The organism is Collinsella aerofaciens (genome assembly GCF_040926185.1).
Taxonomy (GTDB): Bacteria; Actinomycetota; Coriobacteriia; order Coriobacteriales; family Coriobacteriaceae; genus Collinsella; species Collinsella aerofaciens_BC.
The window spans coordinates 1-45,617 of sequence record NZ_JBCOIQ010000020.1 but is presented as its reverse complement, the minus strand read 5'-3'; the positions used below and the strand labels follow the sequence as shown (position 1 = coordinate 45,617).

Annotated in this window: 34 protein-coding genes and 2 tRNA genes; 32 read left to right on the top strand and 4 right to left on the bottom strand. The window is 58.5% G+C overall.

Translation table 11 applies throughout. The features are described from left to right. The first annotated feature begins 210 nt into the window (after positions 1-210). Genes coaE through uvrB form a run of 3 tightly spaced genes read left to right on the top strand, consistent with a single transcriptional unit; the run spans position 211 to position 3,718 of the window. Complete coding sequence (coaE, locus tag AB5750_RS08140; protein ID WP_055286973.1) at positions 211-852, top strand: dephospho-CoA kinase; 642 nt, start codon at positions 211-213, stop codon at positions 850-852. Further along, positions 845-1,426 (top strand): lytic transglycosylase domain-containing protein, encoded by a 582-nt coding sequence (locus tag AB5750_RS08135; RefSeq protein ID WP_368145538.1) that lies wholly within the window; start codon positions 845-847, stop codon positions 1,424-1,426. The genes coaE and AB5750_RS08135 overlap by 8 nt, the downstream gene beginning before the upstream one ends. Positions 1,427-1,477: 51 nt before the next feature. Then, positions 1,478-3,718, top strand: a complete 2,241-nt coding sequence (gene uvrB / locus AB5750_RS08130) for an excinuclease ABC subunit UvrB (RefSeq protein ID WP_368145537.1) — start codon at positions 1,478-1,480, stop codon at positions 3,716-3,718. A gap of 65 nt (positions 3,719-3,783) precedes the next feature. On the opposite strand, the gene AB5750_RS08125 is transcribed toward uvrB, so the two are convergent. From AB5750_RS08125 to AB5750_RS08110, 4 genes are all read right to left on the bottom strand, one after another. After that, the gene (locus AB5750_RS08125) at positions 3,784-5,424 is read right to left on the bottom strand and encodes an NAD(P)/FAD-dependent oxidoreductase (protein ID WP_368145536.1); all 1,641 of its coding nucleotides are present in this window, start codon (positions 5,422-5,424) and stop codon (positions 3,784-3,786) included. An 80-nt stretch (positions 5,425-5,504) separates the two neighbouring features. Continuing rightward, entirely contained in the window at positions 5,505-6,776 is a 1,272-nt protein-coding gene (locus tag AB5750_RS08120) for an NAD(P)/FAD-dependent oxidoreductase (RefSeq protein WP_138112008.1), read from the bottom strand. After that, complete coding sequence (locus tag AB5750_RS08115; RefSeq protein WP_022094864.1) at positions 6,777-7,607, bottom strand: Mrp/NBP35 family ATP-binding protein; 831 nt, start codon at positions 7,605-7,607, stop codon at positions 6,777-6,779. A gap of 145 nt (positions 7,608-7,752) precedes the next feature. Further along, positions 7,753-9,906, bottom strand: coding sequence for an LTA synthase family protein (locus tag AB5750_RS08110; protein WP_368145535.1), 2,154 nt, complete (start codon positions 9,904-9,906; stop codon positions 7,753-7,755). A gap of 193 nt (positions 9,907-10,099) precedes the next feature. On the opposite strand from AB5750_RS08110, the gene uvrA reads away from it, so the two are divergent. The 29 genes from uvrA to AB5750_RS07965 all read left to right on the top strand — a co-directional run bounded on the left by uvrA (position 10,100) and on the right by AB5750_RS07965 (position 45,615). Beyond that, complete coding sequence (gene uvrA / locus AB5750_RS08105; protein ID WP_368145534.1) at positions 10,100-12,979, top strand: excinuclease ABC subunit UvrA; 2,880 nt, start codon at positions 10,100-10,102, stop codon at positions 12,977-12,979. A gap of 132 nt (positions 12,980-13,111) precedes the next feature. Then, positions 13,112-13,612, top strand: coding sequence for a Cys-tRNA(Pro) deacylase (ybaK, locus tag AB5750_RS08100; RefSeq protein WP_006236166.1), 501 nt, complete (start codon positions 13,112-13,114; stop codon positions 13,610-13,612). Positions 13,613-13,717: 105 nt separating this feature from the next. Next, positions 13,718-15,298, top strand: a complete 1,581-nt coding sequence (gene murJ / locus AB5750_RS08095) for a murein biosynthesis integral membrane protein MurJ (protein ID WP_117848727.1) — start codon at positions 13,718-13,720, stop codon at positions 15,296-15,298. 6 nt (positions 15,299-15,304) lie between these two features. Beyond that, the gene (uvrC, locus tag AB5750_RS08090; protein ID WP_324249326.1) at positions 15,305-17,245 is read left to right on the top strand and encodes an excinuclease ABC subunit UvrC; all 1,941 of its coding nucleotides are present in this window, start codon (positions 15,305-15,307) and stop codon (positions 17,243-17,245) included. Between the two features lie 364 nt (positions 17,246-17,609). Next, positions 17,610-19,223: an ABC transporter substrate-binding protein gene (locus tag AB5750_RS08085; RefSeq protein WP_035138897.1), complete on the top strand. Its 1,614-nt coding sequence runs from the start codon at positions 17,610-17,612 to the stop codon at positions 19,221-19,223. A gap of 157 nt (positions 19,224-19,380) precedes the next feature. Beyond that, positions 19,381-20,337 carry an ABC transporter permease gene (locus AB5750_RS08080; protein ID WP_035138896.1) on the top strand — a complete coding sequence of 319 codons (957 nt, stop codon included), beginning with the start codon at positions 19,381-19,383 and terminating at the stop codon, positions 20,335-20,337. 3 nt (positions 20,338-20,340) lie between these two features. Continuing rightward, entirely contained in the window at positions 20,341-22,356 is a 2,016-nt protein-coding gene (locus AB5750_RS08075) for a dipeptide/oligopeptide/nickel ABC transporter permease/ATP-binding protein (RefSeq protein WP_035138893.1), read from the top strand. Continuing rightward, positions 22,357-23,184 (top strand): ABC transporter ATP-binding protein, encoded by an 828-nt coding sequence (locus tag AB5750_RS08070; RefSeq protein ID WP_138112022.1) that lies wholly within the window; start codon positions 22,357-22,359, stop codon positions 23,182-23,184. 80 nt (positions 23,185-23,264) lie between these two features. Further along, on the top strand, positions 23,265-24,242 hold the full coding sequence (locus tag AB5750_RS08065; RefSeq protein ID WP_368145533.1) for an acetylxylan esterase: 978 nt from the start codon (positions 23,265-23,267) through the stop codon (positions 24,240-24,242). Continuing rightward, complete coding sequence (locus tag AB5750_RS08060; protein WP_368145532.1) at positions 24,235-25,086, top strand: acetylxylan esterase; 852 nt, start codon at positions 24,235-24,237, stop codon at positions 25,084-25,086. Before AB5750_RS08065 ends, AB5750_RS08060 begins: the two co-directional genes overlap by 8 nt. Before the next feature lie 68 nt (positions 25,087-25,154). Continuing rightward, positions 25,155-26,075: a dihydrodipicolinate synthase family protein gene (locus AB5750_RS08055; protein ID WP_035138887.1), complete on the top strand. Its 921-nt coding sequence runs from the start codon at positions 25,155-25,157 to the stop codon at positions 26,073-26,075. A 170-nt stretch (positions 26,076-26,245) separates the two neighbouring features. Next, positions 26,246-27,211: an ROK family protein gene (locus tag AB5750_RS08050; protein ID WP_022094876.1), complete on the top strand. Its 966-nt coding sequence runs from the start codon at positions 26,246-26,248 to the stop codon at positions 27,209-27,211. Positions 27,212-27,351: 140 nt separating this feature from the next. Then, the gene (locus AB5750_RS08045; protein ID WP_195361754.1) at positions 27,352-28,038 is read left to right on the top strand and encodes an N-acetylmannosamine-6-phosphate 2-epimerase; all 687 of its coding nucleotides are present in this window, start codon (positions 27,352-27,354) and stop codon (positions 28,036-28,038) included. Between the two features lie 101 nt (positions 28,039-28,139). After that, positions 28,140-29,060, top strand: coding sequence for an RNase adapter RapZ (gene rapZ / locus AB5750_RS08040; RefSeq protein WP_022094878.1), 921 nt, complete (start codon positions 28,140-28,142; stop codon positions 29,058-29,060). Between the two features lie 6 nt (positions 29,061-29,066). After that, on the top strand, positions 29,067-29,996 hold the full coding sequence (whiA, locus tag AB5750_RS08035; RefSeq protein ID WP_368145530.1) for a DNA-binding protein WhiA: 930 nt from the start codon (positions 29,067-29,069) through the stop codon (positions 29,994-29,996). Between the two features lie 193 nt (positions 29,997-30,189). Continuing rightward, on the top strand, positions 30,190-31,215 hold the full coding sequence (gap, locus tag AB5750_RS08030; protein WP_022094880.1) for a type I glyceraldehyde-3-phosphate dehydrogenase: 1,026 nt from the start codon (positions 30,190-30,192) through the stop codon (positions 31,213-31,215). A gap of 140 nt (positions 31,216-31,355) precedes the next feature. Beyond that, positions 31,356-32,546, top strand: coding sequence for a phosphoglycerate kinase (locus AB5750_RS08025; protein ID WP_006236149.1), 1,191 nt, complete (start codon positions 31,356-31,358; stop codon positions 32,544-32,546). Then, entirely contained in the window at positions 32,539-33,306 is a 768-nt protein-coding gene (tpiA, locus tag AB5750_RS08020; protein ID WP_022094882.1) for a triose-phosphate isomerase, read from the top strand. Before AB5750_RS08025 ends, tpiA begins: the two co-directional genes overlap by 8 nt. A gap of 5 nt (positions 33,307-33,311) precedes the next feature. Then, positions 33,312-34,865 (top strand): 2,3-bisphosphoglycerate-independent phosphoglycerate mutase, encoded by a 1,554-nt coding sequence (gene gpmI, locus AB5750_RS08015; RefSeq protein WP_368145529.1) that lies wholly within the window; start codon positions 33,312-33,314, stop codon positions 34,863-34,865. 164 nt (positions 34,866-35,029) lie between these two features. After that, positions 35,030-35,284, top strand: a complete 255-nt coding sequence (gene secG, locus AB5750_RS08010; protein WP_006236144.1) for a preprotein translocase subunit SecG — start codon at positions 35,030-35,032, stop codon at positions 35,282-35,284. Between the two features lie 294 nt (positions 35,285-35,578). Continuing rightward, positions 35,579-37,255 (top strand): peptide ABC transporter substrate-binding protein, encoded by a 1,677-nt coding sequence (locus tag AB5750_RS08005; protein WP_225093366.1) that lies wholly within the window; start codon positions 35,579-35,581, stop codon positions 37,253-37,255. 156 nt (positions 37,256-37,411) lie between these two features. Beyond that, a complete protein-coding gene (locus AB5750_RS08000) occupies positions 37,412-38,449 on the top strand; it encodes an ABC transporter permease (RefSeq protein ID WP_022094885.1) in 1,038 nt (345 codons plus the stop codon). A 14-nt stretch (positions 38,450-38,463) separates the two neighbouring features. After that, positions 38,464-39,399 (top strand): ABC transporter permease, encoded by a 936-nt coding sequence (locus tag AB5750_RS07995; RefSeq protein WP_117770484.1) that lies wholly within the window; start codon positions 38,464-38,466, stop codon positions 39,397-39,399. Positions 39,400-39,401: 2 nt separating this feature from the next. Continuing rightward, positions 39,402-40,493, top strand: coding sequence for an ABC transporter ATP-binding protein (locus AB5750_RS07990; protein ID WP_022094887.1), 1,092 nt, complete (start codon positions 39,402-39,404; stop codon positions 40,491-40,493). Further along, the gene (locus AB5750_RS07985) at positions 40,493-41,521 is read left to right on the top strand and encodes an ABC transporter ATP-binding protein (protein WP_022094888.1); all 1,029 of its coding nucleotides are present in this window, start codon (positions 40,493-40,495) and stop codon (positions 41,519-41,521) included. The genes AB5750_RS07990 and AB5750_RS07985 overlap by 1 nt, the downstream gene beginning before the upstream one ends. Positions 41,522-42,117: 596 nt before the next feature. Next, positions 42,118-42,207, top strand: a tRNA-Leu gene (locus AB5750_RS07980). 59 nt (positions 42,208-42,266) lie between these two features. Then, entirely contained in the window at positions 42,267-44,612 is a 2,346-nt protein-coding gene (locus AB5750_RS07975) for a GAF domain-containing SpoIIE family protein phosphatase (RefSeq protein ID WP_368145528.1), read from the top strand. Between the two features lie 78 nt (positions 44,613-44,690). Beyond that, complete coding sequence (locus AB5750_RS07970) at positions 44,691-45,437, top strand: anti-sigma factor antagonist (protein ID WP_161144847.1); 747 nt, start codon at positions 44,691-44,693, stop codon at positions 45,435-45,437. 105 nt (positions 45,438-45,542) lie between these two features. Beyond that, positions 45,543-45,615: transfer RNA gene (locus AB5750_RS07965), tRNA-Gly, on the top strand. Positions 45,616-45,617: the final 2 nt, after the last annotated feature.

The following is a 45,617-nucleotide window of genomic DNA, read 5'->3' as shown; positions in this document are numbered from 1 at the left end:
GCCAGGGCGCCGCTGACCGGTGGACGGCACCGAGCCGTACGCTTGAACTGAGAAGGGGGAGGCCTCGCGGCCTCCCCCTTTTTTGCGTTGTATACACGTTGTGCTTTGGGACCCACCTCCCCCGTATGCGCTCTTACTCTTTGGCTGTATTTTGAGTCCTTCTAGTGTATTTGAGCGATAATTACTCGCATTGGCGTTAGGGAGGGCTTGATGTTTACCGTATTTGTCTTGGGCAATATTGCTTCGGGTAAGTCGACGGCCTGCCGCTATTTCGAATCTCGTGGCGCTATGCTTATCGATCTGGATGAGCTTGCAAAATCTCTGTATGTGCCGGGCTCTGATATCGTCAATACTCTCGCGGATGAATTCGGTTGGGACATTTTGGATGAGGAAGGCGGCATTCGCCGCAGCATCCTCGCTTCTCGAGCTTTCGCTTCTCCTGATTCGGTCGCACGGCTCAATGGCATCGTGCATCCTGTTCTGATTGAACAGCTTTCGCTTAGGATTCTCGATCCGGTTTGTTGTACGGTTTCATCTCCCCGTTATCCCTTTGCGGTGGTCGAGGTTTCTGCTCCGACTGGTTTTGAGGATGCATTTGGCTTGGCTGATGAAATTCTGGTCATCAGCGCCCCTTTGTCAGTTCGTCGCGAGCGCGCTATTCAACGTGGCATGGAGCCATCTGATTTCGATGCCCGTTCTGCTTGCCAGCCCGATGAGTCTGCGCTGTGCAATCTCGCTACAACGGTGATTGATAATGCCGCAGGCGATAATTCGCTCTTTGAGCAGCTTGACTCATGGCTTGCATGCCACGGGTTTATAGATACTCCGGATAAGGAGGAGGCCGATGCCTAAGGCACGTTTCTTTACGTGGTATCGCGTGGCGCCACTTGCCGTTGTGTTCGTCTTCGGCCTTATTTCGCTCGTCTACTCGTGTGCCCCTGCCGCTTTCTTTAAGCCGCTGTATCCGATTGACTACGAGGCGTATGTAAAGCAATCCAGTATTTCGCATAATCTGGATCCGTATCTGGTGTGCGCTGTCATTAAGTCGGAATCGAATTGGGACCCCGAGGCCGAGTCGAATCAGGGTGCTCAGGGATTGATGCAACTGATGCCCGAGACTGCTCAGGATATGATCGCCAAGGGCCTTGTCGACGGAGGGGAGTATTCGGCCGACAATCTTAACGATCCGGCTACGAATATCGAGTTTGGCTGCGCATACCTCTCGTATCTTCTCGCCTATTTCAACTGGTCGACGGATAGTGCCATCGCCGCCTATAACGCCGGTATGGGCAATGTCGACGGATGGGCGCAGCAGAACACGTCACTCCATAATGCGATTACCTTCCCTGAAACTCAGGCTTATCTGATTCGCGTCAATAATGCCTGGGTTCGATATAAGACTCTCTATCCCGATCGGTTCGTATAGGACTAAGCCCACCGCCTGCGTATACTGCAGATGTATGAGTTAGGAGTATCCATGGCGGAATTTGAAGTAGAACGCGTTGGTGGTGAACTTAAGCGCTTTGGCGTTGAGGGCGCTGAGGTGCCGTTTGAAGTCGTTTCCCCCTATGAGCCTGCCGGTTCCCAGCCCAAGGCCATTGAGTCACTTGTGCGGGGCGTGAGGGACGGAGACCGCTATCAGGTTTTGCTGGGTGTGACTGGTTCGGGTAAGACTTTTACGATGGCCAAAACCATTGAGGCCTTGGGTAAGCCGACCCTTGTCATGGCTCCGAATAAAACGCTCGCCGCTCAGCTTGCGAGCGAGCTCAAAGAATTCTTTCCCAATAACGCTGTGGTCTACTTCGTCTCGTACTACGACTACTATCAGCCCGAGGCGTATGTGCCGCAAAGCGATACATATATCGAGAAAGACTCCTCGATTAACGAAGAGGTCGAGATGCTGCGCCATCAGGCGACCGCGTCACTGCTCTCTCGACGTGATGTGATCGTTGTCGCATCGGTCTCGTGTATCTATGGCATTGGCTCTCCTGAGGACTATGCGGGTCTGGCTCCAAACGTCGACAAGAAGGTGCCGCTCGAGCGCGATGACTTTATCCATGTGCTTATCGACATTCAATATGATCGCAATGACTATGACCTGGCGCGCGGCACGTTCCGCGTGCGCGGCGATGTTGTCGACGTGTATCCGCCTTATGCCGAGCATCCGTTGCGGTTTGAGTTCTTTGGCGACGAGGTCGAGCTGATTGCCGAGATCGATGAGGTTACCGGTGAGATGCTTCGTGAGTACGAGGCCATCCCCGTATGGCCGGCATCGCACTACGTGACCGAGAAGCCGAAGGTCAAGGCGGCTCTGAAATCAATCAGTGAAGAGTGCGAGAAGCGTGTGGCCGAGCTCAAGGCGACCGACAAGTTGCTCGAGGCACAGCGTCTGCAGCAGCGCACCGATTATGATCTTGAGATGCTCGAGACCATGGGTTTTTGTAACGGTATCGAGAACTACTCGCGTCATCTGGACGGTCGAAAACCGGGCGAGCCGCCGTTTACCCTGATCGATTACTTCCCTAAGGACATGCTCTGCATCATCGATGAGAGCCATGTGACGGTGCCGCAGATTCGCGGCATGCACGAAGGTGACCGCTCGCGTAAGGTGACGCTGGTGGAACACGGTTTTCGCCTTCCTTCGGCACTCGATAACCGCCCGCTTCGTTTCGATGAGTTTGAGGCAAGGATCCCCCAGTTCATCTACGTTTCGGCCACGCCGGGCGACTACGAGCTGCGGGTGAGCCAGAACGATGTTGAGCAGATTATTCGTCCGACCGGTCTGCTCGACCCCAAGATTGATGTGCGTCCGGTTCGTGGGCAGATTGACGATCTTGAGGACGAGATTCGCGAGCGCGTGGTGCGCAAGGAGCGCGTACTGGTGACCACGCTCACCAAGCGCATGGCCGAGGACCTGACCGACCATCTGCTTGATGCCGGCATTAAGGTCAATTACATGCACTCCGATACAGCGACGATGGACCGTGTCGAGATCCTGCGAACGCTGCGCGAGGGAAAGATCGATGTTCTCGTTGGCATCAACCTGCTTCGCGAGGGCTTGGATCTCCCCGAGGTCTCACTGGTGGCAATTCTCGATGCCGATAAGGAAGGCTTCTTGCGCAACCGCCGTTCGCTGATTCAGACGATTGGCCGCGCGGCCCGTAACGCCGATGGCGAAGTCATCATGTATGCAGACGTTATGACCGATTCGATGAAAGAGGCCATCGAGGAGACGCAGCGCCGTCGCGAGATTCAGATGGCATATAACGAAGAGCATGGCATTGTGCCCAAGACGGTGCGCAAGGCCATCAACGACATCTCAAGTTTTATTGCCGAGGCCGAAAAAACCGTGGGTTCCAAGGGACGCTCGAAGGGCGACTCTCTTGGCCATGGCGCATTCTATACGCCCGATGAGTCGGGCGAGGGTGGCGTGCCGGAAACGGTGGCGCCCGAGCAGACACTTGCGGAGCAGTTGGAAGAACTGCCGCATGACGAGCTTGTGCGGATCGTCGAAACCATGGAAGAGGATATGCGTAACGCTTCTGCTGCCATGGACTTTGAGGAGGCGGCGCGCCTGCGCGATGCCATCGTTCAGATTCGGGCGATGCTCGAGGGTGCGTCTGAGGACGAGACGATCGAGCGCTTACGTTCGCAGGCCCGCAAGGGTTCCACGTTCGCATCGGGCAGAAAACGCCAGGGTGCACGGTTTAAGAAATAGCGAACATGCCCCGAGTTCCCTGCGGAGCTCGGGGCATGCGTCTTTTGCGCGCTGGAATTCGTGCGTTAGAGGTCTGCGATCAGGGCTTCGGCACAACGGATGCCGTCGGTGGCTGCGCTCATGATGCCGCCGGCATATCCAGCTCCCTCACCACAAGGGTAGAGGCCCGGGGTCGACACAGCATGGCACGTTCGGTCTCGGGTGACAGTGACCGGTGAGCTCGAACGAGTCTCCACGCCGGTAAGAACGGCATCGGGGCGGTCGTAGCCGCGTAGCTTTTTTCCGAGTAGGGGAAGTCCCAGGCGGAGCGACTCGACGATATGCTGCGGCAGGGCTTCGTCAATTGCCGTCCAGGTCACACCGAGCGGATAGGTGGGCTTTACCTTTCCGGGCGCCTTGCTGGCGCGTCCTGCGAGGAAATCTCCGACGAGTTGTGCCGGTGCGTTCCAGTTGGAACCGCCCAGGCGATAGGCGGCCGCCTCGCAGGCACGCTGGAGCTCGACGCCGGCGAGCGGGTCATCGTTGGGAAGGTCCTCAGGCGTGACGTTAACGAGTAAGGCGGCATTTGCATTGCGTCCGTCGCGGGCATTGAGACTGGCGCCGTTGACGCACAGGTGGCCCTGCTCGGAAGAGGCGGCGACAACCTGCCCGCCGGGGCACATGCAAAACGAGAACACGCTGCGGCCGTTGGGAAGATGGGCGACGAGCTTGTAAGGGGCTGCTCCGAGGGCAGGATGTCCCGCCAAGGCTCCATATTGGGCTCGGTCGATGTCGCGCTGCGGATGCTCGATGCGAACGCCCATGGCAAAGGTCTTTTGTGCGAGGGCCACGTTGTGGTCCTTAAGGAGCTCAATAATATCGCGAGCAGAATGCCCGCAGGCGAGGATGAGGTGCTTTGTCTCGATTGGCTCGTAAGCGGCGTCTTGGGACGATTGGACATCAATACCGGTGATGGCGCCAGACGCGTCGATGTGAATGTCGACGAGCTTCGTTCGATAACGGACGATACCTCCGAGCTGCTCGATGCGCTGGGATATAGCGGTGACAACCGTGGGAAGGATGTCGGAGCCAATGTGCGGCTTGGCATCCCACAGAATATCGCGGGGCGCACCCGCCTCGACGAAGGTTTCGAGGATAAGGCGATGGGCGGGATTTTTTGTTCCCGTATTGAGCTTGCCGTCCGAGAAGGTCCCCGCGCCGCCCAGACCAAACTGGATATTACTCTCGGGGTCGAAGATGCGCTCCTTTAGAAAGAGGTCGATCGCATGCGAGCGGCGAAATGCCGGGTCGCCGCGCTCGATGAGCAAGGGCTTAAGACCTGCTTCGGCGAGCGTTAGCGCGGCGAAAAGGCCAGCGCATCCGGCGCCGACAACGACAGGGCGTTCTTGAGGTGCGTCGGAGACGGGGGTGGGGAATGAAGACCCATCGTCTTTTATCGCGCGTACGCGCGAGCGGTCACGCTCGGAAACGCTGTCGACCGCTTCTCGCTCGAGGTGGGGACTGGTCAGCTCAACACGAAAGCTCAGGATAAAATGGACGTCTCGTTTTTTGCGAGCGTCGATTGACTTGCGGTGGAGCTCGATGGACTTGATCTCGGAGTCTTTGCAACGTAGGACGCGCTTGGCGACTCGCTTGCCAACAATGAGGCAGGCATTTTCATCGCCGGCTTCATCGAGCGACGCGTTGACTTGGGTGATTTCAATCATCGAGGTCTCCTTAGAGGCAAGAAAGAGGCCGTCCGGTATCCCAGACGGCCCGAATGCGTTTTTGATTATAGACTGCGCGGCTACAAGCTGCTTGCAGCGCGAATGCCCGAGAGCCATGCCCACGCAAGGTTAAAGCCTCCGCAATCGGCGTCGATGTCGAGCGCTTCGCCGCAGACGTAAAGCGGGGTGTCGACAACGCTGCGCGCGCGTAGACTGGGTGTTGAGATGCTCTCGACAGATACGCCACCACGCGTGACCTGCGCCGAGCGCTCCTCGGCGGTTCCTTCGACGAGCAACTTAAAATGCTTGAGGATCGAGACCAGGTGGATGACATCGTTGGAGCCTGGATGGCACTGCTCGAACGCTGTGCAGACGACGCGGGAGAGTTGCGGGGCGAGCATGCCGTCGAGCCAACGGGGATCGCGGGGCGAAAAGCCGCCGAGCAGCTTAACGCGCCGGTTAAGCATATCGAGCAACTCGTCTTTAGAGAGGTCGGGGAAAACGTCGAGCAGGATCGTATCGCCGCGCTGGATACGACGGGAGAGGTTGAAGACAGCGACGCCCGAGATCCCGAAGGTTCGAAACAGGACTTCACCGTCTTCGTGCCAGAGCTCATTATGATTGCGGGCGAGCGTCAAGCGGGCGCGGACGCGCAGACCGTCCAACGTCTTGAGTGCCGCCCGATCGCCGACGACCGTTGCCGATACGGGGCAGAGGATGGGGCGCAGCGAAGTGAGGGGGAGGCTAAACGTATCGGCGATACCGGTGGGGTTGCCACCCGTGGCGATAATTACGGCATGTGCCTCCAGGGCCTCGTTCTTGCGAGGGACATCGGCGAGCGCTTTCCGAAGCGAGCGGAGCTCCGATTTTCGGTCGTCATGCTTTTTTGCCTTGAGTGCCCGCGCTGGACGGTCTATTTGGAGTGTCCAGCCTTCGGAAGCTTTGTGCGCCGAGGCAACGTTGGCTCCGCAGATTAAGGTGATACCTAGGCGGTCGCAAACGTTGAGAAGCGCGTCGCGCACCGATTCTGCGCGAAGGGAGCGCGGGTATAGCCGGCCTTCCTCGGAGGTTGTCATGATGCCCAGCGAGGAGAAGAAACCCATAAGCTCTTGTTCGGGTTGGGGGCCCATGACAGATTCGACGAATGCGGGGTGGTTATACCGCTGAGGATCAATCGATTCGTTGGAGAGGTTGCAGCGGCCGTTACCGGTCGCAAGGAGCTTAAGGCCGCAGGCGACATCGCGCTCAACGATGCAGACGCTTTTGCCAGCACGTGCAGCCGTAATGGCGGCGGCGAGGCCTGAAGCCCCGCCGCCGATTACCAGGACGTCATAGAAGGCGCTCGTGTTCACTTAGGCCTCGTCGGTCTCGTGCGGGGTAATAGCCTCGACGGCAGAGACTGCCTTGGGCAACATGCCATCGGGCAGTGCGGTCTCGACCTCGCCCTTATCGCAGGCCTCGGCGAGTGCCGGATTGATGGGAAGCTGGCCCAAGATGTCGAGGTTATAGCGTTCTGCGACCTCGGGGAGCTTGCTCTTGCCAAAGACCTCGATCTTCTTGCCGCAGTCGGGACACTCAATATAGCTCATGTTCTCGACAATGCCCAGAATGGGGACGTTCATCTTCTCGGCCATGTTGACCGCCTTGGCGACGATCATCGAGACCAGATCCTGCGGGCTCGTGACGATGACGATGCCGTCGACGGGCAACGACTGGAAGACGGTGAGCGCGACATCGCCTGTTCCCGGAGGCATGTCGACCAGCAGGTAGTCGATGGGGCCCCACGAGGTCTCGCTCCAGAACTGCCTAATGGCGCCTGCGATGACCGGACCGCGCCAAAGGACGGGGTCGGTCTCGTTTTGGAGCAGCAGGTTGGAGCTCATGACCTTGACGCCGTGCTCGGAGATTTCGGGCAGCATAAGGTTGCCGAGGGCATGGACGTGGCGTCCGCTCATACCGAACATCTTGGGGATGGAGGGACCGGTGATGTCGGCATCGAGGACGCCGACCTTGTGGCCGTGACGGGCAAGCTCGGTGGCGATGGCACCGGTGACAAACGACTTGCCGACACCGCCCTTGCCGGAAAGCACGGCGATGACGCGTTTGACCTCGGACAGCGTGTTCTCCTCAAATTGCGACGGCGACGTTTGTCCGCCGGCGGCCTGTGCGTGCTCGCAACCCATGTATGACTCCTTTGTATATGTTGGGGCCGGGGCCCCGTGGTGTGACACGAGCGTCATTGTACCCTCGTTTGCGAGCGGGAGTCATTTGCGATGCATTTGGGCCGAGCGTGCTTGCAATACGATGGGTCCAAACGAATGGGCGGGCTTACTGAACTTTGCTGGCGAACTCGAGGTATTGCATGCGCTGCAGCTTGTCGATCGTCGAGGCGTATGGGCTATCTTCAGATTCCAAGTCGTAGCGCAGCCCGTCGGCACCAAGGTAGCCGGCGACATTGATGGTGGGCACATCTGACCTTGTTGCAAGCAGAGCCTTTTGATAGTCGGTGAGCGGGGCGCCGATCTTATTAAGGGTAATGGCTGCAATCTCGTTTGCCCCGACGGTGTCGTAGACGTTGAACTCGGTATTGCCGGCGATTTCATAGTTAGCCCAGACAAAATATGTCGACTGATAGATACGGAAAGCGTGGCTTGCCGTATCTTCCTGAGGGTACAGCTCGTCGTTGAGGGTCGTTGCGGCGCTCGGCTGATGGTCGCCAAAAAAGACAAGGACAACCGGTCTGCCGATATTGCGGAGCTCGTTGATAAAGTACTCGAGGTCCCGGTCAGATGCGTTGATGCAGGTAAGATAGGTGTTGAGCGCGCTATTGGCGCCCTCGCTGGCTCCCTCGACCCAATAGTTTGTCAGCTCCTCGGCGGGAACGGTGCCATAGTCGTAGCCGCCGTGATTTTGCATCGTGACGTCAAAGATGAACTGCGGGGCTTCGTCGGTTCTAAGCAGGTCGAGTATCTTGTCGTAGGTGGCGTAGTCGCATACGCCGGCATGGTAACAGGGCGCACCTTCGAAATCGCCGATTGAAAGAAAGTCTCCAAAGCCCAGCTGCTGATAGATTTTATCTCGATGGTAGTTGACGGGGTTTTGCGGGTGCATAGCGGTAGCGATATACCCAAGCTCCTTAAGGTCCTTTGCCAGGCTGTTGACGCCATTCATCTGATATAGCTGATAGGGGATTTTGCCTAATCCGACAAAGGCCGTTGTCGCTCCGGTCAAAAATTCGAATTCGGAGTTCGCCGTTCCGCCACCGGCGACCGAAGCGAGCATGGTGCCGCGAACAAGTGTGTCGGGAAGTGAGTTGTAGAATGCGGGGCCGGTGTACCCGGCCGCCTGGAGCTGCTCAAAGCACGAAAGGTCGCTAAAACTCTCGTTCATGACGGCAACAATCGTCGGCTTGATTTCATTGAACTGGGCAACGGCCGCCGCGCGCTGCTCGCTCGAGCCATACGTGCTGTCGTAGGTGGCGGCGAGCTCCTGCTCGATGCTCTGCGCCTCATCGGGCGTATGGTCTTCGGGCTTCTCAATGGGCAACTCGTTGACCATTTCGGTGAACGAAGTGATAAAACCCTGAGACGCATACGTGGTGATGGGCTGCCAACGGTCAAATCCAAAATTCAGCGCCTGCTCCAAGTCGATGCTGGAAAAGCCCGAGAGCCCCACAACGGTCACTAGCAGAAAAGCGCAGAGGTTAGCGGCGATTGCGGGGAACACATGGGTGGGTGTACGGAGCTTTCTCGGTCGGATAAGCGAAAGAAGCCCCAGGGAAATCTCCAGCAGGGCTAGAGAGGTTACGATTCCGGCGGTAAAGGTAAACTCGTATCCCTCGCTCACTTCCATTGCGGTGCCAAGGGCCAAGATATCGCTTGGCAGGATGGCCTCACCTTTAAACGTTATGACGAAGTGCTCGGCAATGCCAAGGATGCAACAGGCGACGGGCACGAGGGCCATGACGCCTCCATGACGCTGTCCCAGCAAATAAAGGGAGAGCAGAACCGTCGCGAGCAGCCCGACGGAAAACCCGAATGAGTTGGCGGGAATGCGATAGAACGTTTCGTTACAGGCAATTTCGAGTGAAACGAACGAGAGCGCTGAAACAGCGGCGATGACAAGGATGTCACGGCAAATACAGGCAACCGTTCCCGTCGCAAGATCGGTTTGGTCGATAAGTCCCGAAACCAAGGGTTCGACAAGAAGTATGACGGCGGCAGCACCGAGCGCCGAATAAGAAAGGAGCCATAGGGAACTGTCCTCATTTACGAGCAATTGATTCGTAACCCATGCAGCTACCACGCCGAGCGGGATGAGGAGCGTCGCGCACCAAAAGACGCGGGCAATGGGCGGCTTTTCATTGTGTTTGATTGAAAAATACACGCGCACGACGACGGCGGCCACGATAAGGACGGCGATGAATATGGGCAGATTGGCCATGTCGCTCGAAGTGATTTCAAGGGGGATATCTTCGGTCATGGACGTTCCTCTGTTACAGCAAATTAAGTTCAGTATTAGATTACTGTAACCTTTCCACGGCATTTCGAGAAACAAAGCGCCCGATACGCAAAGCTAAAGGTCTGCGAATCTTGTATTACGAACATCTGTGCGCGTCGAGTGCGCTAAACTCATCGGCAGTATGATTCGATGCAATAGGAGGCAAGGAGCTTCCATGTCTGATTCTTCTATCGTTATTCGCGGCGCTCGTGAGCACAACCTCCGTGATATCGATGTTTCCATTCCGCGTGACCAACTCGTGGTCATTACCGGTCTTTCTGGCTCGGGCAAGAGTTCGCTGGCATTTGACACTATCTATGCCGAGGGCCAGCGTCGATACGTCGAGAGCCTTTCGAGCTATGCGCGCCAGTTCTTGGGCCAGATGGACAAACCCGACTTGGATTCAATCGACGGCCTTTCGCCGGCGGTGTCGATCGACCAAAAGACGACGTCTAAAAACCCTCGCTCGACGGTTGGCACCGTAACCGAGATTTATGACTATCTGCGCCTGCTGTTCGCCCGTGTGGGCACCCCGCACTGTCCCGAATGCGGCCGCGTCATTGAGCGCCAGACGACCGACCAGGTTGCCGACAAAGTCTTGGCGGCGGGGGAGGGTCGCCGCGCGTTTGTGCTGGCACCGGTGGTGCGCGGGCGAAAAGGCGAGTACACCAAACTGTTTGAGGACCTTCGCGCCGAGGGCTTTAGCCGCGTGCGTGTCGACGGCGAAGTGCGCTCGCTCGACGATCCGATCGATCTGGACAAGAAGTTCAAGCACGATATCGAGGTCGTGGTCGATCGCATCGTGATCCGTGAGAATTCTCTGGGCCGTATCGCCGAGTCTGTTGAGCAGGCGACCGCGCTGGCTCACGGCAATGTAAACGTGTACATGCTGCCCGATCGTGATGCTCCCGAGGGGACCGAGGGCGAGCTGCTGGAGTATTCGTTGGCCTTGGCGTGCCCGGAGCATGGACACTCCATTGACGATCTTCAGCCGCGTGATTTTTCGTTTAACGCTCCCTATGGCGCATGTCCTGAGTGCGATGGCCTGGGCTTTAAGAAAACCGTTGATGCCGAGGCGCTGATCGAGGACCCCTCGAAGTCCATTGCCGACGGAGTCTTTGGTAGCCTGTTTGGCAATTCGAACTACTACCCGCAGATTTTTGCTGCGGTCTGTAAACACTTTAAGGTGGGCACCGATACGCCGTGGGAGGACTTGCCCCCTCGCGTACGTCGTGCATTCTTGGATGGCCTGGGCGATACGAAGATCTCGGTTGACTACCAAAAGCTCGACGGACGTCGTAGCCAGTGGGATACCAAGTTTTCGGGCGTTCGCAACATCCTGTACGAACGCTATACCGAGACGACGAACGAGAACACCAAGGCGCGCTTGGAGAAGTACATTCGCGAGGAACCGTGCTCGAGCTGCCACGGCGCTCGTTTGCGCCCTGAGATGCTCGCCGTCACCGTGGGCGGCAAGTCCATTTACGAGGTTTGTTGCCTGTCGTGCCGTGAGTCGCTCGAGTTTTTTGAGGGCCTGGAGCTCACCGAGCGCCAACAGTTTATCGGCGGGCGCATCGTCAAGGAAATCCTGGAGCGCTTGCGTTTTCTGGTCGATGTTGGACTCGACTATCTGACGCTCGATCGTGCCTCGGCGACGCTTTCTGGTGGCGAGGCGCAGCGTATTCGCCTGGCAACGCAGATCGGCGCGGGTCTCATGGGCGTGCTCTATATTCTGGATGAGCCCTCGATCGGTCTTCATCAGCGTGACAACGAGCGCCTGATCAAGACGCTCGAGCGCCTGCGCGATATCGGCAATACCGTTATCGTCGTCGAACACGACGAGGATACAATCCGTGCCGCCGACTACGTGATCGACATGGGGCCCGGCGCCGGCGTCAACGGCGGACACGTAGTCGCGGCGGGAACGCCTGCCGATATTATGGCTTGTCCTGAGTCGATGACGGGCGCTTATCTGACCGGCAAACGAATGATCCGGGTGCCTGATGAACGGCGCAAGCCCGGTCGCGGCTGCCTTAAAATTACGGGCGCTCGAGCCAACAACCTCAAAAACGTTACCGCCAAGATCGAGTTTGGTACGCTTACGGTTGTTACCGGCGTGTCGGGATCGGGCAAGAGCTCCCTGGTTACCGACACCATTGCGCCTGCCCTTACGAATGCCATTCACCGTTCGACGCGCCCTGTGGGTCCGTATAAGAAAATCGAGGGCATCGAGTGTATCGATAAGGTTATCGATATCGACCAGTCGCCGATTGGCCGCACGCCGCGTTCCAACCCTGCTACCTATATCGGCCTGTGGGATGATCTTCGCGCGCTGTTTGCGAGTACGCCGGAGTCGAAGGCGCGCGGCTACTCGCCGGGTCGTTTCTCCTTTAATGTGAGTGGCGGGCGCTGTGAAGCGTGCAAGGGCGATGGGCAGATCAAGATCGAGATGCACTTCCTTCCCGATATCTACGTTCCCTGCGAAGTTTGCGGCGGTAAACGCTACAACCGCGAGACACTCGAGGTCACCTACCGTGGCAAGACCATCTCGGACGTACTTGACATGAGCGTCGCCGAGGCACTGGCTTTCTTTGGGAATATCCCGCAGATTAAGCGCAAGCTTCAGACGCTGTACGATGTAGGCTTGGGCTACGTGAGCCTGGGCCAGCCCGCCACGACGCTTTCGGGTGGCGAGGCGCAGCGTGTGAAACTCGCCAAGGAGCTTCATCGACGCCAGACGGGCAAGACGTTCTATATTTTGGACGAGCCGACGACCGGCCTTCATTTTGAGGACGTCCGCCAGCTGCTCGATGTGCTGCAGCGCTTGGTCGATGCGGGCAACACGGTGCTGGTGATTGAACACAACCTTGATGTCATCAAGGTTGCCGACCGCCTGATCGATATGGGTCCCGAGGGCGGTAACGGCGGCGGAACCGTCGTGGTTTCGGGCACACCGGAGCAGGTTGCGGACTGTCCGCAGAGTTATACGGGCAAGTTTTTGGCGCCGTTGCTCAGGCGTGACCGGGAGCGTCAGGCTCAACTTGATGCTCAATAAATAGGCGATTCAGTTTATGGGCGCCATCGACTCCTTGTGATTCGATGGCGCTTGCTGTGTCGAAGTGACGTATGCAGCCGAATTGGACATATACTTAATCTTTGCGTCCGAATGCGAGGGAAAGGATATGTCATGGCAAAGGCTGTAAAGACGCCAAAAACCAATGCGATGCGCGAGCTGGAAAGCGCCGGCATTTCCTATGTTCTACATACGTACGAAGACGATGGTGATGAGTCGGTGGGCCTGGGGGTCGCGATTTCGGAGCAGCTTGGCGAGGAGCCCGGTCAAGGATTTAAGACTTTGGTCTGCGTGACACCGTCCAACGACTATGTCGTGTGCTGCATCCCTGTTGCCGACGAGCTCGATCTAAAGTCCGCCGCGCGTGCCGCGGGGGAGAAGTCCTTGGCCATGATGCATGTGAAGGATTTGCTTGCGGCGACTGGCTACGTTCGCGGCGGCTGCAGCCCGGTCGGTATGAAAAAACGCTACCGGACGCTCATTGATGAGACATGCGTCCTTTGGGATACCATTTTTATTTCGGGAGGCAAGCGTGGTTATCAGCTCGAGCTTGCACCCGATGATTTAATTGCATTTTGTGGGGCGACGGTTGCCGCGATTACGAGAGAGGACTGAGCGATGCCGCAGGAAGAATTGAAGCGCGGAGCTCATTTTGCAAAAGAATCTGCGCCTCAGACACCCTCATCCGAAGCTTCTTCGTCGCGAGATGACACTGACGACATGGGCTCGTCGGACTACTCCACGGTTGGTCGTTCTGCCGGGCTTATGACCATCCTGACTATCGTGTCTCGCGTCACCGGTTTTATCCGCACGTGGGCAATGGCGGCCGCTATCGGCATGTCGCTGCTCTCGTCCTCCTATCAGGTCGCCAACAACCTGCCCAATATGCTCTACGAACTCGTGATGGGCGGCATGCTCGTGACGGCGTTTTTGCCCGTGTACATGGGCGTGAGGCGTGAGCAGGGTCGCGAGGCCTCGAACGAGTACGTGGGCAACCTGCTCGGCATTCTGCTTTTAGTGCTGGGTGGCATTTCGTTGCTGGGGACCGTGTTCGCCCCGGGCTTTATCTGGACGCAATCGTTCCTTTCGGGTGACGGTGGCAGCATGGATACCGCTGCGTTCATGTTCCGTTTCTTTGCCATCCAGATTCTGTTTTATGGTTTGGGCTCGGTGTTCTCGGGCGTTCTCAACGCACACCGCGACTACTTCTGGTCGACGTTTGCCCCGGTCCTCAACAATGTGATCGTCATTGCGAGCTTTATGGGTTTTGCGCCCGTGTCCGCACAGTTTGGCGAACGTGCCGGCATCATCTTGATTGCGGCCGGTACGACCCTCGGTGTCTTTGTTCAGATGGCATGTCAGATTCCCGCGCTTGGCAAGCACGGCGTGCATCCCCATATCCATATCGACTTTAAGGACCCCGCGCTGCGCCAGACGATTGCGCTCGGTATCCCGACGCTGCTCGCCACGGTGTGCATGTTTGTCTCGACTTCTATCACCAACGCTGCCGCGCTGGTGGTCCAGCCCGAGACGGGTCCTTCCGTCATCGCCTATGCGCGCCTGTGGTACACGCTGCCCTACGCGCTGATTGCCGCCTCGCTTTCGACGGCGCTCTATACCGAGCTCTCTCATGACGCACAGGAGAAGGATTACGACAGCGTTCGCACGGGCATTTCGCGTGGCGTCGCCCAGATGCTGTTCTTCCTGATTCCGTTCGCACTGTACCTGATTGTCTTCGCACGTCCGCTCAATATGATCTACTGTGCTGGCAAGTTCGATGAATCCGGCGTGGCTCTGGTGTCCGAGTACCTTGTCTACCTGGCGCTCTCGCTGCCGCTCTACGGCGTGGTCGTGTTGATGCAGAAGAGCTTCTCTGCCTTGCTCGACATGAAGCCCTATAGCCGCTATTGCCTGTATTCCGCCATCGGCCAGGCCGGCTCGGTTCTGCTGTTTGGCGTTGTGCTGGGCTTCGGTATGCCGGCAATCGCGCTTTCGTATGTCGTCGACTACGTGATCTTGGTCGGCTGTTCGCTGTGGTGGCTGCGTCGTCGCCTGCGTGGCCTTCAGGTCAAATCTATCCTACATGGCGGTTTCTTTGGCCTTTTGCTCGGTGGCCTAGGTGCTGCCGCAGGCGCCGGCGTCATGTGGGCGCTTGAACACTTTGTCGGGGCACTTGGCGGCTCGATTCTGATTACTCTTGGCTACGTTTGCGTTGCGGGTGTCGCCTCGCTTGTTGTTACCTTTGGCCTTGCCGTCGTCCTTAAGATGCCCGAGGTCTCGGCGCTGCTTCGTCGCAAGTAGGTGCGCGTGGCCGGTCACGACAACATACCAACGCTTGCCGAGCAGGTTTCGCGCGTTCCCACACAGCCCGGATGCTACCTTTGGAAGGATGCCAAGGGCGATGTCATCTACGTGGGCAAGGCGAAAAACCTGCGCGCCCGCATGCGTCAATACGTGACACTGCAGGATGAGCGTCAAAAGATCCCGCTGATGATGCAGCTGGTGGCGAGCTTTGACTACATCGTTGTCGAAACCGAGCATGAGGCGCTTGTACTCGAGCGCAACCTGATCGGCCAGTACCATCCGTACTTTAACGTCGACCTCAAGGATGACAAGAGCTACCCCTTTATCGCCATTACAAAGGGCGACCTGTATCCCGCGATCAAATACACGCGTGAGCGTCATAAGCCGGGAACGCGCTATTTTGGACCCTATACCGATAGCCGTGCGGCACGTGAGACGATAGATACGCTGCGCAAGGTTATCCCCATCTGCTCTGCATCCTGTGCGGAGTGGCGTCGTTGTCGCCGTACCATCGAGTCCCACAAGGGCGAGGAAGACATCGTCAATATGATTTGCGCACAAAACGGGCGTCCCTGCTTTGACTACCATGTCGGGCGCGGCCCGGGTGCGTGTGTCGGCGCGATTTCCCCGGCAGACTATGCCAAGAACGTCAAGCGTGTCGAGCGCTTTTTGTCGGGCCATCGCAAGGATGTCGTCGATGAGCTGACCTCCGAGATGACGGATGCCGCCGAGGCGCTCGACTTTGAGCGCGCGGCACGCGTCAAACGTCGTTTGGAGGTCATCAGGGGTCTGGACGATCGTCAGCAAGTCGTTTTTCCCTCCAGTGTCGATATCGATGTCATCGGGTTCTATCGCGAGGAGACCATCTCCGCCGCTTGCGTCTTCGTCGTTCGCGAGGGCCGAACAGTTCGCACCTGCGAGTTCATTCTCGACAAGGGTCTTGATGTTGACGAGGAAGAGCTCCAGTCGGGCTTTCTTAAGCGCTATTACGACGAGACGGCTGATATTCCAGCTGAGGTCAACCTTTCCGTCGAGCTTGAGGATGCGGAGGCGCTGGGGGAGTGGCTTGCGGGCAAGCGTGAGCGTTCCTGCCATCTCCATAGGCCGCAGCGTGGCGAAAAGCACCGTCTGCTCGATATGGCATCCAAAAATGCGCGCCATGCCCTCATGCGCTACATGATGCGAACGGGGTACGCTGACGACCGCACCAATCAAGCGCTCCTGGAGCTCGAAAGTGCGTTGGCGCTGCCATCGCCGCCGTTGCGTATCGAGTGCTTCGATATCTCTACACTGCATGGCACCTTTACGGTCGCCTCGATGGTGGTGTTTACCAACGGGCGCGCCGACAAGAGCCAGTACCGTCGTTTTAAAATTCAGGCCGAATTGGACGAGGCAAACGACTTCGTGTCGATGTCCGAGGTTTTGGGACGACGCTATGCTCCCGAGCGCATGGCCGACGAGCGCTTTGGCTCGCGCCCCGATTTGCTCGTTGTCGATGGCGGTAAGCCGCAATTGACCGCTGCGATCAAGCAACTTGAGGCTCTTGGGCTCGATATACCAGTTTGTGGCTTGGCGAAGGCCGACGAGGAAGTTTTTGTGCCTTGGGACGAGACTCCTGTCGTGCTGCCGACCGGGTCTGCTTCGCTCTATCTAATTAAACAGGTACGCGATGAGTCCCACCGATTTGCCATCACGTTCCACCGTGAGTTGCGCGATAAAGCCATGACGGTTTCGGTGCTCGATGACGTTCCAGGCGTGGGACCCACCAGAAAACGTGCCCTTATGCGCCATTTTGGCTCGATGAAGCGTTTGCGCGCGGCGAGCGAGCAAGAGATCGCGAAAGTTCGCGGCATACCTGCCGATGTTGCCAAGGCGGTCCACGAGGCGCTCGTTGCATGGAATGCCGAGCGCGCCGAGGCGGCGGCTGGCCATTCCGATAGCTAAACACGAGCCTAAACAACTGATATACATGATTGCGCGATTTTCAACCATTTATTTCGCCATGATTGCCTGCTGATTTCGGGTTTTATTAACGCTAAAACGTTTGACTAACCCAAGCGAAAACCCTGCTATCCTGCGGGTTGACGAAGACTGATATCTCACCTCGCCGATACATACTGTCTGGCGAATCATTTGTCAATGAATTCGGTGAACGGTAGTAAATACCGTTCAAGCGTATGTATGTATCGGTCGCCGAGCGCGGCACCTCAGTTGGGTTCGTCGGTAGGTAAGGTATATATCGTCCGCAAGTTGCGCGGGGGCACGTCTAGGTGCTCCCGAGTAAGATTCTCTATTGATAGGAGAAGACATGGCCATCATCAACAAGGGTATGTCCAGGCGTTCGTTCCTCGGCCTCACCGGCAGCGTCGCTGCTGTCGCCGGCCTTGGTCTCACTGGCTGCGGTGGCAGCTCTAGCGACGAGGGTTCCGCTTCCGGCTCCACCGATTCCGCCAACCGTGGCGGCGGCGTGATCACCGCTGGTTCCGCTTACGCTCCGTCCAGCTTCGATCCCGCCAGCACCGGCTCCGCTGTGGGCCTGGGTGCTAACTGGCACGTCGTCGAGGGCCTCTACGGTATCGATTACCACGACTACAGCACCTTCAACGAGCTCGCCACCGACGATCCCAAGTCTGTGGACGACACCACTTTCGAGGTCACCATCCGCAAGGGCGCCAAGTTCTCCGATGGCACCGAGGTCACCGCTGACGATGTCGTTGCCTCCTACACCGCTTGCGCCGCTTCCGCTACCTATGCTCCGTTCTTCCAGCCCTTCGAGTCCATCGAGGCCAAGGACGCCAGCACCGTGACGGTCAAGACTAAGGTCCCCAACTTCTCCCTGCTCAAGGATCGTCTGGCCATCGTCCGCGTTACCCCGGCCACCCAGACCGAGGAGGATCGCGCCAAGCAGCCGATCGGTTCCGGCCCCTGGATGTACGACTCTATCTCCGATACCGAGATCACCTTGGTTCCCAACCCCGAGTACAACGGTGAGTATGCTGCCGAGGATAAGAAGATCCAGTACAGCATCCTGACCGACCCCACCGCTCGCGTTACCGCTCAGCAGGAGGGCTCCACGCTCGTTATGGAGCTCGTTACCGCTGACGCCGTCGACCAGCTCGAGAGCGCCGGCTGCAAGATCGATAACGTTCAGGGTTTCGGCACCCGCTTCATCATGTTCAACGTCGCCAAGGAGCCTTGGAACAACGTCAAGGTCCGTCAGGCTGTCATGTACGCGCTCGACACCGAGAAGATGGTCAGCAACACCTTCGCCGGCCTTGCCACCGCTGCCAGCTGCTACCTGCCCAAGAGCTTCACCAACTATCATGAGGCTTCCACGGTGTACAAGACCGACGCCAAGAAGGCTAAGAAGCTCATCGAGGAGTCTGGCATCACCCCGGGTGCCATCACCCTGCGCACCACCGACAACGAGCAGATTAAGGGCATGGCCGCCCAGGTCAAGAACGACCTCGACGCTCTCGGCTTCGATGTGACCATCCAGACCGATACCTCGCCGGCCACTTACGCTGCCATCGACGGCGGCGAGGCCTACGATATCCTCCTTGCCCCTGGCGATCCTTCCTGCTTCGGCGCCGACCCCGACCTGCTGCTCAACTGGTGGTACGGCGACAACGTCTGGATGCAGACCCGTTGCCCGTGGAAGGAGTCCGCTGAGTGGCAGAAGCTCCACGGCCTCATGGACGAGGCTCTTGCCGCCGAGGGCGACGAGCAGCAGAAGAAGTGGAACGAGTGCTTCGACATCATTGCCGACAACGCCGTTCTGTACCCCGTTGTCCACGTCAAGACCGTCTCCGCTTCCTGGGACGATCCGTCCACTGCACCCAACGGCGAGGCCCTCGATGGCTTCAAGGGCATCGGCACGACGAGCATGTCCTTCAGGGGCGTTGCGACCGTCAAGGCGTAAGACTCGCTTGAGTCTGTATGCAGGATGTCGGTCGTTGGGACCGTATCCTCATAGTTGAAACAAAGACCCGGGCGGCAACGATGTCGCTCGGGTCTTGTAATGAGTATCCGTACTCATATACCAGTTGGTCCTACCGACAAAAGAAAGGGGAGAGAACGTGAACAACTTGCTACGTTTGATTGGAAGGCGTCTTGTGGCGCTGCCGATCATGGCATTGGGCGTCACCGTCCTGGTGTTCTTCCTTATGTCGTTCTCCAAGACCGACCCCGCCTACACGGCGTTGGGTGACGGTGCCTCGCCCGAGGCGGTTGCCGAGTACCATGAGAAGTATGGTCTGGACGACCCCTGGCCCGTGCGCTACGTGCGCTATATGGGCGATTTGATCCATGGCGACATGGGCACCTATGGTGCTGCTCGCAACTCCGTTGCCAAGCGCATCTCCACGGCCCTGCCCGTCACGATGCAGCTGACCTTCATCGGTCTTGCCATCGGTGCGGTCGTTTCGTTTTTGCTCGGCGTCATCGCGGCACTGTATCGCGACAAATGGCCGGACCAAGTAATCCGTGTCTTTTCCATCGCCGGCTTGGCAACCCCGTCGTTCTGGCTTGCCGTTCTGTTGATCCTGCTGTTCTCTTCCTACCTTAAGGTGCTCCCGGCATCGGGCGCTCTGCCTCACTTCACCACGAATCCGGTTGGCTATCTGGGGCGTATGATCATGCCCGCTATCGCCTTGGCATTTCCGCTGACGGGCCAGATGACTCGTATCGTGCGTACCGCCATGGTCGAGGAGCTCGACAAGGATTATGTCCGTATGGCTCGCGGCGCCGGCGTTCCCGAGAAGGTCGTCGTCGGCATCAACGTTCTTCGCAATGCGCTGATCACCCCGGTCACCACCCTCGGTCTTAAGATCGGTTACCTCATGGGCGGCGCCGTCGTCATCGAGGTTATCTTCAACCTCCCCGGCATGGGCACCGCGATTCTGCAGGGCGTTCAGGGCAACGAGGCGAACCTGGTTCAGGGCGTCGTCATCGTCGTTGCTCTTGCCTTCATCATCATCAACATCGTGGTTGACATGCTCTACCTGCTCATCAACCCGCGCATCAGGACGGTGTAGATTATGGTAAAGATTCGAGAGAAGCAAACCGAGCAGCTCGAGAAGGCTGCCTCCAAGGGGCTCAAGCTCGGTGGCTGGAAGAAGATGACGCTGTCTTCTAAGATTGCCGCCGTCGTGCTGGTGCTGGTCGCCCTGACTGCGATTCTGGCGCCCCTTCTTGCCCCCTATAGCCCGGTCGAGATCTTTACGGCTCGCCAGGCTCCCGGCAACGGATTTATCTTCGGTACCGACGATAAGGGTCGCGACATTCTGTCGCGTATGCTCTACGGTGGTCGTTACTCGCTGATTATCGGCTTTGGCGCCACTGCCATGGCTCTGGTCTGCGGCTCGGTCGTGGGCGCCCTTGCAGCGGTTTCGCGCAAGGCCGTCTCCGAGACGATCATGCGTATCTTGGACATCATCATGTCCATCCCGGGCATCGCCCTCGCGGCCGTCTTCGTCTCCATCCTGGGCAACTCCGTGCCGTCGATCATCTTCGCCATCGGCTTTATGTACACTCCGCAGATTGCCCGTATCGTACGCGCCAATATCGTGTCCGAGTACGGCGAGGACTATGTCCGCGCGGTCATCGTTTCCGGCGCCAAGGCTCCGTGGATTTTGATTAAGCATGTTCTGCGTAACTGCATCGCCCCGATCATGGTCTTCACCGTTACCCTGGTCGCCGACGCCATCATCTTCGAGGCCTCGCTGACCTTCATCGGCGCTGGTATCCAGGAGCCCACCGCTACCTGGGGCAACATCCTCGCCGACGCCCGCGGCGGCGTGCTCGCCGGTCGTTGGTGGCAGGCGCTGTTCCCGGGCCTAGCCATCATGATCACCTGCCTGGCGCTCAACATCCTCTCCGAGGGCATTACCGACGCCATGGCCGCTGCTCCCTCCGCTGCCCTTGATCCGACCGATTCCTCCAAGCGTCGCGAGGCCGACCTGCTGGTCTCCGACCCCGTTCGCGCCTACAAGGAGCAGGCCCAGTCCCTCTCCGCTCGCCTTGGCGCCCTGCGCGATGTCGAGCTCAAGCGTGACGATCGCCACGTGCCCGACGAGTCCGTTGAGCCGATTCTCTCGGTCCGTGACTTCTGCATCCAGTTTGAGCATCACGGTGATATCAACGTCGTCGACCATGTCAACTTTGACGTTCGTCCTGGTCAGACCATGGGCCTGGTGGGCGAGTCCGGTTGCGGTAAGTCCATCACCACGCTGGCCATCATGGGCCTGACCGACGATGACGAGCATCTTTCCGGCGAGGTTCTCTGGGAGGGTCGCGACCTGCTCAAGATGAGCAAGAAGGAGTGGTTCGGCCTGCGCGGTACCGATATCGCTATGGTCTATCAAGACGCCCTGTCCTCGCTTAATCCCTCCATGCTCATCTCTGCCCAGATGAAGCAGCTCACCAAGCGCGGCGGAACCCGCAGCGCCGAGGAGCTCCTGGAGCTCGTCGGCCTCGATCCCAAGCGCACGCTCGAGAGCTATCCGCACGAGCTTTCCGGCGGCCAGCGTCAGCGTGTCCTGATCGCTATGGCCCTTACCCGCGACCCCAAGCTGGTCATCTGCGACGAGCCCACGACCGCTCTGGACGTTACCGTCCAGAAGCAGGTCATCAAGCTGCTCAACGATCTTCAGGCCAAGCTCGGCTTTGCCATGATCTTTGTTTCGCATGACCTGGCTCTGGTCGCCGAGGTTGCCCATAACATCACGGTTATGTACGCTGGCCAGGTTATCGAGCAGGCACCCACCAAGGAGCTGCTCACCAACCCGATCCACGAGTACACCCGCGGTCTTCTGGGCTCCGTTCTGTCCATCGAGAGCGGCTCGGGCCGTCTGCACCAGGTCCCCGGCGCCGTTCCCAGCCCGCGCGATTTCCCCAAGGGCGATCGCTTCGCACCCCGCTCGAGCCATCCGCGTATTGGCCTGGATACCCGTCCGGTCTTCAAGCGCGTGCCCGGCACCGAGCACTTCTATTCCGAGCTCCCCGACGAGGTGCTCAAGGCAAATGGTTTGACCCCTCACGCGGAGGTGATGTAGATGAGCGATACCGCAGTCAACGGCGTCGAGCCGATCATCTTCCTTGATGACGTCCACGTCACCTTTAGGACCCGTACCGGCTCGATTCTGCACCCCAACCTGGTTCACGCCGTCCAGGGTGTAACGATTAAGCTCATGCCCGGTCAGACGATCGGCATCGTCGGCGAGTCCGGTTGCGGTAAGTCCACCACCGCTAACGTCATGTGCGGCCTGCAGGCCCCCACGAGCGGCAAGGTCTACTTTAAGGGCAAGGACGTTACCAAACGTACCGCCGAGGACCGTCGCCACATGGGTCGCGTCATCTCGGTCGTGTTCCAGAACCCGGCCACGGCGCTCAACCCCCGCATGGTCGTTCGCGAGCAGCTGCTCGACCCCATGCGCGTCCACAACCTGGGTACCGAGGCCGAGCAGGAGAAGCGCGTCAAGGAACTCTTGGAGCTCACCGGTCTGCCCAGCTCCGCTGCCGAGGTTCTTCCCGGCCAGCTTTCGGGCGGCCAGCGTCAGCGCGTCGCAATTGCCCGTGCCCTGTCGCTGAACCCCGATGCCATCATCGCCGACGAGCCCACCTCGGCTCTGGACGTTTCGGTCCGCGCGCAGATTCTGAACCTGCTGACCGACCTTAAGAAGGAGCTCGGCCTGGCCATGGTGTTCATCAGCCATGACATCCAGACGGTCCGCTATATCTCTGACGACATCATCGTTATGAATGGCGGCAAGATCGTCGAGCAGGGCGAGGCCAAGCAGGTCTTCCAGCACCCCCAGGACCCCTACACCAAGATGCTGCTCGGCGCTGCGCCGTCGCTGCTGCATCCCAAGCTCGGCGAGTAACCTCGCTTTCCCTCCCGTGCGCCCGGTTCCCTTGCCGGGCGCACCTCCGTTGCGATTTCGAAAGGTTGGGTTCACGAGCCATGCCAAGTGCTCAGGAGCTACAACATCAATTTGGTGAATATCGAGGCGCCATGCCCCGTCCATCAGATTTCGATCTCTTTTGGAAGGATCGCATGGCCGAGGCCGACGCCGTCGGGCTTGACTATGCGATCGAGGCGGCATCGGTCGCCGATGCCGCGACCTGCCAGCTTTTCGACCTCTGGTATACCGGCATGTGTGGCGCTCGCCTGCATGCCAAGTACCTTAAACCCGTCTCGGACGAGCCCGTGCCATTGGTGCTTCAGTTTCATGGGTATCCGGGTGCAAGCCGCAGCTGGTTTGAGCAGGCGTCGTTTGCGGGCATGGGCATGGCACTCATCGCCCTCGACTGCCCCGGCCAAGGAGGTCCCTCCGAGGACATTGGTGGATTTGAGGGCACAACGGTTGCCGGTCATATCGTCGCCGGTATCGACGGCGACCCGGCCAACCTCTACTATGTCCGCTTGCACCAAGATATTCGCATCCTGTGCCGCATCGTTCGCGAGCTCGAGGGCATCGATCTTGCGCGTGTGTTTGTGAACGGCGCGTCGCAGGGCGGCGGTTTGGGCATTGCGACCTGTGCGCTTAACAGCGAGCTTATCAATCGTGCCGCCATCCTCTATCCCTTCCTGTCAGATTTCCGCCTGGTCTGGGATTTGGATGCCGACGACATTGCCTACGAGGGCCTGCGCTATTGGTCTCGCTGGTTTGACGAGGACTCGACTCGTATTGACGAAGCCTATGCCAAGCTGGCGTACTTCGATTCCAAGAACTTTGCCCCTATGGTCGAATGCCCCGTGCTGTTTGGCACTGGCACAGCCGATATCGTCTGTCCGCCAGCGACGCAGTTTGCGGTCTATAACAACCTGACCTGCGAAAAGCGTCATGAGTTCTTTGAAGGCTTTGGCCACGAGGAGATTCAGGATTTTGACGATCTGATCATTCCGTTTTTCTGCAAGGGAGGGGAGGCTCATGTCTAAGTGCGAGAGCAATGTTGACGAGCTGATTGTCCCCGGACTCGTGGGAATTCCTGGAACGGTTTCGTCAAGGCTCGCAGAATATCGGGACTGGCGCGGCGATGTCCAAGCAGATGTTTCTGATTTAGAGACATGCGCTTCGAATCTTGAGATTCAAGGCCTGGCCATAACGGCGATTGACTTTGTTAACCCCTGCGCCCGTTACTCGGAGGTCTCCTTTGAGCTCGGTGACGATGCGATTCACGCTCGTTTGATCGAGCCTGTCGGTCGTGCCCGAGTATCTGAGCGCGTGCCGTTGTGCCTGATGTTCCACGACATCGATCGGCCTGTGCGCGGCTGGCATCACATGACGAGATTTGCCGCCATGGGGTATGCCGTTCTCGCGCTGGATGACGATGTTGCTGGTGCGGACGACCTGCGGCGGGGGATTTCTTCGCCCGCATTTGTCAGGCGCGTCCGTTGGGGCTGCGCGTTGGCGAAGGTCGCACGCAATCTTGATGGCATTGACCCCGACCGCATCTTTGCATGGGGCGAGGGTCTTGGCGGCGGAGTCGCGCTGGCGGTTTCCGCTCTGGACGAGCGGGGCCTCGCCTGCACGGCGGTTGCCAATCCGCTTCCTGGCGGCCTCGAGGCGCTGTCGTCTCGGGTGCGCGGATCGGTGCTCATGGGCACATCGCTTATGGATACCGTGAGCGATCCCAAGGGCCAGTTTGCCGTATTCAACGGTCTTGAGTGTGACCGGAGGCATATCATCTATGCAAAATACGCTCACGAGCGCATCAATGCGTTCGAAAACGAAGTCGTAGACTTTTTTAACCAAACGTTCTACTCGTGTTCTTTGGCCTAGACGGCCTGGACACTGCCAACAAGAGTGGGTGGCATAGGGCCGCCCGCTAGACAACTAAGGAGATTCTTGTGGCAACTCAGAAATTCACCGGCGTTATCCCTCCCGTCGTTGTTCCGGATACCGAAGATCACCAGCTCGATGTTGCCTCCTTTGAGCGCAGCATCAACCGCATGATCGATGCCGGCGTCGATGGCCTGTTCTTCTTGGGCTCTTCGGGTGAGGTCGTTTTCTCCACCGACGAGCGTCGTCGCCAGATCATCGCCGAGGCCGTCCGCATCGTCGACCACCGCGTGCCTGTTCTGGTCGGCATCATCGATACCGAGACCGAGCGCATGATTGAGCACGGCAAGGTCGCTCAGGAGCTGGGCGCCGATGCCCTCGTCGCCACCTGCCCGTTCTATGCCCTGCAGGGCATGACCGAGGTCGAGGAGCACTTCCGCATCCTGCACGAGGAGCTTGACCTGCCCATCTTTGCCTATGACATTCCCGTCTGCGTTCACACCAAGCTTCCCTGGAAGCTTCTTGCCAAGCTCGGCGCCGAGGGCGTCCTTGCTGGCGTCAAGGATTCCTCGGGTGATGACATCTCGTTCCGCTACCTCGTTCAGGAGAACGAGAAGAACGGCCATCCGATGAGCATCCTCACCGGCCACGAGGTTGTTGTCGACGGCGCTTACCTCGGTGGCGCCGACGGCTCTGTCCCGGGTCTCGCCAACGTTGAGCCCGAGGGCTACGTTCGTCAGTGGAAGGCCGCTCAGGCCGGCGACTGGGCTACCGTCAAGGCCGAGCAGGATCGCCTCAATGAGATTTCGCACATCTGGGATGTCACCTCGGGCGTCCAGGGCTATGCCGGTGGCGTCGGCGCCTTCAAGACCGCTATGAACCTCATGGGTATCTTCGACAGCCCGACCATGCCGCGCCCGGTGAAGGCCATGACCGGGGAGAACGTCGAGGCTATTAAGAAGGTCCTCCAGGACAACGGTCTCCTGTAAAGCTTCCCCGGGCACCCGATCTTGGGGCTCAAGCGGTCGAGCGTGACCCGTTAGGTCAACGCCCGACCGCTTTCACCCCAACCTCGGGCACCCGGGAAACCTTTACCAAGCTGCGGCGATAACGCAGCCTTCATTTCCTGTAGTTGTTTTTATCTCCTAAGGAGAGCGACATGGAGAACAAGTACGTCTGTTCTGTCGATATCGGCGGAACTAAGATCGCGACTGCCATCATGGAGTACCCGGCTGACGGTAGTGTGCCCCATCCCGTTTTTGAGGCCGAGGTTCCCACCGAGGCCCAAGAGGGCGGCGAGGCCGTCTTCCAGCGTATCGAGGCGTCCATCAAGGCTGCTCTCGAGGCGAATCCCGATGTCGAGGTCCTTGGCGTCGGTATCGGTGCCGCCGGCGTCGTCGATCCCAAGACGGGCGCCATCGCGTATGCCAATGAGATCATGCCCGGCTGGTCCGGCGTTCAGTTGGGGCCGCGTCTGCGCGAGGATCTCGGTCTTCCCGTTGCCGTTGTAGGCGACGTGCAGGCTCATGCTCTGGGCGAGGCCCACTGGGGCGTCGGCAAGGGCAAGTTCTCCGTCTTGTGTCTTGGCATCGGTACGGGCATCGGCGGCGCATATGTCGAGAACGGCCGCGTGATGCAGGGCTTCCATGGTGCTGCTGGCCATATGGGCCACATCGAGTGCTCGGCTGCCGCCGGCATTCCCTGCGCCTGCGGGCGTTCCGGCCATCTGGAGTCGGTTGCTTCGGGCACTTCCATTGGTCGTATGTACGATGAGCGCTTTGGCCGCGTCGACCCCAGCCGTCCTTCGGTCGGTCGCGATGTGAACGACCTGTGCCGTGCAGGCGACGCAAAGGCGACCGAGGTCATCCATGACGCCGGCTTTGCACTGGGCGCCAGCTTGGGCTCGCTCGCTAACATCCTGGACCCTGAGGTCATCGTGCTTTCGGGCGGCGTGATTCACCAAGGTCCCGATTGGCGTTCGCAGACGTGGAAGGATTCGGTGCACGAGGGCTATGCCAGCCAGGCGCTCGATCCGCTTCAGGACACGCCGATCCTCATCGGTTCTCTGGAGGGCGATGCTCCGCTCATCGGTGCCGCCGAGCATCTTCTTGCTTCGTTGAAGTAAACATAACTACCAAGTGTGCCTTCTGAGGTGCCGCAGATTGACGTGAAAGAGGAGCGAAGCGTACTTCGGTACGCGAGCGACGGTTTGAACGTCAAGGTGCGGCGTCTCAGAAGGCTGTTTTGAGAAAGGTTGAGTCGAACATGACCGTTGATCCTTTGATCCAGTCCCTGAAGGGTAAGCTCGTCGTGAGCGTTCAGGCGTATATGGGCGAGCCGCTTCGTACGCCCGAGACCATGGCTCAAATGTCTCGCGCTTGCGAGCTCGGCGGCGCCGCCGCCATTCGCTGCCAGGGCCTTGCCGACATCGCCGCCATTAAGGGCCGCTGTGAGATCCCCGTCATCGGCTTGTGGAAGGATGGACACGAGGGCGTCTACATCACGCCGACGCTGCGCCATGCTCGCGCCTGCGTTGCCGCCGGTGCCGACATCGTGGCGATCGACGCCACTGATCGCCCGCGTCCCGATGGCAAGACCGTCGAGGACACCTTCCGTCCGCTGCACGAGGAGGGTGTGCTCCTGATGGCGGATTGTGCCACCATCGAGGACATTCGCCGTGCGGTTGATATGGGCTTCGACCTGGTGTCAACCACGCTTTCCCACGGTGTCGCCGCTATCGATTGCACTATGGCCGACGGTCCCGATTTGCCGCTTCTGCGTCAGGCGACCGAGGAATTCCCCGGTCTTCCCATCATCTGCGAGGGCCGCGTGCACACGCCCGAGGAGGCTCGCGCCGCGATTGATGCTGGCGCCTGGGCCGTTGTCGTCGGCACCGCCATCACACACCCCACGAGTATTACGAGTTGGTTCAAGGCTGCGCTTGAGGCGTAAGACAGGCCTCGTATCCGCTCGGGGCGGTATACTCAATATAGGCAATTGACCGCGCGGGATCCGGGTTGCTGGGTCCCGCGCTTGTTTTTGGGAGGCAGCACATGCAAAAGGGAGATGCCATGGATGCGGCGGAGCGCTCGGAGCGCATCCCCGATATCGTCATCATCACCGGAATGTCCGGATCGGGCCGCACACAGGCCATGCACGTGTTCGAGGACATGGGCTATTTTTGCATTGATAACCTACCTCCGCGTCTCATCGCCCAGCTTGCCGAGCTCGTCGGCATCAATACGGGCGTGGGCAGGCATCTCGCCGTCACCTGCGATTTGCGTAGCCAGGGCTTGTTCGATGAGCTGCTCGATGCCGTTGCCGCACTCGAGGAGCGCGAGATGAGCTGTGACATCGTGTTTCTCGAGGCCTCTGACGAGGTGCTGATCCGTCGCTATAGCGAAAACCGCCGCCGCCATCCCATTGCCAAGCCGGGGGAGACTACGGCCGATGCGATTCAGCGCGAGCGCCTGCAGCTGCAGGGTGTGCGCGATCGAGCCGATATGATCATCGACACGAGCCGCCTGCGTACCTCTGCCCTGCGCAACAAATTGCGCATGGCGTTCTCCGAGTTGTCCGACCAGCAGCTCATGGACGTTCACGTGTTCTCGTTTGGCTTTAAGCACGGTATGCCCGTCGAGGCGGACATTATGATCGACGTTCGCTTCCTGCCCAATCCGTTCTACGATCCTGAGATGCGCACCATGACCGGTCTCGATAAGAAGGTCTCCGACTTTGTTCTGGACCATCCCAAGACCCAGGAGTTCTGGAAAGCTTGGACGCAGCTGCTCGATACGGTCATGCCCGGCTATATCGCGGAGGGCAAGCCACAGCTTTCTATTGCCATCGGCTGCACGGGCGGTCAACACCGCAGCGTTGCCATCGCCGAGGCCACGGCACGTTATTTGGAAGGTGCCCAATATCACGTGAGCATTTCCCACCGCGACCTGTCGCGCGCCAACACGAAAGCATAGGCCTGCATGTCGTTTACCGCCGAGGTGCGTGACGAGCTCGCGCGCTGCGAACCCGAATGTGAATACTGCGATTTGTCGACGCTTGCCGCCCTGACGCGTGTGAGCGGTACACTTTCGCTGGCCGGCTCCGGGCGGTATCGTTTGACGGTCGCGACCGAGACGGGCGCCGTCGCGCGCACGATGATCACACTGACGCATCGCATCCTTAAGCTCAAAACGGAATTCACCGTTCGTAAATCGGTCTTGCATAAGGTTCGCAACTATCTCATTACCCTGCCCGACCAACCCGACCTGGATAAGGCTCTGGTGCTGCTGGGCATCCTCGACCGCAGGGGAGGACTTGTCGCCGGCGTGCCCCGACATATCGTTGCCCGTCCCTGCTGCAGGCTTGCCTATATCCGCGGCGCGCTCATCGCGGGCGGCTTCGTGGCCGATCCACGCGGCGATTTTCATTTGGAGATCGCGGTACAGGGAGAGCAATATGCCAAGGGGCTTTGCGATCTGTTGGAGCAGATTGGGGTCCATGCTCGTGTTAATGCACGGCGGGGGTCATATGCCGTGTACATTAAGAGCGCCGAGGAGATCGAGCAGCTCCTAAAGCTGATCGGCGCCAAGCGCAGCGTTGCCGAGATCGAGGAAGCGCGCGCGGTCAAATTGGTTAAGAACGACGTAAACCGTCGCGTGAACGCCGAGCTCGCCAACCAGACCAGAAGTGCGGGTGCCGCCCAGCATCAGCTTGCGTTGATCGATGAGCTCGAACAGCGGGGTTTGCGCGACACGCTTCCGGATGCCTTGGCGGTCTTTTGCGACCTGCGCGAGCGCTATCCCGATCTTTCGCTGCGTGATTTAGGGGAGATGGCTGACCCTCCCTTGTCGAAGTCTGCCCTCTACCATCGTGTTTTACGGCTTGAAAAGCTCATTGAAGCAAACAGGTAGGTTAAAGTATCGACTTATATACGGATTTAGCTGCTATTTTATTCTTTAAAGCGTTTTAACGCAAATTTGATTTTCAATTTCGAGCATTCTCGTGAAATTCAAGTCAAAAAAAAGGTATATTAGGCGAGTGGTTAGTTTGTGGGCCTCAACGGCAGGCGCTGTAGCTTGCGGGGGCCTTACGAAAGGAGACACAATGGCAGTAAAGGTTGCTATTAACGGCTTCGGTCGCATCGGTCGTCTGGCCTTCCGTCAGATGTTCGGTCATGAGGGCTCCGAGATCGTCGCTATCAACGACCTCACCTCTCCCGATATGCTCGCTTACCTGCTGAAGTACGACTCCACGCAGGGCAACTACGCTCGCGATCACGAGGTCGTTGCTGGCGAGGATTCCATCACCGTTGACGGCAAGGAGATCAAGATCTACAAGGAGGCCGACGCCAACAACCTGCCTTGGGGCGACCTCGACGTCGACGTCGTTCTCGAGTGCACCGGCTTCTACACCAGCAAGGCTAAGGCTCAGGCCCACATCAACGCTGGCGCCAAGAAGGTCGTCATCTCCGCTCCGGCTGGCAGCGATCTGCCCACCATCGTGTACAACGTCAACCACGAGACGCTGACCGCTGAGGACAACATCATCTCCGCTGCTTCCTGCACCACCAACTGCCTCGCCCCGATGGCCAAGGGTCTGAACGACTTCGCTCCCATCGTGTCCGGCATCATGACCACCATTCACGCTTGGACTGGCGACCAGATGCCGCTCGACGGCCCGCAGCGCAAGGGCAACAAGCGTCGTAGCCGCGCCTGCGCCGTCAACATCGTCCCCAACACCACCGGTGCTGCCAAGGCTATCGGCCTGGTTCTCCCCGAGCTCAACGGTAAGCTCATCGGTGCCGCCCAGCGCGTCCCGACGCCGACCGGCTCCATCACCAACCTCTACGCTGTCGTTGACAAGAAGGTCACCGTCGACGAGGTCAACGCTGCTATGAAGGCCTACGCTGCCACCATCTCCGAGACCTTCGGTTACAACGAGGACGACATCGTCTCCACCGACATCATCGGCGAGACCCACGGCTCCATCTTCGACGCCACTCAGACCATGTGTTCTGACCTCGGCAACGGCCAGACCCTCGTTCAGGTCACCTCTTGGTACGACAACGAGAACTCCTACACCTCTCAGATGGTCCGCACCATCAAGTACTTCGAGAAGTTCGTTGCTTAATTTAGCTTTTAGCGAATAGCTCGTTGAGCGTCTAAAGAAGGGCGCGGCCTTATAGGGCTTACACCCTAGGGTCGCGCCCTTTTTATAAGAAATCGTCTGCCGTAATGGGAGGCAGACACGTACGAAAGGTAGAAGCAAACATGGCCTTTACCAAGAAGACCGTCCGCGACATCGATGTCGACGGAAAGCGCGTTCTCGTCCGCGTTGACTTTAACGTGCCTATCAAGGATGGCGTCGTTGGCGACACCACCCGTATCAAGGCTGCCCTGCCCACCATCAACTACCTCGTTGAGCACAACGCTCGCGTCATCCTCATGAGCCACCTCGGCCGTCCCGAGGGCACCGGCTTCCAGCCCGAGCTGTCCCTCGAGCCCGTCGCCAAGAAGCTCGCCGAGCTCTCTGGTCTTGACGTTGCCTTTGTCGCCGACACTTACGGCGAGAAGGCTGCCGAGGCTGTCGCCGCCGTCGAGCCGGGCAAGGTTCTCGTTCTCGAGAACGTCCGCTTCGATAAGCGTGAGAAGAAGAACGATCCCGAGATCGCCAAGAAGCTCGCTTCCTATGGTGACGTCTTCGTTCTCGATGCCTTCGGCACCGCTCACCGCGCCCAGGGTTCCGTCGTGGGCCCCGCCGCTTACCTGCCTGCCGTCGCTGGCTTCCTGCTCGAGAAGGAGGTCGACACGCTGACCGGCATCTTCGCCGAGCCCGAGCGCCCCTTCGTCGCTATCGTCGGCGGCTCAAAGGTTTCCTCCAAGATCGGCGTTCTCGATCACCTCATCGACTCCGCTGACACCCTGATCATCGGTGGCGGCATGGCCTACACCTTCTTCCTGGCTCAGGGCCTGTCCGTCGGTCAGTCCCTCAAGGAAGAGGACTGGGTCGAGCGCGCCGGCGAGATGCTTAAGAAGGCCGAGGAGAAGGGCGTCAAGATCCTGCTCCCCATCGACAACCGCGTTGCCGATCACTTTGGCGAGGACGCTGTTCCCGAGGTTGTCGCTTCCGACGCTATCCCCGACGATCGTGAGGGCATGGACATCGGCCCCAAGACCGAGGAGCTCTACGCCGAGGCTGTCAAGGGCGCCAAGACCGTGTTCTGGAATGGCCCCATGGGCGTCTTCGAGTTCGACAACTTCGCTCACGGCACCCAGGCTATCGCCGAGGCTGTCGCCGAGGCCGACTGCACCTCGATCATCGGCGGTGGCGACTCTGTCGCAGCTGTCAACAAGTTCAACCTGGCCGACAAGATGAGCTGGATCTCCACCGGTGGTGGCGCTTCCATGGAGCTCGTCGAGGGTAAGGCCCTGCCCGGAGTGGAGGCGCTTCTCGATGCCTAATCGCACCCTTCTTATCGCTGGTAACTGGAAGATGAACAACGACGTCGCCGAGGCTGCCAAGCTCGCCGACGAGCTGGCTCAGGCTCTGCCCGAGGTTCCGGCTGGCGTCGAGGTGCTCGTCTGCCCTCCGACCATCGACATCACCACGGTTCATGACCGCATTCAGGCTGCCCCCATCGCCCTCGGTGCACAGAACGTGTACTGGGAGGCCAAGGGTGCCTTCACCGGTGAGTCCTCTTGCGACATGCTCAAGTCCGCTGGCTGCACCTACTGCATCATCGGTCACTCCGAGCGTCGCGACTACTTCCACGAGACCGACGAGGACCAGAACAAGAAGGCTAAGGCTCTCGTTGCCGCCGGCCTTGTTCCCGTCTTCTGCTGCGGCGAGTCCCTCGAGGTCCGCGAGGCTGGCACCTATGTCGAGCACGTCGTGAACCAGGTCAAGGCTGGCCTTGCTGGTCTTGAGATCACCTGCCCCAAGCAGGTCGTCGTCGCCTACGAGCCCATCTGGGCCATCGGCACCGGCAAGACCGCTACCGCCGAGGACGCTCAGGAGGTCTGCGGTGCTATCCGTGAGACCCTCAAGGAGATGTTCGGCGAGGAGCTCGCTAACGGCATCCGCGTGCTGTATGGCGGTTCCGCCAAGCCCGGCAACATCGCCGAGCTCGTCGCCAAGCCCGACGTTGACGGCGCCCTCGTGGGCGGCGCTTCGCTCAAGGCTGCCGACTTCGCCTCTATGGTCGTCAAGGCAGGCGAGTAGGACATATGGCACAACGTCATCTTCCTGCACTCCTGATTATCATGGATGGCTGCGGCCTTGCTCCGGCCGATGGCGAGAACGCCGTCGCCGCTGCCAAGACGCCCTTCCTTGATGGCCTGTACGAGAAGTACCCCCACACCACGCTCGGTGCTTCGGGCGAGGACGTGGGCCTTCCCGACGGCCAGATGGGTAACTCCGAGGTGGGTCACCTCAACATCGGTGCCGGCCGCATCGTGTTCCAGGAGCTTTCGCGCATCAACAATGCCATCAAGGACGGCTCCATCGCCAAGAACGAGGTTTTCGTCAAGGCTATGGACGATGTCAAGGCTGACGGTAAGACTCTCCACCTCATGGGCCTTATGAGCCCTGGCGGTGTTCATTCTCACATGAACCACGTCGAGGCTCTGGTCAAGATGGCTGCCGAGCACGGTGTCAAGACCGTTCGCGTCCACGCCTTCATGGATGGTCGCGACGTTGACCCGCAGTCCGGTGCCGGTTACATGAGTGAGTTCTGCGCCTTCCTGGCTAAGATCTCCGAGGAGACCGGTTGCGACGCTCGCGTTGCCACCGTCTCGGGCCGTTATTGGGCCATGGACCGCGATAATCGTTGGGAGCGCATCCAGCGCGCCTACGACGTCATGGTCAACGCGTCCGATGCTGATACCGACCCCGTTGCCGGTATCAAGGCCTACTACGAGAAGGACCCGCGCGGCGACGAGTTCGTCGAGCCCTTCGCTGCCCACAACGAGGGCATTCACGAGGGCGACGCGGCCATCTTCTTCAACTTCCGTCCCGACCGCGCTCGTCAGATGACCCGCGTGTTCACGGACAAGGAGTTCGACGGCTTTGAGCGCGAGCAGATCAAGCTTTCGCACTTTGTGACGATGACCGAGTACGATCCGACGTTTGACGTCGAGGTCGCCTTCCCCAAGACGTTCCCCGAGAACGTCCTGGCCGACGTTATCGCCGCCAATGGCCTGAAGCAGCTGCACACCGCCGAGACCGAGAAGTACGCCCACGTGACGTTCTTCCTCAACGGCGGCATCGAGGAGCCCAAGGAGGGCGAGGAGCGCGTGCTCGTCGCTTCCCCCAAGGTCGCTACCTACGATCTGCAGCCTGAGATGAGCGCTCCCGAGGTGACCGAGAAACTCGTCGCCGCTATTAACGATGATCGCGCTGATTTCTACATCGTGAACTTCGCGAACTGCGACATGGTTGGTCACACCGGTGTCTTTGACGCCGCCGTTAAGGCCGTCGAGGCCGTTGACGATGCCCTGTCTAAGGTTGTCCCGGCGATTCTCGCCAAGGGCGGCTTTGCGCTGATTACCGCCGACCACGGCAATGCCGATCACATGTTTGACGTTGCTTGCGACGGTTCTAAGCATCCGTTCACTGCTCACACCACCAACCGTGTGCCGTTCATCATCGTTGATGAGAAGGCCGAGCTCACCGGTATCGAGGACGGCCGTCTTTCCGATATCGCTCCGACCATGCTCACCATGGCTGGTATTGAGCCTTCCGCCGAGATGACGGGCCGCGTGCTCGCCACCGAGGCCTAATAGAAAACAAATACCGTTTTCTAGTAAGGGGGTTGTCCACAACCGGACAACCCCCTTTTTGGTATTTCTGCCATTTCCACCCCGTCCTTGAGTGGCAGGTAGGGGAGAGCGGGGGATTGTGGTACAGTACTGGAGTTTAAACCGTTCTATTAAGGAGCTTATCTATGGGTCCGTTCCAGATTCTTCTGTTTGTCGTTTGGGCTGTCTCTGCCGTGGCGCTGACGATTCTCGTCCTGATGCATTCCGGTAAGGGCACCGGCGTTTCGGATATGATCGCTAGCTCGCTGTATAACTCCAGCTCTGCCACGGGCGTCATGGAGCAGAACCTCGACCGCCTGACCGTCATCATGGCTGTCGTGTTTGCCGTGTGCGTCGTGCTGTGCATGTTCTTCTTCCCGCAGGGCATCGTCGGCTACTAAGCACGAGCCGCATAAATATTCAAAAAGGGTCCCGTAAGTGCGGGACCCTTTTTGTTTACATATTTGTAACAGAGTCAAAATATCCCCACATACTTCGCCCAACTAAAGAAATTCTCGACCGTTAACCGGAATTAGCCCCAAATTGTGTATAAAATGCGCTACTGTATTGCAAAACGTTGGTCCGTTGTGCATAACCAGCCATAGCAGCGGGCGGCGTTTTGATGGTTCGGATCGGATTGTTTCGACATGTGTCCGACTGAACATTTCTTTGTCCTATCTCATAAGGAGGATGGCATGGCTGATTCTATGTTCCACCAGCCCGTTATGGGTCGTCGCGCCTTTGTTGGCGGCACCCTTGCTGCGAGCTCCATGGCTTTTCTTGCCGCATGTGGCAAGAAGGGTGGCGACGCTTCCGGTTCTGAGTCCGGTTCGACGCTGAACTTCTACATCAACAACCCGGTCTGCATCGACCCCTACAATGTCCAGGAGGACCAGGGCACTCAGGTCGAGTACCAGCTCTTTGACGCTCTGACCTCTTACGACGCCGAGAAGGGCGAGATCGTTCCGCTGGCTTGCGAGTCCTTTGAGTCCAACGACGACGCCACCGAGTTTACCTTCAAGATCAAGAAGGCCAAGTTCCACAACGGTGACGACGTTACCTCCAAGTCCTTCAAGCTCGGTTGGGAGCGTCTGGTCAACACCAAGTCGGCCATCGCTACCGAGTACGGTCCTTCCGAGGTCTCCTATCACCTTTCCATGGTCGAGGGTTATGACGACCTGCTTGCCGGTAACGCTACCGAGCTCAGCGGTGTTACGTGCCCCGACGATGAGACCCTCGTCGTCAAGCTGTCTTCCGCTTACGCTGACTTCCCCTTCGTCGCCTCTCATCCGGCTCTGGCCCCGGTTCCCGAGTGCGCCGAGTCCGATGTCAAGAGCTTCTATCTTGCCCCGGTCGGTAACGGCCCGTTCATGATGGACGGCAAGTGGGAGGATGGCCAGGAGATCAACGTCAAGAAGTTCGACGATTACTATGGCGACAAGGCCAAGATCGATGGCATCCACTTCCAGGTCATCAAGGACATGGAGACCGCTTACAAGGAGTTCCAGGCCGGTAACCTCGATGTCTGCGACGTTCCCGTCGCTCAGATCGATGCCGCCAAGAAGGATCGCGGCGTGTCCAAGGACGGCTACACCATGGGTGACGGAGAACGCATGCTGCTCGGCGCCGAGCCTTCCACGTACTATCTGACCTGCAACACCACGGCCGAGCCGTTCAACAACGCCGACCTGCGTAGGGGCATCTCCCTGGCCATTAACCGTGAGGCCATCTGCAAGACCATCTTCAAGGGTACCCGTACCCCTGCCGACGGCATTGTTCCTCCGGGCATCGATGGCTACAAGGAGGGCGCATGGGAGTTCTGCGCCTACGATGTCGACAAGGCTAACGAGTACCTCGACAAGGTTGCTCCCGCTGGCGCTAACGGGGATCGTGGCATTAGCGTGACCCTGTCCTACAACCAGGACGGCGGTCACAAGGAGATCATGGAGTCCATCATCGGCGACCTCGCCAAGGTTGGCGTTACCGCTGTCTCCGATACCCCTGAGTGGTCTGCCCTGCTCGAGCAGTATCAGAACTTTAACTATCAGTTCGGTCGTCTGGGTTGGATTGCCGACTACCCGATCATGGACAACTTCCTGTATCCGCTGTTCCACTCCGACTCCCTCGGTGGCGACAACCGCTCCGGTTACAACAACCCCGAGTTCGACGCCAAGGTCGACGAGGCTCGTACTATTGTTGACGACGAGGAGCGCGTCGCTAAGATGCAGGAGGCCGACGCAATGGTCGCTGCCGACTGCCCGGTCATCCCGATTATGTTCTACACGCACACCATCGCCGGCTCCGATCGCATCAAGCACCTCTATGTCGATCCGCAGAAGCACGCCGATCTGGGTACCGCTGAGCTCGCCTAAGAGTTTGCAGCTTCCGTGAGGGTCAAGTATTTACGTAGACCTCATGGGAAACATACAGTTCTCCCTAACCTGGGGTAAACTGGCTGATGGTAATTTTGGGATGCCGGTCTGGCGATCGGCATCCCATTTAGGTTAATCCCTAGATAGGGGAGTGGTATGGGTAAGTACATCGTTAAACGTGTGCTTCAGTTCATCCCGGTGTTTTTGGGCGTTACGCTGATTCTGTTCGCCCTTCAGAATATCGTGCCGGGAGATCCGATCAAGCTGATCGGTGGAGACAAGGCTCTGTCCCCCGAGGTGGAGCTTCAGCTTCGCGTCCGCTATCACCTGGTCCAGTCGGACGAGGACGGCAACGCGATCCTTGACGAGAACGGCGACCCCGTTCAAACGTCGCTCGTGGACCGTTACTTGTATTACATGAACGGCCTGCTTCATGGCGATCTGGGCAATTCGTATCAGCGCAAGCTGCCGGTTACGGAAATCTTTGCCCAGAAGTATCCGTATACGGTCAAACTTGCCGCGTGCGCCATCGTGCTCGAGGCAATTATGGGTATCGGCGCGGGTATCATTTCGGCGGTAAAGCGTTATTCCTTCTGGGATATTTTGGTAACGCTCACCACGTCGATCCTCGTTGCGGTCCCGGCCTTCTGGCTCGGTATGTTGCTGCAGCTGTTCTTTGGCGTCATCCTCAAGGACGCTACGGGCGGTGCAATCTCCATGCCGATCTCGGGTGCCGGCGGTTCCAGCTCTCAGTATCAGGATTGGATGCACTATGTGCTTCCGACCATTACGCTGGCTTCGGTTTCGACCGCTTATGCCGCCCGCATTATGCGCTCGCAGCTGCTTGACGTCATGAACCAGGATTACATCCGTACGGCAAAGGCCAAGGGTCTCTCCAATCGCGCGATCATCGTCAAGCATGCGCTTAAGAATGCACTCATCCCCGTCGTTACCTATATTGGTGTCGACTTTGGTGGCATGCTTTCGGGCGCCATCCTGACCGAGACGGTCTTTAACTGGCCCGGTATCGGCTACGAGGTCTATCGCGCCATTAGCATGCGTGACTGGCCCATCGTTATGGGCGGCGTTACGCTCATCGTTGTCGTCGTCATGGTGATCAACCTGCTCGTCGACATTAGCTATGCATTCCTCGACCCGCGCATCCGCCTTGGCGGTCCGTCGGATAAGGCCTAAGGGAGGTACGTCTCATGCAGGAAACTGATTCTCAGTCTCAGGAGCAGGCTACCGCCACCAAGGCCGCATCTGCTCCCGCCAAGTCCCGCACGCTGTGGGGCGACGCTTTTAAGCGTCTTCGCAAGAACAAGCTCGCCGTTATCGGTGTCTGCTGGATCATCATCGTCGTTTTGGTTGCCCTGACCGCAGATCTGTGGGCTAAGCCCTGGCTTGGTTCGCCGACGGCTTCCGACTCGACCACCATGGCCGAGACGTCGCTGTTGGCTCCGTGTGCAGAGCACCCGTTTGGCACCGACGCCCTTGGTCGCGACATTCTCGTCCGCGTTATCTACGGTGCGCGCGTTTCGCTGTCTGTCGGAATTATGGCCACCGCGATTTCCACGCTGATCGGTCTGGTCATGGGTGCTCTGGCCGGTTTCTACGGCGGCATCTGGGATACGATCATCATGCGCTGTGCGGACATCTTCCTGGCGTTCCCGTACGTGCTGTTCGTTGTCGCCATGATCGCCGTTATCGGCCGCGGTCTTCAGAACGTCTTTATCGCCATCGGTATTCTCGGCTGGCCTTCGATTGCGCGCGTCTTCCGCTCTGCGATCTTGACCGTCAAGGAAAACGACTATGTTGATGCTGCGCGCGCGATGGGTGCATCTGATGCTCGTATCGTCGTGCGTCACATCTTCCCGAACTCCGTCGCCTCCATCGTGGTCTACGCGACCATGAACATTGGTGGCGCCATCCTGACCGAGTCTGCTCTGTCCTTCCTCGGCATGGGCGTTATTCCGCCTACGCCTTCGTGGGGCTCCATGATTCAGGACGGTCAGCAGTATCTGCTGACTGCTCCCTGGATGATGATCATGCCCGGTCTGGCAATTCTCTCGACGGTGCTCGCCTTCACCCTGCTGGGTGACGGTTTGCGCGACGCCCTCGACGTCAAGATGAAGGACGCATAAGGATGAAGAAGAACAAGAACTATGTGGACCTGAAGGACCAGCCGGTTCCCGAGGGCCAGCATCTGCTCGAGGTCGATGACCTAAAGATGTATTTCCACACCGAGGATGGCGTCGTTCGCGCTGTCGACGGTGTCTCCTACACGCTCGATCGCGGCGAGACCCTGGGCGTCGTCGGTGAGTCCGGCTCCGGTAAGTCCGTGACCGCCATGACCATCATGGGCCTTATCTCGATGCCTCCGGGAAAGATTGAGGGCGGCGACGTTCGCTATCGCGGTCGTTCTATCCTCGAGATGACCGAGGAAGAGATGCAGCACATTCGCGGTAACGATATCGCGATGATCTTCCAGGATCCTATGACCTCCTTGAACCCGGTCTATAAGATCGGCAAGCAGGTAGGCGAGGGTCTTCGTCTGCACCGTGGCTACTCCAAGCAGGAGGCGCTCAAGCGCGCCACCGAGCTTTTGGACCTCGTTGGCATTCCCGAGCCCGAAAAGCGCGTCAATGAGTATCCGCACCAGTTCTCTGGCGGTATGCGTCAGCGCGTCATGATCGCTATGGCTCTTGCCTGCGACCCCGATATTCTGATTGCCGACGAGCCCACGACTGCCTTGGACGTTACCATTCAGGCTCAGATTATTGAGCTTATGCAGGAAATGCAGGAGAAGAACGGCAACGCCATCATCATGATCACCCATGACCTGGGCGTTGTCGCCGATATGGCTGACAAGATCATGGTTATGTACGCCGGCCGTCCCGTCGAGTTCGGTACTGCTGAGGAAATCTTCTACGAGAGCCGCCACCCCTACACCTGGGGCCTTATCCGCTCCATCCCGGAGCAGGCCATCGAAGAGAAGAAGCCTCTTACGCCGATTCACGGCAACCCGCCTTCGCTCATGAACCTGCCTGAGGGCTGCGTCTTCTCTCCTCGCTGCCCCTATGCGACGGACAAGTGCCGCAAGCAGCGCCCCGAGCGCGTTGTCACCGAGTCTGGTCATTACTCTGCGTGCCACTACTCCGGTGACCCCGAGTTCCTCAAGAACGCTCCTGAGACGTCCCGTACGCGCAAGGATTCCAAGAAGGGAGGCGAGGCGTAATGGCAGATACCAACGAGCGCACTCCGCTGCTGAAGGTCGAGCACCTCTCTAAGGAGTTTCCCGCTGAGTCCGGCATGTTCGCCAAGCGCTTCTCCAAGCGTGTCGTCTCTGCTGTAAATGACATTTCGTTCGAGATTTATCCTGGCGAGACCTTTGGTCTGGTTGGCGAGTCTGGTTGCGGCAAGTCCACGACGGGCCGCACCATCATGCGTCTGACCAAGCCGACCGCCGGTAAGGTGTTCTTCCAGGGCAAAGATGTTGCCGAGATGAGCAAGCATGAGATCAAGGACATGCGTCGCGAGATGCAGTTTATCTTCCAGGATCCTTATGCTTCGCTCAACCCTCGTATGACCATCGGAGAGATTGTCTCCGAGCCCATGACCATTCATGGCGTGGGTACCAAGGAGGAGCGCATTGAGCGCGTCCGCGAGCTTCTCGACGTCGTTGGACTGAACCCCGAGCACATCAACCGCTATCCGCATGAGTTCTCCGGCGGTCAGCGTCAGCGTGTCGGCATTGCCCGCGCTTTTGCGCTGAAGCCCAAGCTGATTATCTGCGACGAGCCGGTTTCCGCTCTGGATGTGTCCATTCAGGCCCAGGTTCTGAACCTACTGAAGGAGCTCCAGGACAAGTTCGGTACCGCATATCTGTTTATCGCCCACGACTTGTCCGTCGTGCAGCACATCTCCGATCGCGTTGCCGTTATGTATCTGGGTAAGATGGTCGAGGTTTCGGACTGGAAGACGCTCTACAGCGAGCCTCACCATCCGTACACGCAGTCGCTGCTGTCTGCCGTGCCGGTTCCCGATCCTGATATCCAGAAGACCCGCAAGCGCATCATCCTCGCTGGCGACCCGCCGTCGCCGCTGGATCCGCCGACCGGTTGCCGTTTCCACACTCGCTGCCCGATCGCTCAGGGTATCTGCTCTGAGAAGCTTCCCGAGTTTAAGGAAGTTGCACCTGGTCACTGCTGCGCGTGCCACTTCGCGGAGCCGTTCCCGATCAAGGAATCGCACATCGACCTGTAGTAGGTTGTTTGTCCGGGCCCGTGCTGGACTTAGTTTTCAGAACGTCCTCGACCATGGAAACCCCCTTATCCTGCTCCTTCGGAGCCGCGGATAAGGGGGTTTCCTGGTCTGCGGAATGTTCTGAAAACTAAGTCCAGCACGGGCCCTGTGTTACCACTGCAGAGGGGGTGCGATTCCTTGATCGCTCACTTAATCTAATGGGAAAGATAGCGAGGCCGGAGCTTTAGCTCCGGCCTCCTTATATAAGGGCTAGGCAAAGCCGAGCCACTAAATTTATATCAGCTCCCAGAACATGTTTGAGAACTGTGCCTGAAGTATGTATTTGCAGGCCCCGAATCGGTGTTGCCTCCCGGCGCATTCCGCAGGGGGAGCGATATTTTGCAGCACGAAGTGCGAAGCAAAATATCGCTCATGCCCGAGGACGCGCCGGGAGGCAACACCGATTCGGGGCCGAACATATAGATCTACCAGCGCATTTACAAATTCGTAAACTTTTTTGAAAAAAGTGCTTGCACAGTTCTCGAATCATAGGTTATTATCTTCCTCGTTGAACACGCGGGTCCAACAAAACGGACCGCGAATCAACAACATAGCATGTCGGAGTGGCGGAATTGGCAGACGCGCTAGCTTGAGGTGCTAGTGACCGCTTTTTGGTCATGCGGGTTCAAGTCCCGCCTCCGACACCATCGCATTTGAGAAGCCTCTTCGGAGGCTTTTTTGTTACCGATAGACGGTGGGGTCCACGATGGAAACGCTTGAACGCAACGAGTGGGCAGACGTTGCCCAACTAGTCGAGATCACGAGCGATGCTGTCATCATCTGCGAGCTCGACGGAACAATTCTGCATGTGAATAATCGCTTACTTGGTTTGATGTGCGAGGAACGCGCCGACGTCATCGGTGGAGATGTTAAAGACGTCCTGTACTCATCCGCTTTTGAACGTGCGACGGAACATCGTCTGCCATTTGAAACTGATGGCTCCGAGAACGAACTGATGCTCAAGCTGAGTGACGGCTCCTTTATCCCCGTCTTGGTTCGTGCGGGCTCCGTGACGCCTCCACGCATCTTTGGGCGCCGCGCGCCACGTGTCCTGGTGGCGCTCCATAGCATCGAAGAACAGTATTCTCACGACCGTCAACTCAAGCGTGCGTTATCGGAGCTTAGAGTGGCGAACAAGCGTCTCTCTGGCACGCTCTCGGTCATTATGAGCACTGTGGGCTCCGATGAGTTACCCAGCCTGCTTGATACTGTTTTGAACCAGCTTGTAGGAACGCTCGATGCTTCGGGTGCCGCTATCTATTTTTCTGAGAGCGGCGGTTTTAAACTTCGCGGTGTTTCCAAGGAGCTGTACGACAGCTACCTGCCTGAGTTTTTGCCGTATGGCGCTGGCATTCCGACGTATGTTCTTCGTGAGTCGCGTGCCTGTCGCTTGTCGATTCAACAGGACCTTGAGGGCGATAAGGCCGCCTCCGGTATGTTCATGGACTTGGACAATCGTTCTAAGCACCTGTTGCGCGTGCAGGATATGCCTCCGTACCGCAGCGAGATCTGTCTTCCCGTTTTTTACGGTACGCAGATCCTTGGCGTGCTGGAAGTTGGTTGGAAACGCCCCCAGGCACCGCTCGCCTATGACGTTAATGTACTCGAGGTCATTTGCGATTACTTGTCTATCCAACTGGTCGGCATGGCATCGAGTCTTCGCTCTCGTCGCACGGCCGAGCTTGGCCGCTCGCTCAATGTCTTACGTGATGAGTTGTTTACCTTTCTAGACGATTCCGTCGCGGCTACCCAGGCGGTATCGTCCGAGATCTGCAATATGCTCAACTGCCATTTTTGCCCTGTTGAGTATGACGCCAGTCTGGATTCCTACGTCATAGATTTTGAAGGCGGCAGTCGCGTTGCTTTGCCGGACGATCCCGAGAAGCTTTTCTTTTCCACGACGGCGCCAGCGGCACGTCTGGGGGCTGGCCCTGATGGCTTTGAGGCATCTGTTTTGGGGGGTACGAGTGCCGAGGACCTTAAACACGTCCGTATAACTCGCGTTGACGAATCGATGCCTATGGGAGGCTGGCTTAGGGCGCATGGTCTGCCTTGTCAAGGTCTCTACGTCGACTCCGGCATCGAGGCGGGGCACCCGCGCTCTGAGGGCGATGGCAAGCACAGTAACGACGCGATTGTTCCTGCTTCTGTTGCGAAGAGCCCGACGACGCGCGCGCTGCTGCTTCGTGATGGTAGCCAAGAGCCGATTGATGACCTTGAATATGACTACTTGGTGCACTTGGCGCATGACTTTGAACTGATCTACGAAGGCGAATCTCAAAAGCGCGAGGAGCGCCATATCGCTCAGACGCTCCAGATTGGCATGAGAAATTCCCTGGGGGATGTTCCGGGTATCGCAACCGATTCGGTGTACCTGTCGGCCACGAATTCGGCGTTGGTCGGAGGCGATTTCTATACGCTCATTCGTCTTCCCGACGACTGCGCCGTCATGATTCTGGGTGATGTGTCTGGCAAAGGCATTGAGGCCGCATCGATGTCCGCGCTCGTCAAGACGGCCCTGACGGCATATGCCTGGGAGGGCGCTGGACCGGCCCGCATGGCACGCTCCCTTAACAGCATGCTCATGGGCTTTTCGAGGGTCGAGACGTTCGTGACGGCCTTTATCGCCAAGATTGACCTTAAAGCCGGACGCGCAACGTATTGTTCGGCGGGCCATCCTCCGACCATGGTCATCAGGCCAGAGTCGATGCCGCTGGGTGGCGGCGAGGCCCGTGGGGGAGAGGTTGAGCTGCTTGGATGCCAATCGGGCGTAATCGGTGCCTTTGAGAGCATGGTGTACGAGACAGGCGTGTTTACGTTTGCCCCCGGCGACATGCTCTTCATGTATACGGATGGAACGATTGAGGCCCGCGACCGCACCGGAGCGTTCTTTGGCGAGCAGCGCTTGCGCGACCTTCTGCTCTCTGTCTCGGGTGAGGGCGTATCGGGCATTTGCGGCAAGGTCTTGGGCGAGCTTGACCGATTTACCGAATCGGCGCTGGACGATGACATTGCATTGGTGTCCCTTGAGTTTTTACGGGGTCGTTCATAGACGACGCTGGGCGGGCTGAATCCGTACGGTTGGGGAAACGAATGCATCGAGTGGGCTTTTTTGGGGAACCATGGTCGTATGAATGAGTGGAATGACATAGCGGTTTTGACGCCACCAGGCGATATCGACATCGCCACGGTGCCTGCGCTGCGTCGGCGGTTGGATGCTTTGATTGGCCGCGGCGTGCGTCGTGTCGTCATCAACTGTCAGGCTGTTAGCTTTATCGATTCTACGGGCTTGGCATTCCTGCTTACGCGCGCTCGTGAGCTTATGAGGCGAGAAGGCCTGCTTTCGCTCGTCAATGCATCAGGTGAAGTTGTTCGCTTTTTGGAGATTGCTCGTCTTGTCGATATCCTTCATGTCGTGGGGCCGGCACGGGAGTCAATTCCTGCCATTCCGGTGGGGGAGCTGCCTCGCTGGAGTAAGAGCGTTGAGGTCCGTCAGGGTATCGAGAATCTTCCATACTACCGACATCGCATCGCCGAACTCCTTGAATCGCTTCCGTTGCGCCGTGACGAGCGCTACGATGTCGCATTGGCGTCGGGGGAGGCGCTGGGTAATGCCTATGACCATGCGGGCGGTATCGGGTGCGTCCTGACGGTTCAGGCCTATGGCGATCGCGTTGTGGTTGAGGTGCTTGATCGAGGTGCCGGCTATTCTATCGATGAAACGAGCGAACCGGTCGCATCCGAGGAACGCGGCCGTGGCATCAAGCTTATGCGTATGCTCGTCGATAACGTGGAGGTTGCTCGTCGTACGGACGGCGCCGGCACGCGCGTGCAGATGGTGAAGCTGTTTAGCGGAGCGCTGGAATCGTGTGCCTAGCCAATCGCTTTAGCGCGTTTAGCTACTAAGAACATGCGGCAGACAAGTTTTTTGAAAAAAGTACTTGCGTCTTTTGGACAACTCGCGTAAATTAATAACCCGCAAGCGGACATGGCTCAGTTGGTAGAGCACAACCTTGCCAAGGTTGGGGTCGCGGGTTCGAGCCCCGTTGTCCGCTCC

Coding starts and splice junctions, on each gene's coding strand:
- coaE (WP_055286973.1), top strand. CDS start 211: ATGTTTACCGTATTTGTCTTGGGCAATATTGCTTCGGGTAAGTCGACG.
- AB5750_RS08135 (WP_368145538.1), top strand. CDS start 845: ATGCCTAAGGCACGTTTCTTTACGTGGTATCGCGTGGCGCCACTTGCC.
- uvrB (WP_368145537.1), top strand. CDS start 1,478: ATGGCGGAATTTGAAGTAGAACGCGTTGGTGGTGAACTTAAGCGCTTT.
- AB5750_RS08125 (WP_368145536.1), bottom strand. CDS start 5,424: ATGATTGAAATCACCCAAGTCAACGCGTCGCTCGATGAAGCCGGCGAT.
- AB5750_RS08115 (WP_022094864.1), bottom strand. CDS start 7,607: ATGGGTTGCGAGCACGCACAGGCCGCCGGCGGACAAACGTCGCCGTCG.
- AB5750_RS08110 (WP_368145535.1), bottom strand. CDS start 9,906: ATGACCGAAGATATCCCCCTTGAAATCACTTCGAGCGACATGGCCAAT.
- uvrA (WP_368145534.1), top strand. CDS start 10,100: ATGTCTGATTCTTCTATCGTTATTCGCGGCGCTCGTGAGCACAACCTC.
- ybaK (WP_006236166.1), top strand. CDS start 13,112: ATGGCAAAGGCTGTAAAGACGCCAAAAACCAATGCGATGCGCGAGCTG.
- murJ (WP_117848727.1), top strand. CDS start 13,718: ATGGGCTCGTCGGACTACTCCACGGTTGGTCGTTCTGCCGGGCTTATG.
- AB5750_RS08085 (WP_035138897.1), top strand. CDS start 17,610: ATGGCCATCATCAACAAGGGTATGTCCAGGCGTTCGTTCCTCGGCCTC.
- AB5750_RS08075 (WP_035138893.1), top strand. CDS start 20,341: ATGGTAAAGATTCGAGAGAAGCAAACCGAGCAGCTCGAGAAGGCTGCC.
- AB5750_RS08070 (WP_138112022.1), top strand. CDS start 22,357: ATGAGCGATACCGCAGTCAACGGCGTCGAGCCGATCATCTTCCTTGAT.
- AB5750_RS08065 (WP_368145533.1), top strand. CDS start 23,265: ATGCCAAGTGCTCAGGAGCTACAACATCAATTTGGTGAATATCGAGGC.
- AB5750_RS08060 (WP_368145532.1), top strand. CDS start 24,235: ATGTCTAAGTGCGAGAGCAATGTTGACGAGCTGATTGTCCCCGGACTC.
- AB5750_RS08050 (WP_022094876.1), top strand. CDS start 26,246: ATGGAGAACAAGTACGTCTGTTCTGTCGATATCGGCGGAACTAAGATC.
- AB5750_RS08045 (WP_195361754.1), top strand. CDS start 27,352: ATGACCGTTGATCCTTTGATCCAGTCCCTGAAGGGTAAGCTCGTCGTG.
- rapZ (WP_022094878.1), top strand. CDS start 28,140: ATGCAAAAGGGAGATGCCATGGATGCGGCGGAGCGCTCGGAGCGCATC.
- whiA (WP_368145530.1), top strand. CDS start 29,067: ATGTCGTTTACCGCCGAGGTGCGTGACGAGCTCGCGCGCTGCGAACCC.
- gap (WP_022094880.1), top strand. CDS start 30,190: ATGGCAGTAAAGGTTGCTATTAACGGCTTCGGTCGCATCGGTCGTCTG.
- AB5750_RS08025 (WP_006236149.1), top strand. CDS start 31,356: ATGGCCTTTACCAAGAAGACCGTCCGCGACATCGATGTCGACGGAAAG.
- tpiA (WP_022094882.1), top strand. CDS start 32,539: ATGCCTAATCGCACCCTTCTTATCGCTGGTAACTGGAAGATGAACAAC.
- gpmI (WP_368145529.1), top strand. CDS start 33,312: ATGGCACAACGTCATCTTCCTGCACTCCTGATTATCATGGATGGCTGC.
- secG (WP_006236144.1), top strand. CDS start 35,030: ATGGGTCCGTTCCAGATTCTTCTGTTTGTCGTTTGGGCTGTCTCTGCC.
- AB5750_RS08005 (WP_225093366.1), top strand. CDS start 35,579: ATGGCTGATTCTATGTTCCACCAGCCCGTTATGGGTCGTCGCGCCTTT.
- AB5750_RS08000 (WP_022094885.1), top strand. CDS start 37,412: ATGGGTAAGTACATCGTTAAACGTGTGCTTCAGTTCATCCCGGTGTTT.
- AB5750_RS07995 (WP_117770484.1), top strand. CDS start 38,464: ATGCAGGAAACTGATTCTCAGTCTCAGGAGCAGGCTACCGCCACCAAG.
- AB5750_RS07990 (WP_022094887.1), top strand. CDS start 39,402: ATGAAGAAGAACAAGAACTATGTGGACCTGAAGGACCAGCCGGTTCCC.
- AB5750_RS07985 (WP_022094888.1), top strand. CDS start 40,493: ATGGCAGATACCAACGAGCGCACTCCGCTGCTGAAGGTCGAGCACCTC.
- AB5750_RS07975 (WP_368145528.1), top strand. CDS start 42,267: ATGGAAACGCTTGAACGCAACGAGTGGGCAGACGTTGCCCAACTAGTC.
- AB5750_RS07970 (WP_161144847.1), top strand. CDS start 44,691: ATGAATGAGTGGAATGACATAGCGGTTTTGACGCCACCAGGCGATATC.